General features: G+C 62.7%; 56 protein-coding genes and 7 pseudogenes (2 of these 63 cut by a window edge). 34 read left to right on the plus strand and 29 right to left on the minus strand.

The genetic code is table 11. The features are described 5' to 3' along the window. The 6 genes from ACNJYB_RS18880 to ACNJYB_RS18905 form a co-directional block, all read left to right on the plus strand. Window positions 1–284, plus strand: the final stretch of a protein-coding gene (locus ACNJYB_RS18880) for a tripartite tricarboxylate transporter permease (RefSeq protein ID WP_439375300.1). 1,255 nt of this gene lie to the left of the window's left edge; only the last 284 of its 1,539 coding nucleotides appear in the window; the start codon falls outside the window, past its left edge; the stop codon is at window positions 282–284. Next, window positions 281–1,279, plus strand: a complete 999-nt coding sequence (locus ACNJYB_RS18885; protein ID WP_439375301.1) for a 4-hydroxythreonine-4-phosphate dehydrogenase PdxA — start codon at window positions 281–283, stop codon at window positions 1,277–1,279. Before ACNJYB_RS18880 ends, ACNJYB_RS18885 begins: the two co-directional genes overlap by 4 nt. Before the next feature lie 127 nt (window positions 1,280–1,406). After that, window positions 1,407–1,622, plus strand: a complete 216-nt coding sequence (locus ACNJYB_RS18890) for a hypothetical protein (RefSeq protein WP_439375302.1) — start codon at window positions 1,407–1,409, stop codon at window positions 1,620–1,622. Between the two features lie 131 nt (window positions 1,623–1,753). Further along, window positions 1,754–2,812, plus strand: a complete 1,059-nt coding sequence (locus ACNJYB_RS18895) for a glycosyltransferase family 4 protein (protein WP_439375303.1) — start codon at window positions 1,754–1,756, stop codon at window positions 2,810–2,812. Between the two features lie 12 nt (window positions 2,813–2,824). Further along, window positions 2,825–3,823: a L,D-transpeptidase family protein gene (locus tag ACNJYB_RS18900; protein ID WP_439375304.1), complete on the plus strand. Its 999-nt coding sequence runs from the start codon at window positions 2,825–2,827 to the stop codon at window positions 3,821–3,823. Window positions 3,824–4,058: 235 nt separating this feature from the next. Continuing rightward, complete coding sequence (locus ACNJYB_RS18905) at window positions 4,059–4,319, plus strand: hypothetical protein (protein ID WP_439375305.1); 261 nt, start codon at window positions 4,059–4,061, stop codon at window positions 4,317–4,319. A gap of 182 nt (window positions 4,320–4,501) precedes the next feature. On the opposite strand, the gene ACNJYB_RS18910 is transcribed toward ACNJYB_RS18905, so the two are convergent. Both ACNJYB_RS18910 and ACNJYB_RS18915 read right to left on the minus strand, forming a co-directional pair. Further along, entirely contained in the window at window positions 4,502–5,869 is a 1,368-nt protein-coding gene (locus tag ACNJYB_RS18910; protein WP_439375306.1) for a TAXI family TRAP transporter solute-binding subunit, read from the minus strand. Between the two features lie 219 nt (window positions 5,870–6,088). Further along, window positions 6,089–7,165: a methyl-accepting chemotaxis protein gene (locus ACNJYB_RS18915; RefSeq protein ID WP_439375307.1), complete on the minus strand. Its 1,077-nt coding sequence runs from the start codon at window positions 7,163–7,165 to the stop codon at window positions 6,089–6,091. A gap of 282 nt (window positions 7,166–7,447) precedes the next feature. On the opposite strand from ACNJYB_RS18915, the gene recJ reads away from it, so the two are divergent. The 3 genes and pseudogenes from recJ (at window position 7,448) to ACNJYB_RS18930 (ending at window position 11,079) form a co-directional block, all read left to right on the plus strand. Beyond that, complete coding sequence (recJ, locus tag ACNJYB_RS18920; RefSeq protein WP_439375308.1) at window positions 7,448–9,289, plus strand: single-stranded-DNA-specific exonuclease RecJ; 1,842 nt, start codon at window positions 7,448–7,450, stop codon at window positions 9,287–9,289. 90 nt (window positions 9,290–9,379) lie between these two features. Further along, window positions 9,380–10,188 (plus strand): annotated as a pseudogene (locus ACNJYB_RS18925) (SDR family NAD(P)-dependent oxidoreductase). 93 nt (window positions 10,189–10,281) lie between these two features. After that, a complete protein-coding gene (locus ACNJYB_RS18930; RefSeq protein ID WP_439375309.1) occupies window positions 10,282–11,079 on the plus strand; it encodes an aldolase in 798 nt (265 codons plus the stop codon). 4 nt (window positions 11,080–11,083) lie between these two features. Here the strand turns inward: ACNJYB_RS18930 and ACNJYB_RS18935 are convergent, their stop codons facing one another. Beyond that, a complete protein-coding gene (locus ACNJYB_RS18935) occupies window positions 11,084–12,313 on the minus strand; it encodes a lytic murein transglycosylase (protein ID WP_439375310.1) in 1,230 nt (409 codons plus the stop codon). 154 nt (window positions 12,314–12,467) lie between these two features. Here ACNJYB_RS18935 and ACNJYB_RS18940 point away from each other — a divergent pair, with 154 nt between their 5' ends. After that, the gene (locus ACNJYB_RS18940; protein WP_439375311.1) at window positions 12,468–12,719 is read left to right on the plus strand and encodes a hypothetical protein; all 252 of its coding nucleotides are present in this window, start codon (window positions 12,468–12,470) and stop codon (window positions 12,717–12,719) included. 78 nt (window positions 12,720–12,797) lie between these two features. Then, complete coding sequence (locus ACNJYB_RS18945; protein WP_439375312.1) at window positions 12,798–12,968, plus strand: hypothetical protein; 171 nt, start codon at window positions 12,798–12,800, stop codon at window positions 12,966–12,968. 6 nt (window positions 12,969–12,974) lie between these two features. On the opposite strand, the gene ACNJYB_RS18950 is transcribed toward ACNJYB_RS18945, so the two are convergent. Next, window positions 12,975–13,505 (minus strand): MarR family winged helix-turn-helix transcriptional regulator, encoded by a 531-nt coding sequence (locus ACNJYB_RS18950; RefSeq protein ID WP_439375313.1) that lies wholly within the window; start codon window positions 13,503–13,505, stop codon window positions 12,975–12,977. A 53-nt stretch (window positions 13,506–13,558) separates the two neighbouring features. Here ACNJYB_RS18950 and ACNJYB_RS18955 point away from each other — a divergent pair, with 53 nt between their 5' ends. Then, the gene (locus ACNJYB_RS18955) at window positions 13,559–14,038 is read left to right on the plus strand and encodes a carboxymuconolactone decarboxylase family protein (protein WP_439375314.1); all 480 of its coding nucleotides are present in this window, start codon (window positions 13,559–13,561) and stop codon (window positions 14,036–14,038) included. Between the two features lie 19 nt (window positions 14,039–14,057). Next, window positions 14,058–14,561, plus strand: coding sequence for a cupin domain-containing protein (locus ACNJYB_RS18960; protein WP_439375315.1), 504 nt, complete (start codon window positions 14,058–14,060; stop codon window positions 14,559–14,561). 170 nt (window positions 14,562–14,731) lie between these two features. On the opposite strand, the gene ACNJYB_RS18965 is transcribed toward ACNJYB_RS18960, so the two are convergent. Together ACNJYB_RS18965 and efp are read right to left on the minus strand one after the other, a co-directional pair. Further along, a complete protein-coding gene (locus ACNJYB_RS18965; RefSeq protein WP_439375316.1) occupies window positions 14,732–16,354 on the minus strand; it encodes a M23 family peptidase in 1,623 nt (540 codons plus the stop codon). A gap of 25 nt (window positions 16,355–16,379) precedes the next feature. Beyond that, the gene (gene efp / locus ACNJYB_RS18970) at window positions 16,380–16,946 is read right to left on the minus strand and encodes an elongation factor P (RefSeq protein WP_027572324.1); all 567 of its coding nucleotides are present in this window, start codon (window positions 16,944–16,946) and stop codon (window positions 16,380–16,382) included. A 162-nt stretch (window positions 16,947–17,108) separates the two neighbouring features. Between efp and epmA the strand changes: the two genes are divergently transcribed. The 3 genes from epmA to ACNJYB_RS18985 are packed head-to-tail and all read left to right on the plus strand — an operon-like array spanning window position 17,109 to window position 19,562. Next, complete coding sequence (gene epmA / locus ACNJYB_RS18975; protein ID WP_439375317.1) at window positions 17,109–18,173, plus strand: EF-P lysine aminoacylase EpmA; 1,065 nt, start codon at window positions 17,109–17,111, stop codon at window positions 18,171–18,173. After that, complete coding sequence (locus ACNJYB_RS18980) at window positions 18,170–19,264, plus strand: lysine-2,3-aminomutase-like protein (RefSeq protein ID WP_439375318.1); 1,095 nt, start codon at window positions 18,170–18,172, stop codon at window positions 19,262–19,264. Before epmA ends, ACNJYB_RS18980 begins: the two co-directional genes overlap by 4 nt. A gap of 43 nt (window positions 19,265–19,307) precedes the next feature. Beyond that, window positions 19,308–19,562, plus strand: a complete 255-nt coding sequence (locus ACNJYB_RS18985) for a hypothetical protein (RefSeq protein WP_439375319.1) — start codon at window positions 19,308–19,310, stop codon at window positions 19,560–19,562. Between the two features lie 55 nt (window positions 19,563–19,617). Here the strand turns inward: ACNJYB_RS18985 and ACNJYB_RS18990 are convergent, their stop codons facing one another. The 5 genes from ACNJYB_RS18990 to ACNJYB_RS19010 form a co-directional block, all read right to left on the minus strand. Continuing rightward, complete coding sequence (locus ACNJYB_RS18990) at window positions 19,618–20,703, minus strand: 3-deoxy-7-phosphoheptulonate synthase (protein ID WP_439375320.1); 1,086 nt, start codon at window positions 20,701–20,703, stop codon at window positions 19,618–19,620. Window positions 20,704–20,936: 233 nt separating this feature from the next. After that, window positions 20,937–21,515, minus strand: coding sequence for an HdeD family acid-resistance protein (locus tag ACNJYB_RS18995; protein WP_439375321.1), 579 nt, complete (start codon window positions 21,513–21,515; stop codon window positions 20,937–20,939). Between the two features lie 69 nt (window positions 21,516–21,584). After that, window positions 21,585–22,625, minus strand: coding sequence for a PrsW family glutamic-type intramembrane protease (locus ACNJYB_RS19000; RefSeq protein WP_439375322.1), 1,041 nt, complete (start codon window positions 22,623–22,625; stop codon window positions 21,585–21,587). A gap of 548 nt (window positions 22,626–23,173) precedes the next feature. Continuing rightward, complete coding sequence (locus ACNJYB_RS19005; protein ID WP_439375323.1) at window positions 23,174–23,416, minus strand: hypothetical protein; 243 nt, start codon at window positions 23,414–23,416, stop codon at window positions 23,174–23,176. 135 nt (window positions 23,417–23,551) lie between these two features. Next, window positions 23,552–24,550, minus strand: coding sequence for an acyl-CoA desaturase (locus ACNJYB_RS19010; protein WP_439375324.1), 999 nt, complete (start codon window positions 24,548–24,550; stop codon window positions 23,552–23,554). 547 nt (window positions 24,551–25,097) lie between these two features. Between ACNJYB_RS19010 and ACNJYB_RS19015 the strand changes: the two genes are divergently transcribed. Then, a complete protein-coding gene (locus ACNJYB_RS19015; RefSeq protein ID WP_439375325.1) occupies window positions 25,098–26,366 on the plus strand; it encodes a tyrosine-type recombinase/integrase in 1,269 nt (422 codons plus the stop codon). 222 nt (window positions 26,367–26,588) lie between these two features. Here the strand turns inward: ACNJYB_RS19015 and ACNJYB_RS19020 are convergent, their stop codons facing one another. Next, a complete protein-coding gene (locus ACNJYB_RS19020) occupies window positions 26,589–26,870 on the minus strand; it encodes a hypothetical protein (protein ID WP_439375326.1) in 282 nt (93 codons plus the stop codon). Between the two features lie 109 nt (window positions 26,871–26,979). Then, window positions 26,980–27,150, minus strand: a complete 171-nt coding sequence (locus ACNJYB_RS19025) for a hypothetical protein (protein ID WP_439375327.1) — start codon at window positions 27,148–27,150, stop codon at window positions 26,980–26,982. Between the two features lie 208 nt (window positions 27,151–27,358). On the opposite strand from ACNJYB_RS19025, the gene ACNJYB_RS19030 reads away from it, so the two are divergent. From ACNJYB_RS19030 to ACNJYB_RS19055, 6 genes are all read left to right on the plus strand, one after another. Further along, a complete protein-coding gene (locus ACNJYB_RS19030; RefSeq protein ID WP_439375328.1) occupies window positions 27,359–27,553 on the plus strand; it encodes a hypothetical protein in 195 nt (64 codons plus the stop codon). 696 nt (window positions 27,554–28,249) lie between these two features. After that, a complete protein-coding gene (locus tag ACNJYB_RS19035; protein WP_439375329.1) occupies window positions 28,250–29,614 on the plus strand; it encodes a phage/plasmid primase, P4 family in 1,365 nt (454 codons plus the stop codon). Window positions 29,615–29,978: 364 nt separating this feature from the next. Next, window positions 29,979–30,320 (plus strand): hypothetical protein, encoded by a 342-nt coding sequence (locus ACNJYB_RS19040; RefSeq protein ID WP_439375331.1) that lies wholly within the window; start codon window positions 29,979–29,981, stop codon window positions 30,318–30,320. Next, window positions 30,317–31,783 (plus strand): hypothetical protein, encoded by a 1,467-nt coding sequence (locus ACNJYB_RS19045; RefSeq protein ID WP_439375332.1) that lies wholly within the window; start codon window positions 30,317–30,319, stop codon window positions 31,781–31,783. The genes ACNJYB_RS19040 and ACNJYB_RS19045 overlap by 4 nt, the downstream gene beginning before the upstream one ends. A gap of 143 nt (window positions 31,784–31,926) precedes the next feature. Further along, window positions 31,927–32,271, plus strand: coding sequence for a hypothetical protein (locus ACNJYB_RS19050; protein WP_439375333.1), 345 nt, complete (start codon window positions 31,927–31,929; stop codon window positions 32,269–32,271). A gap of 410 nt (window positions 32,272–32,681) precedes the next feature. Then, the gene (locus ACNJYB_RS19055) at window positions 32,682–32,891 is read left to right on the plus strand and encodes a cold-shock protein (protein ID WP_439375334.1); all 210 of its coding nucleotides are present in this window, start codon (window positions 32,682–32,684) and stop codon (window positions 32,889–32,891) included. Between the two features lie 723 nt (window positions 32,892–33,614). On the opposite strand, the gene ACNJYB_RS19060 is transcribed toward ACNJYB_RS19055, so the two are convergent. Continuing rightward, a complete protein-coding gene (locus ACNJYB_RS19060) occupies window positions 33,615–33,887 on the minus strand; it encodes a hypothetical protein (RefSeq protein WP_439375335.1) in 273 nt (90 codons plus the stop codon). 96 nt (window positions 33,888–33,983) lie between these two features. After that, window positions 33,984–34,622, minus strand: a complete 639-nt coding sequence (locus ACNJYB_RS19065) for a hypothetical protein (RefSeq protein WP_439375336.1) — start codon at window positions 34,620–34,622, stop codon at window positions 33,984–33,986. Between the two features lie 454 nt (window positions 34,623–35,076). On the opposite strand from ACNJYB_RS19065, the gene ACNJYB_RS19070 reads away from it, so the two are divergent. Beyond that, the gene (locus tag ACNJYB_RS19070) at window positions 35,077–35,454 is read left to right on the plus strand and encodes an NUDIX hydrolase (protein ID WP_439375337.1); all 378 of its coding nucleotides are present in this window, start codon (window positions 35,077–35,079) and stop codon (window positions 35,452–35,454) included. 66 nt (window positions 35,455–35,520) lie between these two features. On the opposite strand, the gene ACNJYB_RS19075 is transcribed toward ACNJYB_RS19070, so the two are convergent. The 3 genes from ACNJYB_RS19075 to ACNJYB_RS19085 form a co-directional block, all read right to left on the minus strand. Then, window positions 35,521–36,795: an IS256 family transposase gene (locus ACNJYB_RS19075; protein WP_439375338.1), complete on the minus strand. Its 1,275-nt coding sequence runs from the start codon at window positions 36,793–36,795 to the stop codon at window positions 35,521–35,523. A 325-nt stretch (window positions 36,796–37,120) separates the two neighbouring features. After that, window positions 37,121–37,813 carry an MgtC/SapB family protein gene (locus tag ACNJYB_RS19080; RefSeq protein WP_439375339.1) on the minus strand — a complete coding sequence of 231 codons (693 nt, stop codon included), beginning with the start codon at window positions 37,811–37,813 and terminating at the stop codon, window positions 37,121–37,123. 38 nt (window positions 37,814–37,851) lie between these two features. Continuing rightward, on the minus strand, window positions 37,852–38,496 hold the full coding sequence (locus ACNJYB_RS19085) for a hypothetical protein (RefSeq protein WP_439375340.1): 645 nt from the start codon (window positions 38,494–38,496) through the stop codon (window positions 37,852–37,854). A gap of 154 nt (window positions 38,497–38,650) precedes the next feature. Here ACNJYB_RS19085 and ACNJYB_RS19090 point away from each other — a divergent pair, with 154 nt between their 5' ends. Beyond that, window positions 38,651–39,250, plus strand: coding sequence for an ATP-dependent DNA ligase (locus ACNJYB_RS19090; protein WP_439375341.1), 600 nt, complete (start codon window positions 38,651–38,653; stop codon window positions 39,248–39,250). Between the two features lie 65 nt (window positions 39,251–39,315). Here ACNJYB_RS19090 and ACNJYB_RS19095 read toward each other — a convergent pair whose 3' ends face one another. Beyond that, window positions 39,316–39,645, minus strand: a complete 330-nt coding sequence (locus tag ACNJYB_RS19095) for a hypothetical protein (RefSeq protein WP_439375342.1) — start codon at window positions 39,643–39,645, stop codon at window positions 39,316–39,318. Between the two features lie 77 nt (window positions 39,646–39,722). Between ACNJYB_RS19095 and ACNJYB_RS19100 the strand changes: the two are divergent. After that, window positions 39,723–40,483, plus strand: a pseudogene (locus ACNJYB_RS19100) (IS5 family transposase). Window positions 40,484–40,554: 71 nt separating this feature from the next. Continuing rightward, on the plus strand, window positions 40,555–41,004 hold the full coding sequence (locus tag ACNJYB_RS19105) for a hypothetical protein (protein WP_439375343.1): 450 nt from the start codon (window positions 40,555–40,557) through the stop codon (window positions 41,002–41,004). A gap of 195 nt (window positions 41,005–41,199) precedes the next feature. Here ACNJYB_RS19105 and ACNJYB_RS19110 read toward each other — a convergent pair whose 3' ends face one another. From ACNJYB_RS19110 to ACNJYB_RS19140, 7 genes and pseudogenes are all read right to left on the minus strand, one after another. Beyond that, window positions 41,200–41,523 (minus strand): hypothetical protein, encoded by a 324-nt coding sequence (locus ACNJYB_RS19110; RefSeq protein ID WP_439375344.1) that lies wholly within the window; start codon window positions 41,521–41,523, stop codon window positions 41,200–41,202. 214 nt (window positions 41,524–41,737) lie between these two features. Then, entirely contained in the window at window positions 41,738–41,890 is a 153-nt protein-coding gene (locus ACNJYB_RS19115) for a hypothetical protein (RefSeq protein ID WP_439375345.1), read from the minus strand. Window positions 41,891–41,935: 45 nt separating this feature from the next. Then, a complete protein-coding gene (locus ACNJYB_RS19120) occupies window positions 41,936–42,493 on the minus strand; it encodes a tyrosine-type recombinase/integrase (RefSeq protein WP_439375346.1) in 558 nt (185 codons plus the stop codon). A gap of 96 nt (window positions 42,494–42,589) precedes the next feature. After that, window positions 42,590–43,159, minus strand: coding sequence for a hypothetical protein (locus ACNJYB_RS19125; protein WP_439375347.1), 570 nt, complete (start codon window positions 43,157–43,159; stop codon window positions 42,590–42,592). 454 nt (window positions 43,160–43,613) lie between these two features. After that, window positions 43,614–44,798 carry a cytochrome P450 gene (locus ACNJYB_RS19130; RefSeq protein WP_439375594.1) on the minus strand — a complete coding sequence of 395 codons (1,185 nt, stop codon included), beginning with the start codon at window positions 44,796–44,798 and terminating at the stop codon, window positions 43,614–43,616. Between the two features lie 602 nt (window positions 44,799–45,400). Beyond that, window positions 45,401–45,778: pseudogene (locus tag ACNJYB_RS19135) on the minus strand (transposase); the annotation flags it as partial. Then, window positions 45,745–45,940 (minus strand): annotated as a pseudogene (locus ACNJYB_RS19140) (hypothetical protein). The pseudogenes ACNJYB_RS19140 and ACNJYB_RS19135, both read right to left, overlap by 34 nt. A 118-nt stretch (window positions 45,941–46,058) precedes the next feature. Between ACNJYB_RS19140 and ACNJYB_RS19145 the strand changes: the two are divergent. Further along, window positions 46,059–46,244 (plus strand): hypothetical protein, encoded by a 186-nt coding sequence (locus ACNJYB_RS19145; protein WP_439375348.1) that lies wholly within the window; start codon window positions 46,059–46,061, stop codon window positions 46,242–46,244. Window positions 46,245–46,516: 272 nt separating this feature from the next. Here the strand turns inward: ACNJYB_RS19145 and ACNJYB_RS19150 are convergent. Next, window positions 46,517–46,763, minus strand: a pseudogene (locus ACNJYB_RS19150) (hypothetical protein). A gap of 5 nt (window positions 46,764–46,768) precedes the next feature. After that, window positions 46,769–46,987, minus strand: a complete 219-nt coding sequence (locus tag ACNJYB_RS19155; protein ID WP_439375349.1) for a hypothetical protein — start codon at window positions 46,985–46,987, stop codon at window positions 46,769–46,771. Window positions 46,988–47,154: 167 nt separating this feature from the next. On the opposite strand from ACNJYB_RS19155, the gene ACNJYB_RS19160 reads away from it, so the two are divergent. Both ACNJYB_RS19160 and ACNJYB_RS19165 read left to right on the plus strand, forming a co-directional pair. Further along, the gene (locus ACNJYB_RS19160) at window positions 47,155–48,081 is read left to right on the plus strand and encodes a Ku protein (protein WP_439375350.1); all 927 of its coding nucleotides are present in this window, start codon (window positions 47,155–47,157) and stop codon (window positions 48,079–48,081) included. Window positions 48,082–48,102: 21 nt separating this feature from the next. Then, window positions 48,103–48,360 carry a hypothetical protein gene (locus tag ACNJYB_RS19165; protein ID WP_439375351.1) on the plus strand — a complete coding sequence of 86 codons (258 nt, stop codon included), beginning with the start codon at window positions 48,103–48,105 and terminating at the stop codon, window positions 48,358–48,360. Between the two features lie 58 nt (window positions 48,361–48,418). Here the strand turns inward: ACNJYB_RS19165 and ACNJYB_RS19170 are convergent. After that, a pseudogene (locus ACNJYB_RS19170) lies at window positions 48,419–48,672 on the minus strand (hypothetical protein); the annotation flags it as partial. A gap of 182 nt (window positions 48,673–48,854) precedes the next feature. On the opposite strand from ACNJYB_RS19170, the gene ACNJYB_RS19175 reads away from it, so the two are divergent. The 4 genes and pseudogenes from ACNJYB_RS19175 to ACNJYB_RS19190 all read left to right on the plus strand — a co-directional run. Beyond that, window positions 48,855–49,094, plus strand: a complete 240-nt coding sequence (locus ACNJYB_RS19175) for a hypothetical protein (protein WP_439375352.1) — start codon at window positions 48,855–48,857, stop codon at window positions 49,092–49,094. Between the two features lie 1,052 nt (window positions 49,095–50,146). After that, window positions 50,147–50,583: pseudogene (locus ACNJYB_RS19180) on the plus strand (SOS response-associated peptidase family protein); the annotation flags it as partial. A gap of 404 nt (window positions 50,584–50,987) precedes the next feature. Then, window positions 50,988–52,430 carry an FAD-binding oxidoreductase gene (locus ACNJYB_RS19185; protein ID WP_439375353.1) on the plus strand — a complete coding sequence of 481 codons (1,443 nt, stop codon included), beginning with the start codon at window positions 50,988–50,990 and terminating at the stop codon, window positions 52,428–52,430. 44 nt (window positions 52,431–52,474) lie between these two features. Then, window positions 52,475–54,823, plus strand: the 5' portion of a protein-coding gene (locus tag ACNJYB_RS19190; RefSeq protein ID WP_439375354.1) for an AAA family ATPase. 978 nt of this gene lie beyond the right edge of the window; the window shows 2,349 of its 3,327 coding nt (coding positions 1–2,349); its start codon is at window positions 52,475–52,477; the stop codon falls past the right edge of the window.

Below are 54,823 nucleotides of genomic sequence, written 5' to 3' on the forward strand. Positions count from 1 at the left end.
GCTTCGGCATTGTCGGCTACCTCTTCAAGAAGCTGTTCTATCCGCTGGCGCCGCTCGTGCTCGCGATCGTGATCGGCGACAAGGCCGAGGATGCGTTCCGGCAGTCGATGCTGCTCTCGAAGGGATCCCTGGGCATCTTCTTCGCGAACAAGCTGGTGACGTGCCTGATCCTGGGCGGCATCGCGCTGCTCCTGCTGCCGCTCGCATTGCAGCTCGCGCGCCTGCTGCGCAAGCCCGCACCGTCCACTGCTGAGACGACAGTTCAGGAAAAGGTAATCATATGACCGCAAAACCGCTCATCGCGCTGGCAATGGGAGATCCCGCGGGTATCAGCCCGGAGCTGACGGCCAAGCTGGTGGCGCAGGATGACATCCGCTCCCGCTGCCGGCTGGTCGTGATCGGCGACCGCCGCATTTTCGACCAGGGCGCACGCGTTGCGGGCGTCGCGCCGGGCCTGACCATGGTGGAGCAGGGGGCCGACCTTCGCCCGACGCAAGGCGGTGCTTTGTTTGTCGATCTCCGTCATCTCGCTCCCCAGGAGGTCGAGCCGAGGACCGCGACCCTTGCCGGCGGCAGGTTCGCGCTGGCCAACTACCGCCACGCGCTCGAACTCGGCCGTGACGGGCGCGTCGACGCCGTCTGCTTCACCCCCTTCAACAAGCAGGCGATGCGGCTGGCCCGCGCCGAATATGACGACGAGATCGCGTTTTCCGCGGAGGTGGTCGGCCTCAAGACCCCGGCGAGCGAATTCAACGTGCTCGACCGGCTCTGGAACGCGCGGGTCACTTCCCACATTCCGCTGAGGGACGTGGCTGCGAACCTGTCCAGCGAGCGTATCCACCGTGCGCTCACGCTGACCGATGCCTGCATGCGCAACGCCGGCTTCGCCCGGCCGCGCATTGCGGTCGCCGGTCTCAATCCGCATGCCGGAGACGGCGGGAATTTCGGCCGCGAGGAGATCGACGTGATCGCCCCCGTGGTCGCGGCCGGGCAGCGCGAGGGCATTGCCGTGGAGGGGCCGTTTCCCGCCGATACCGTGTTCCTGCGGGCCAAGGCCGGCGCCTTCGATGCCGTGCTGACGATGTATCACGACCAGGGCCAGATCGCGATGAAGCTGATGGGGTTCGACCGCGGCGTGACCTTGCTCGGGGGCTTTCCCTTCCCGATCTGCACGCCCGCTCATGGCACCGCTTACGACATCGCTGGACAAGGCGTCGCATCGATCGGCGCTGGCCGCGCCGCGGTGCTGCTCGCGGCGGAGATGGCTGCGCCCCGCTGATTTGCGCACACCAGGGGAGCGCGTGCTGGCTGCATTGGGCAGGATTGGACTTTACGGGAAAAACCGGAAACTTCCGCCGTCGCCACGAGTTGCCGTCCATGAACATCTCCACGCCGGAGCTGGGAACATGGTCGACGACAGCCCGCTACGAACAGCGGTCGATACCGCGTGGTGCGTGTACCGCGCCCGGCATCGCGATGTCGATGCAGCGGATGGCCGTCGCTGTCTCCTCGAGCGTCATCTGCAAGGGAGGCGGGAAGCGCGCGAGAGTAACGGTGATGCCCAGGACCTTACGGCGTTCGGGCTGGCCTATCTCGAGCGGCTTTCCGGTGACGAATGTTAGCGATCATTGAGAGCCTTGCGCGCCGCCTGGCGAGCGGAAGCGCAAGGCCGGATTGGACATTGCTTGCGATTTCGAACCTTCTGTCCGCAGCCATCGTGCTGATCCTCCGTTCAGCGGTGTAGCAGGCTCTCATGCGCATCGCCCAACTCGCTCCCCTCGCCGAAAGCGTCCCCCCGAAGCTCTACGGCGGCACCGAGCGGGTGGTGGCGTGGCTGGTGGATGAGCTTGTCAGGCGCGGCCACGACGTCACCCTGTTTGCGAGCGGCGACTCCCGTACGACCGGCAAGCTTCACGCGGTCTGGCCCCGTGCGCTGCGTCTTGGCCGGAAGGGCGCTGATCCCAGTGCTGCCTGCGCGATGCTGATGGAAGCGATTGCGAAGCGAGCCAGGGAGTTCGACGTGATCCACGCCCATATCGACTGGCTGCACCTGCCGTTGCTCAGTCGCCTCGGGGTGCCGTTCCTGACGACCCTGCACGGCCGCCTCGACTTGCCTGGACTGCCTGACCTCGTTCGCCAGTTCCCGGATGCAAGCTTCGTGTCGATTTCCGATCACCAGCGTCTGCCGCTTCCGGATGCGAAATGGAGCGGGACGATCCAGCATGGATTGCCGTCGGAGCTGTTGCGTCCCTTTCATGAGGAGGGATCCTATCTGGCGTTTCTTGGCCGCCTCACGGCAGACAAGGGGCCGGAGGACGCCATCCGCATTGCGCGCGCGGCCCGAATGCCTCTCCGCATCGCCGCGAAGCTTCCACGCGCCGAGACCGCCTACTTCAAGAAGCACCTCGAGCCCCAGATCGACGGCGAGACGATCCAGCTTGTCGGCGAAGTGGACGACGCGAAGAAGCAGCCGTTCCTCGCCGGAGCCGCCGCGCTGTTGTTTCCGATCGATTGGCCGGAGCCTTTCGGCCTGGTCATGATCGAGGCGATGGCTTGCGGAACTCCGGTGATCGCCTATCGCTCCGGATCGGTGCCGGAGGTCATCGACCACGGCCTGACCGGTTTCATCGTCGAGAACGAGGAGCAGGCCGTCACGGCGGTTGGTGAATTGCGCAAGCTGGATCGAAGGAGGGTACGCGCCCGCTTCGAGGAGCGCTTCACCGCACGCCGGATGGCGCGACAGTACGAAGACCGGTACCGCGAGCTGGTTGCTGCAGCCGGAGAATTCGACACGCAACGGTTGGAAATTTGAAAGGAGGCGGCGATGTCGCTGACGAAAGCGGGGCAGATTTTCATCTTTCTTGTCTTCGCCCTGGCGACGTTGCCGGCGTTCGCCGCCGAGATGACCGCGGACGCCATCAATTCCGCCGAGCCCTCGAAGAAGACGCTCTCGAACGACAAGCCGACGCCGGCGGGCGTGCGGCTGCAGGTGCTGCTGGACAGGGCGCATTTCTCGCCCGGCGAGATCGACGGCAAGTTCGGCGAGAACGCCAAGAAGGCGCTGCGGGCCTATGCGGAAGCCCGGCAATTGCCGGGCTCGGATGCTCCGACCGAGGAGGTCTGGAAGGCGCTGCGGGCGGACGACCGGCCGGTGACGCTGACCTATGCCATCACCGAACAGGACGTGGCGGGTCCTTTCCTGAGCAAGCTGCCCTCGAAGATGGAGGACATGAAAGACATCCCGAAGCTCGGCTACACCAGTCCACGTGAGGCTCTCGCCGAGAAATTCCACATGAGCGAGCAGCTCCTGGCGGCCCTCAATCCCGGGCGCCGTTTCGATCGGGCCGGCGACACCATCGTCGTCGTGGATACCGCGAGCGCAGGCGAAGGGGCGCCCGCCAAGGCCGACCGGGTCGAGATCGACAAGGTCAGGCAGACCGTCAAGCTTTTCGACAAGTCCAATGCACTGCTCGGATTCTATCCGGCGACCGTGGGAAGCGAGGAAAAGCCGTCGCCCTCCGGCACGCTCAAGGTCACCGAGATCAGCAAGAATCCGCTCTATCGCTATAATCCCGCTTATCACTTCAAGGGCGTCCAGTCGCGCAAGCCCTTCACCATCAAGCCCGGTCCGAACAATCCGGTCGGCACGGTGTGGATCAATCTGTCCGCCGAAGGCTACGGCATTCACGGCACGCCTTCGCCGGACAAGATCTCCAAGGCGGAATCCCACGGCTGCGTGCGCCTCACCAATTGGGACGCAGAACGCGTCGCGGCGAGGGTCGCCAAGGGCACGCCGGTCGTCTTCGTCGAGGGTGCTAGTTGAGCGCCTTACGCGAGAATGCGGGCGTCTACCGCTCCTGAGTTTCCGACCGCTTCTGACGAACGTCCAGGATGATGTTGCCTCCAGAGAGCAAGATGGGCAAAGCCGCCGCACCGTCTCGCTGGCCGGGCCCGGAGGATGGCGCCCAGGCGGCCGGGCAGGCGGCGCCCGAAAAATGATGCGGCGGCCCGAATATTCCGCAACTTGGTCGCAACAGATGTCGTGGAACGGAGCGGTAATGGCGACGTTCTCTGCTCCGGAAGGTTGGGTGGCGACATCAATGGATGATTATCGTGATCTCGTGACGGTCGGCCTTGCGCTGTTGTGGGCCGGCATCATGTTGGTGGCGGGCCAGCTCTATCTCGAGCACCGGTCGACGAACTCAGAGCGAGAGATCGAAACCCCGGCGCGGCCGGAGCCGCCGCCGATGGTCTTGCACGCTCCGCGCCAGAAAGTCCGTCGGGCCTCGCAAGATCTCGCCAGCGAGCGGCCGAGCTGATGATGCTGGCCGGCGAGGGCGAATGCGTCACTTCGTCCCTTCGCGATCACAGGTGCGCAGTGCTTTCCCCGCCGCTTGCGTGCGCCTCACCAATTGGGACGCCGAACGCGTCGCCGGCGGCGTCGCGAGAGGCACGCCGGTCGTGTTCGTTGGAGCTGTGACCGTCATCGGAGGCCTCACGCCTAGACTTGCGATTGGCTCTGGGCGGGGGGCGTTGATTGCGAATGGCCGGCGTTCAGCGCGGCCTTGCGGTCATGAATGAGATTTTCGAGGCGGTGGGCCGCCACGTTCAACGTGGCTGCATCCAGCGTGCTTTCATCCCCATCGGACTTCGCGCGCTGTGCACGGAGCACGTTGTCGATCTGGTTTTCGATCTCTGAAAGTTCCGCCTCGTTTTGCGAGCGTCGTATCTTGCTGCCGAGCGCATAGAGCGCGTCGAGTGCCGGCTGACGCGGCCCGGCTTCGCCGGCCCTGAGAAAGTGCCAGAGCGCAGCCCCGACCGACGCCAGTGCGCCCAGGGCCATCGGTGCCAGGAAAATCGCGTTGCTCCACTTGTCGAGGAACGATTGCTGGTTGCCGTTGTAGAACTCGGCGGCGCCGGCATGAACCGGGAGATAGGCGCCCGCATCGGTATCGGGCGCCTTGAATTGTGCGAGAATCGGCCAGTCCGGCAAAATGTCCCTTCGCGCAGCCGTGAGAGCCTGCGTGAGGCCGGCGATGGTGTCGTTATCGAGATCTTTCTTGCCGACCGCGTAGTAGGACACACGCAAGGTGGTCACGTCATCGCTGGGGATTGGAGGCGATCCGCGCAATGTTCCCTTGGGAATGTCGAAACTCTCATAGGCGCGCTCTTTCTCCGCGATCGCTCCGGCGTTCTCGATCGGGATCAACACCGGCGCGGTCTTGGCGTTCTGCGGGAACAGCCCCCGCACCAGTGACAGATATTTCTCGCTCAGCGGCATGACGAAAAGCACCGCACGCACCTCCTTGCTGTCGAAGGCGCGGCGGACCTCGTCCAGTGCAAGGTTTTTGAACACGACGTTGGCGCGGTCAAGATCATAGGATTTGGTGAGGACATGGACGATCCTCTGATTGGTGTCGGCGGCGACAACGCCCACGGTCGTGCGCTTCAGACCGGCGACATCCGCGATGGTCGACCCGGGGGGCGCAACGAGCATGGCCACGGCCTCGGCGAGAACGACAATGGCTTGCGCCTGCGACAGGTCGCCGACGTCGCCGCGCACCACGGCGAGATCAGTCTTGCCGGATGAGAACGCGGTCGCCGATTCGAACGGGCCGCTGGTCTCGACCACCTTGAGGCGCACCGGCGCCTTGTTCGCGACAAGCCGGCTGGCAAGCGCAGACACGATCTTGGGAGCGTCGCCATCCAGCGAGCCCACCGCAATCGACAGCGTGACCGGATGGGCGTACCAGCGATACGCCAGCAGGCCCGCTCCGGTGCTGAGCACGACCAGCGCAGCGACCGCGACGATGCGAAGCCAGATCGGCAGCCTTCCGGCATCAATGCCAAGTTTCGACAGTTCATCCATGGCGCGCTCGTCCGGCAATATTGCCCGCTTCAACGAGCATCATTTGCCGGACGGCAGTCCCGTGTTGATTTGCATCAAGACGCCGGTCGACCGGGGGCGCGAAGGGCGGCCTCGTCAAAGCTGCTGCGACGAGCGAAAAACACGAACAAAAACAACCCTCGGCCTACTGTGCATGGGGTTGTTTTCGTCGTCCTGTCGAGGGGCGGCGCGGCTCGCGCCTCACGCGCCGCAGACGATCACGCCGTACCAGCCGAGGCCGCGATAGGTCTCGTAGCCGGGCGTCGCATGGAAGGCGACCATCGCGCCCGAGCGGTCGTGATAGAAGCCGGAGCGCTGGCCGTTCAGCGACAGCGAGATGCGCTCGCTGAGGATGCCCTGTCCGTCGGAAGCGGCGATGACGCGGAGGTTCGAATCCACCAGCAGCACGCGGGCCTTGTCGATGTCGCCGACGCGGACGCCCTGCACGATGGCGCGGGCCTGCGGCTCCCAGTCGAAATGGATGGCGAGAACGCCGATCGGCGCGCCGTTGGCCTGGCCGCCGGCGCGGACGCTGGCGCAATAGGTCGCGACCTGCGCGTTGCCGAGCAGGGGCTGGTTCTCGACGTCGCCCGCGACATAGTCGTCGCCGGAACGCAAGGTCCGCGCCTCGCGAAACCATTTGGTGTGGGCGACGTTCTGGCCGACGACGCGGAAGCGGTCGGTACGGCCATTGGCGACGACGTTGCCGTCGAGGTCGCAGAGCCAGAGGTCCAGATAGACGGTGTAGGCGCCGAGGATCACGCCGAGGCGCCGCGAGGCATAGCTGACCGCGGCCGGCGCGGGCGAGGCCGCGCAATCGACCACGGCGGAATCGGTCGCCCACCAGCGCACGTCGCAGGTGCGCTCGTAGAGATTGCGGTCGATCAGTTCGACCGCATTGAGGGACAGATCGACCATGCGCTCGCCGCGCGAGCGCTGGCTCATGCGGTCGATCGAGGCGACGAGGTCGCCGGTGCGTTTGGTCAGCTGGGTCTCGAGCTCGCGCGCGATGGTCTCGACCTGCTGGCCGACACCGCGCACCTCCTGCGCCACCACCGCAAAGCCCGCGCCCTGCGCACCGGCGCGCGAGCTTTCGATCAGCGCGTTCAGCGCCAGCATCTTCATCTGGTTGGTGATCTGCTGGATCGCCTTGGTCTTGTCGACCGCGATCTGGTTGACCTCCGCGGTCAGGCGATTGATCAGCGCGGAGATGTCGGAAGCATCGTCAGCGGGTTCGGAGGCGATCGGCTTGGCTTTCAGACCCAGCGCAGCAGACATCGGGGACTTCCTTGGCAATGAGCCCAGATCTGCAATGAACCCGGAACAAAATCACGTCAGATCGAATACGATTCTTTTTCGAGGATTCCGCCTAACGCCAGCTTAATTTGCTGTTCGGCGGAATGCCTAAATGATAGTCACTCCGGCTTGCCGGCCATCCACTGCTTTGTGCGTTCGGACCGTTGCAAATCGCGGGGGTTTCCCGGCCAATCCCCCTAAAGCCAGTCCCGGTACCGCCCGCGTGATCGCCCGGATCCGAGTTCCCCAACCGATCGCCTCGTCATGACGCCGCCTGTCACAGCCTTGCCCGTCGAAGTGCCCCAGGCGTTCCTGGGCGTCGCGCGCTCGTTCACCGACAAGCTCTGGCGCGACCGGCTGGACGCTCGCGGGGCGGCTCAGGCGCTGGCCATCGTGCAGCGGCACCACCTGCCCGAACTGCTGGCGCGGGTGCTGGCGGGCCGCGGGGTCGATATCGACGCGGTCGCCGACTTCCTCGATCCGACCATCCGAAAGCTGCTGCCGGACCCGTTCACGGTGACTGAAATGGAGGCCGCCGCCAGGCGCATCGCGGATGCGGCCGCGCGGGGCGAGAAGGTCGCGATCTTTGGTGATTACGACGTCGATGGCGCGACCTCGGCGGCGCTGCTGGCCTGGCACCTGCGCCATTGCGGGCTCGATCCTCTGATCCACATTCCCGACCGGATCTTTGAGGGCTACGGCCCGAACGTCGAAGCGGTTCGCGGCCTGGCGGCCAAAGGCGCGACGCTGCTCGTCACGGTCGATTGCGGCACCACCAGCATCGAGCCGCTCGCCGAGGCCAAACGGCTCGGCATGTCCGTCGTCGTGATCGACCACCACCAGGCCGGCACGGAGCTGCCGGAGGTCGATGCGCTGGTCAATCCGAACCGGCTCGATGATCTCTCCGGCCTCGGTCATCTCGCCGCCGTCGGCCTCGTGCTGGTGACACTGGTCGCGGTCAACCGCGAATTGCGCCAGCGCGGCTTCTGGACGAGCGAAATGCCCGAGCCGGATCTGCTCGGCACGCTGCATCATGTCGCGCTGGGCACAGTTGCCGACGTCGCACCGCTGATCGGTCTCAACCGCGCCTTCGTCGCGAAAGGGCTGATCGCGATGCGGCGGCGCGACCATGTCGGCCATACCGCGCTGATGGACGTGGCACGGCTCAACGGGCCGCCGGAGGCCTGGCATCTCGGCTTCATGCTGGGGCCGCGCGTCAATGCCGGCGGTCGCATTGGCCGTGCCGATCTCGGCGTGCGGTTGCTGCTCGAAAGCGACAGCGTCGAGGCGGCGCGGATCGCGGCCGAGCTCGACCGCCTCAACAGCGAGCGCCGTGTCATCGAGCAGGCGGCTGAAGCGCAGGCCGAAGCCGAGGCGCTGGCTTCGATCGGTCTGGAGGACAAGGTCGGTGTCATCGTCACGGCGTCCGAGGGCTGGCATCCGGGCGTGGTCGGTCTCGTTGCATCGCGCCTGAAGGAGAAGTTCTCGCGGCCGGCCTTCGCCATTGCGCTCGAACCCGGCGGCATCGGCACCGGCTCGGGCCGCTCGATCGCCGGCGTCGATCTCGGCAAGGCGGTGCGGCAGGCGGTCTCCGACGGCATTCTGCTCAAGGGCGGCGGCCACGCGATGGCCGCGGGCGTCACGCTGCGGAAAGAGAAGCTCGCCGGATTCCGCGCCTATCTGGAAAATGCGCTGGCGCAGGACGTTGCCGAGGCGCGGCACGTCAACGAGCTCTATATCGACGGTGCGGTCTCCGCGCGCGCGGTGACGCCGGAGCTTGCGACCACGCTCAATCGCGCAGGTCCCTTCGGCAGCGGCAATCCGGAGCCCGTGCTGGCGCTGCCGGCGCATCAGCTCGTGTTTGCCGACGAGGTCGGCCAGGCGCATCTGCGCCTTCGGTTCAAGTCCGGCGACGGCGCAATCGTCAACGGCATCGCGTTCCGCTCGGTCGGCCAGAAGCTCGGCAATGCGCTCCTTCACAATCGCGGCCAGCAGATGCATGTCGCAGGATCATTGTCGGTCGACCGCTACCAGGGCGCCGAGCGCGTGCAATTCCGCGTCGTCGACGTCGCGCTACCGGACCAGGGGCCATCCGTGATTAGATGACGCATGATCCCTCGCGACAAACGTGGAACGCGTCTGCGCGGAGATCATGCGCAAGGATACCTTGCTCAAACAACAAAAAGGGGAGTGAACATGGCAGGGCAGGTTGAGGGCAAGGTCGCGCTGGTGACAGGCGGCGCCTCGGGCATCGGTGAAGCCGTCGTCGAGCTGTTCGCGCGCGAGGGCGCGACTGTCATTGCGACCGACATCGATGAGCTGCGCGGCCCCGAACTCGCGCGGCGCATTACGAGGGCCGGTGGCAAGGCAATCTTCCTGGAGCAGGACGTCACCAGCGAGGAGCGCTGGATCGAGGTCGTCGCGGAGATCGCAAAGCGCTACGGCAGGCTCGATGTTCTTGTCTCCAACGCCGGCATCGGCATTTCCGTGCCTCGATCGTCGACATGACGCTCGCTGACTGGCGCAGGCAGAACGCGATCAATCTCGACGGCGTGTTTCTGTCGGTCAAGCATTGTCTGCCCCTGATGCGCAAGCACGGCGGCGGTTCGATCGTCATGATGTCCTCGCTCGCCGGCCTGCGCGGCTCGCCGGGCCTGTCGGCCTATTCGCTGACCAAGGGCGGCGTGCGGCTGTTCGCCAAGTCGATCGCGATGGAGTGCGCGGCCGCCGGCGACGGCATCCGCGTCAACTCGGTCCACCCCGGCATCATCGACACCCCGATCTGGGGCAAGATCCCGACCGGGGCGACCGGCGCCGGCCAGAACGCACCGATCGATCCGGAGGAACGCGCGCGGGTGGTCACGCCATTGGGCCGCGCCGGTCAGGCTGCGGAGATTGCCTCCGGCGTGCTGTATCTGGCGTCAGACGCCTCGCGCTACGTCACCGGCAGCGAGCTCGTCATCGACGGCGGCATGAACGCTGGCGGCGTGCCGCGGCGAAGCTGAGCCGCGCAGGGCAGGGTGGCGCCCACAGGGGCTGACGCGCAGGCGCAGCCCCTGTACAACGCGAAGAGCTTCCGAGCGACAAAGGTGTCCTTCATGGCGCACAGTCTGCATTCGTCTTCTTCCTTGCCAGCGCCGTTCCGCTCGAACCGGCCGGACCTCGCCACTGATGCGATTCGTACCGCGCGCGAGGATCTCGCCGCCTGCTTCCGCATGGCCGCGCGCAACGGTTTTGAAGAAGGCATCTGCAACCATTTCTCCGCCGTTGTGCCCGGACATGACGATCTCTTCCTGGTCAATCCCTACGGCTACGCCTTCCGTGAGCTGACCGCGTCAAAGCTCCTGATCTGCGATTTCCACGGCAATGTGCTCGACGGCGAGGGCGTGCCCGAGGCGACCGCGTTCTACATCCACGCCGAGATGCACAGGCTGCTGCCGCGAGCCAAGGTCGCCTTCCACACCCACATGCCCTATGCGACGGCGTTGTCGATGACCGAGGGCGATCCGCTGATCTGGGCCGGCCAGACCGCGCTGAAATTCTATGGCCGCACGGCGGTGGACCGCGATTACAACGGCCTCGCGCTCGACAACCGCGAAGGCGCGCGCATCGCCTCCGCCGTCGGCGATGCCGATATCGTCTTCATGAAGCATCACGGCGTGATGGTGCTGGCCCCGACCATCGCAGAGGCCTGGGACGATCTCTACTACCTCGAACGCGCGGCGGAAGTGCAGGTGCTTGCGATGTCGACGGGCCGCAAGGTGCTGCCGGTCGATCCCGCCATTGCGGCGGAAACCTACAGGCAGATGCGCGAGGGCGATTCCGAATCCGCGCGGCTGCATCTCGCCGCGATCCGGCGCCAGCTCGACGCTGAAGAGCCGCAATACAGGCACTGAAACCCTACGACCCTTGCCGCAGCTTGGCCAGCACCTTCAGCCCGCCATAGCCGTCGGCCGGCGTGATGCCGGCGCGCTGCTGGAAATCCTTGACCGCCTTCATGGTGTCGTTGCCGACGCGGCCATCGGTGCCGCCGGTGTCGAAACCGGCCTTGGTCAGGCGTGTCTGCATCTCCTGCACCTCCGCCAGCGTCAGCGCGCGCTCGGAGCCGGGGAAGGGCTGAATGAAGGGCGGCGCGCCGAGACAGCGGTCGCCGAGATGGCAGATCGCGAGCGCATAGTTCATCGAGGGATTGTAGCTCTTTACCGAGTAGAAGTTCGGCCCCAGCAGGAATGTCGGTCCGCCCGCAACCGGCGTCCACATCTGCGCCGATGCATTGGGCTGCGGAAACGGCTGGCCGTCGGCGCGGGTGACGCCGGCGGCTTGCCAGGCCGCATAGGTCCGGCTGCCGCTCATGTCGCCGGAAGCGCGGACCTCGTAGCCCCAATGCTCGCCGCGATGCCACTTGCCGCGGTTGACGAGGTATTTTGCGGTCGAGCCCAGCGCATCGTCGGGCTTGCCGAACGGCGAGACTTTGCCGTCTCCGTCATAGTCAATGCCGACATTGAGCCAGACCTCCGGCATCCATTGCGAGTGCCCCATCGCGCCGGCCCAGGATCCCTTCATCTCCTCCGGCGTGCTCCAGCCCTTGTCGACGATGCGCAGCGCGTTGATCAGCTCGGTTTCCCAATAGGCCTTGCGGCGCGGCTCGTTCCAGGCGAGTGCCGCGAGGGAAGGAAACACCGGCGTCATGTGGTTCTGCTGCACCAGGGGATCGCCATAGGCGGACTCGACGCCCCACAGCGCCAGCAACGTGCCGCGCTCGACGCCGAAATCGCGCTCGATCCTCGCGAGCAGCGCCTCGTTGTTCTTCAGCGCGATCTTGCCGTTGATAATGCGCCAGTCGGAGACGCGGCGGTTGATGTATTGCCAGAGCTGCTCGTGGAATTCGGGCTGGTTGCGCATCTGCTTGAACACGCTCATGTCGGGCTCGACCCGCGCCATCGCGCGCTGCCACGTCGCAGCCGAAATGCCCTTCGCCATCGCGCGTGCGCGGAACGACTCGCGCCATTCGTCGAAGCCGGCTGGCGCGGCGAGGACGCGTGTCGGAAGCGCCAGCAAGCCGGCAGCGCCAAGCGTCGACTGGAGCAGGGCACGGCGGCTGTGACGGGGTGAGGAATCAGCGTGTTTCATGGGCCCATTCTAGCGGGAAACGGGTGCCTGTGGGACGGTTCCTGGGAACACGAAGACGAAGGCGCCCGGCCGGGGCGGGCGTTCACCGGAACAAACTGTCGCACTGCCGCATTCTCTCCGAACAGGGTCTGTTCATCGAAGTATTAGAGGTGGGATGAAGATACGCGCGCATGCGGAAAGCCACGTCGTCGAACTCGACGACGGATCGCAATGGCAGATCTTCCCCGGCGACCTCGCGACGACGCTGAGCTGGAAGCCCGAGACCGATCTGCACCTGCAGCCGAGCGGCGACCGGGTGAGTTCGCATGTGCTGGTGAATGGCACGGACCAAACCCGCGTGCGGGTGATCGCTGCCGGCGAGAGCTGGCCCGATGGCGAGGTCAAGAAAGTATTGAAGGGCGAATAGAGGCACCCGTTCGCCGGCCCCCCAATTTTCCGATGGCCGTTTTACGCTTGGTTCGCTCTTGTCCAGCAAGATGCGCGCATGAGCGAGTTGTTCGACATCATCCGTGCCAATCCATGGCCCTTCGGCGCCGGCCTGTTCGTCGTGATCCTGATGATCGTCGCCGAGAACTTTGGCCGCGGCATTCAGGGCGATGGCGCTGCCGGCGACCTCCCGGATTTCGATGGCGGCGAGGGAGGCGGCGGCGACTAGGCCCGCCTAGTCTTCCTGCAAATCGGCCGCGATGCCGGCAAGCCAGCGCCGGACCGTAGTTTCCGCCTTGGCATCCAGAGTCCGGGCGAGACGCTTCTCCAGCGCGATGACCCGTTCCCTGCAGGCCTTCAGCAGCGTCGCCCCCCGCGGCGTCAGCGTCCATTGCTGGATGCGGCCATGGACCGGATGCGGCGTCATCACGATCGCGCCGTCACGCTCGAGATTGCGGACGATGACGCCGACGGTCTGCGGCGTCAGGAAGGTGAGGCGGGCGACATCGGCCCCGGATAGTCCGGGATAGGCATTCAGCATCGTCAGCACCGCGAATTGCGGCGACGTCACGCCGAGATCGGCGAGCGTGCGTTCCATCCTCAGGCGAACCGCGGCATGGGCCTGACGCAAGAGATAGCCGAGATAACCTTCTTCCCCGCGCTTGCCTTCTCCGGGAGCGGGCACGCGCGCCACGCCGTCATCGGCGGGTGCCGGCGTCTTCCGCGAGGCTTTCGATCTTGCGATGCCGGACGTCTTGCGTAACATATAAGAGCTCTTATACACTATCAGTGCTCTTACATAACACGAGGTGCACGGCAATGTCACACGCGCGTAGCGAATATGAGGATTTCAAGCGGATCGCGCCGGACGCATATGACCTGGTGCTGGCGCTCGGCCAGGTGGCGGCGAAGGCGGGCCTCGACAAGCAGCTGCTCGAGCTGGTCAAGCTGCGCGCCTCGCAGATCAATGGCTGCGCCTTCTGCGTTCAGCATCACGTTCTGTTGTCGGAGCGCATCGGGGTGCCCGTCGACAAGCTCCATCTGGTCGCGGTCTGGCGGGAAGCGCCGATATTTTCCGCACGCGAGCGGGCGGCCCTGGCCTGGACCGAAGCGCTGACCTGCCTGCCCGATGGCGTCAGCGAGGAGGTCTATGCGGAAGCGTCTCGCGAATTCTCCGAGACGGAGCTGACGTATCTGACCTCGGCGGTAGCATCGATCAATGTCTGGAACCGTTTTGGCGCGGCGTTCCGCTGGACCCCGGCGAAGCGGCCGGCCGCAGCGGCCGTCGCTGCATCCTGATGGACAAGGGGAGACCACGATGACAGCCCTGAGCTTTTCTGCCGTGCAACGTCCGACGCCGTCTGGTTCGGCGGTGCTCGCCGCCGTCGCAGGGCTCGCCTGCGCGTCTGCGATCGGCAAGGCGCTGCCGGTGACGATGGATACCGTCTCCGGCGTGCTGGCGCCACCCTGTGCCACAGCGGCCGAGAGTTCGCCGCTCGACAAGGTCGAGCCGATCGGCTCCTACGCACTGCCGAACGTGCCCGGCAAGCGCGTCACCATCGTGCGGGTCTTCTATGGTCCGGGCGGGTCCTCGCGGCCGCATCGCCACGCCGGCTCGGTGACCGCGTACATCACCAAGGGCGAGATCCGCTCTCAGCTCGGCGGCGGCCCGGTCGAGACGTTCGGCGTCGGGCAATCCTTCTTCGAGCCGCCGGGATCGACGCATCTCGTATCGGCCAACACGAGCGCGACGGAGCCGGCGGAATTGATCGCGGTCTTCGTCGCGGACGAGGGCGCGCAGCTGACGACCTATCTGGAGTGACCGTAGCCCGGGGTGAGCCAAGCGACATCCGGGCGGTCGTCATGAAGGTCCCGGATCTCGCCTCGCCCATCCAGGCACGTCAAGCGCGCGATGCTTCGGGGGCCTGACGTCAATCCGGCTAGTCTGCGCTCGCACGAGGCGGAGAGCTGCGCAATGAGGCGCGAACTGCCTCAATTCTCCTCGCTGCTCGATCCCTCGCGCAGGTCCGGCTTGATGACGTCCTCGGGCAGCGCATGGGCAACCGGCTGGGCCGTGACGGCGATCTCCGGGCCGACCTCTCGGCCGCGGGCGCGGATCAGGCGCTCATAGGCGGATACCAGCGTGATGTAAGGGTTGACCCAAATCCAGCCGTCGCGGGTGAACACCTGGACGTCGAAATGCAGATGCATCGACGTGCCGGCGGGATGGTCGAGATAGTTCGAGACCACGCCGATCTTCTCGCCCTCGGCGACGATGCGGCCGTTGAGCATGCCATCGGCGTTCATCGCCTGCGGATTCATGTGCATGTAGCGGAAGCGGATGTGCTCGGTCCGGCTGTTCACCTGAAGCGTCGCAGCCTGGTCCTTGGAGGAACGGATGACGACGGCGTCGCGCACTGCGACGACGGCGCGCTGCTTGCGATCGCAGGGTTCGCGGCCTTCGCCGGGCGGTGGGCACTCGGCGGCACGGATGTCCTCGCCCTGATGGCCGTAACCGCCGGCGCATTGCCAGACTTCGAAGCTGCGGGACTCGCAGAAATTGTCGCGCCAGGGATAGGCGGTCAGACCGTCGTTCCTGTCGCGCTTGGCGTAGGACTGCGAGCGCACGAAAGCGGGCGCCTTCTCCAGCGGAAAGCGGATCTGCGCATAGGCCATCGCATCAGGATGACCGCTCTTGTTGCGATAGCCGGTGTTGGGAATGATGTCGCCGCTCGGACGATAGCTGAAATCAGGTGAGCGCGTCGCGGGACGATCGAGCCCGTTGGAGGCAATGTCGGTCAGCGGCCGCATGCGCTGGCCGCCGGCGATGCGCAGCGCTTTGAGGAAGCGCTCGGCAACCGGATAAGCCTCCTTGCAGGCCAGCCGGCGCGGTTTTGCGACGCTGTCGAGACACTGGATCGAGACCACATAGGCGGCGCCGAAGCGCGTGAAGGCGTAGCGGACATAACCTTCGCGGATGAGCCGGCGCAGGTCCGGATACGTCGCTGCGAGCGGCTTGACCGGCTCGCCCTTGCCGCCGGAGGGATCGGCGATGTCATAGAGCAGCGCCGAACCGGTGATCTGCACCTCGACCGGTCTTGCGAACACACGCGAGGGCATGCCGTCGCCGGCGCCGGGCTCGAGTGTAAAGGTCGCGCTGTAACCGGCGGGGCCGGCATCGAACATGTCGACGGGATTGAAGTCGGCCTGGTAACGCGACGGCGACAGGGTTGACGGCGCGCCACTGCGCCGGGCCTCGAGATAGGCGCCAGCGTCGAACGGCAGCAGCACGGGCACGGCACTGCGGGCAATGCCGGTGAAGAATTGCGAGGAGACACCGTTGAGCTGCACCAGGGCCGGCGTTGCGCGCGGATCGTAGCGCGGCACCGAGCGGCGGGGTACGAAGATGAAGTCGCCGGCGATCTGGGGATGGCTGTTGATCTCGGCGCGAAGCTGGTCGAGCGCTGCGCGCCAATCGACGCGCAGGGCCGTGAGTGAGGGGCTGCGGAACTCGTCCGCGGCCAGCGGAGCGGCAACGAGGAGCACCAGCGCCGCCAGGAGTAGCGAGACGAAGCGGAAACCTTTCCCAACCACTGTCTCGCCCCCCGGCGGCACCCGTTCCCGATTCCCGGTCCTTCGCTTAGTCCTTCGCGCGCTCGGCGTAGGAGCCGTCTTCGGTCATCACCACCACGCGGGTGCCGACCGTGATGTGCGGCGGCACGGTGGTGCGCACGCCGTTGGATAGCACCGCGGGCTTGTAGGACGAGGAGGCGGTCTGGCCCTTGGTCACGGGCTCGGTCTCCACCACTTCCAGCGTGACGCGCTGCGGCAGGGCGATCGACACGGGATTGGTGTCGTGCATGGACAGCTTGACGGTCATGCTCTCCTGAAGATAGGCGGCTGCGTCGCCGACGACGTCCTTGGACACCTGGACCTGGTCGTAGGTCTCCGGGTTCATGAAGTGGTAGCCGTCGCCATCTTCGTAGAGGTAGGTGTAGTTGCGCTCTTCGATCGTGGCCTTTTCGACTTGGTCGGTGGTCTTGTAGCGCTCGGAGATCTTTACCCCGTCCGAGATTCGGCGCATTTCGATTTGGCTGACCGGGGTGCCCTTGCCGGGATGGATGTTCTCGGCGCTCACGACGACATAAAGCTTGCCGTCTTGCTCGATCACGTTGCCCTTGCGAATAGAACTGGCGATGACTCTCAAAGCTGTATTTCCTGCTTGCTTGGCCCGGCTGCGGCCAGGACGTGGTCAAATTGATGGGGGACTTGGGGCCTCAAATCGGACCTCGGCGCCCGTTTCGGGCCGCAACATACTGGTTTTGCCGCTGGATGCCAGCTTTTTGCTGCCCTGCGGAGCGGTCGGTTAATGGCTGGGGACAAGCCGATCTCGCCTTTCTGGTCGCCCTCGCGGCATCTCGACCGGCGGCCGTTCCTCCAGGCCAGGGGCCTCGTAACCCGGGCACTACGGGGCTTTTTCGCCGAACAGGGGTTTATCGAGGTCGAAACCTCGGTCCTGCAGGTCTCTCCGGGCAATGAGACCCATCTGCACGCCCCCCGGACCGAGATCATGCGGCCCGACGGCAGCCGGGCCAGCCGATACTTGCGGACCTCGCCCGAATTCGCCTGCAAGAAGCTCCTCGCGGCCGGGGAGCCCCGAATCTTCGAGTTCGCCCGGGTGTTTCGCGACCGCGAGCGCGGCGACCTGCATCTGCCCGAATTCACCATGCTGGAATGGTACCGGGCCGGTCAACCCTATGACACCATCATGGACGATACCGTCGCCGTCATCGCCCGGGCGGCGCAGGCGACCGGCATCGGGACGTTCTCATTCCGCGGCCGGACCGCCGATCCCTTCGCCGAGCCGGAGCTTTTGACGGTCGCCGGCGCCTTCGAGCGGTTCGCCGGGATCGATCTGCTGTCGACAATCTCGGGCGGCGAGGGTAACCGTGCCGCGCTCGCCCAAATGGCCGCTGGCAAGGTCCGCGTCGCCGGGGACGACACCTGGTCGGACATCTTCAGCAAGGTCCTGGTCGAGCATGTCGAGCCGAATCTCGGGCAGGGGCGTTTGACCGTCCTGTTCGAATACCCATCTCCAGAGGCGGCGCTGGCGCGGGTGAAGGCGGACGATCCCAGGGTCGCCGAGCGGTTCGAGGTCTATGCCTGCGGCGTCGAACTCGCCAACGGTTTTGGTGAACTGACCGACGCCGAGGAGCAGCGCCGCCGCTTCACGGACTCGATGAACGAGAAGCAGCGCCGCTACGGCGAGGCCTATCCCCTGGACGAGGATTTTCTCGCCGCGGTCGCCGCAATGCCGGAAGCGAGCGGCGTCGCACTCGGCTTCGACCGGCTGGTAATGCTGGCGAGCGGCGCAACACGGATTGATCAGGTGGTGTGGACTCCGCCTGCAGAAGAAACGTTAAGCGAAACATGACGAAGACCAATCTTGCACGCACCTTGCGCGAGCCGGCCGAACTCGTGGCCGAGGGCCTCGCGCCCGCCGCGGCGCTGCCCGCGCTCGAGCGCGTCGCCGCGCGCTATGCGGTTGCGATCACGCCGGCGCTGGTCGATCTGATCGACACCTCCGCTCCCGATGATCCCATCGCGCGGCAATTCGTTCCGACCGCCGCGGAGCTGGAGATGCAGCCGGGCGAGAACGCCGATCCGATCGGCGACCATCCGCACTCGCCGGTTCCTGGAATCGTGCATCGCTATCCCGATCGCGTGCTGTTCAAGCTGGTGCACGTCTGTGCGGTCTATTGCCGCTTCTGTTTCCGCCGCGAGATGGTCGGGCCCGGCAAGGAGAATGCGCTGTCGGACGGCGCCTATCGCGCCGCGATCGACTACATCCGTTCGCATGGGGAAATCTGGGAGGTGATCCTGACCGGCGGCGATCCCTTGATGCTGTCGCCGCGTCGCATGAGCGAGATCATGGCCGATCTCGCGGCAATCGATCACGTCAAGATCATCCGCCTTCACACCCGCGTGCCGGTCGCCGATCCCGCGCGCGTCAGCGACGAGATGGTCGCCGCGCTGAAGGTTTCGGGTGCGGCCACCTGGGTTGCGCTGCATGCCAATCATGCGCGCGAGCTGACGGAAGGCGCCCGTGCCGCTTGCGCGCGGCTCGTCGATGCCGGCATTGCCATGGTCAGCCAGTCCGTGCTTTTGCGCGGCGTCAACGACAATGTGGCTGCTTTGTCGAATTTGATGCGCGCTTTCGTCGAATGCCGGATCAAGCCCTACTACCTGCATCACGGCGATCTGGCGCCGGGCACAGCGCATCTGCGAACGACGCTGGCCGAGGGGCAGGAATTGATGCGGCAACTACGCGGGCGGGTGTCAGGACTGTGTCAGCCTGACTATGTCATCGATATTCCCGGCGGCGCCGGCAAGTCGCCGGTCGGGCCGAATTATGTGTTGGCGGCACAAAATACCGCACCCGATGCACGTGATGCGGACGCCGAAACACGCTATCGTATCGTGGATTATTGCGGCGAGGTTCATCTCTATCCGCCCGAGACCTGAGCGGTGATGGTGGGAGCGCCCGTTGAGAACGGAGGATAACGACATGAAGAAGATCATCGTGGCAGCATCGCTCGTGGTCTTGCTCGGCGGCACGGCGGTTGCACAAACCGGCGGCTCCAAGGGATCGACACCAAGCGGCGCATCCTCCGGATCGGTGTTGCCGGCGCCCGTCGGTCATCGCCAGCCGCGCGCCAGCGATGTGCCGAACGAGAAGAACCTGAGCGATCCGAACAATCCCGTGAACAAGGAAGACGCCCTGCTCGACAAGAAGATCAAGAGCATCTGCCGCGGCTGCTGATCACGACAGGGGGCAGGGGCGCGAACAGCATCGCCCCGCCCGCATTGCCTTCGCCTCAGGCCGACCGCTCGTGCAACCCTGCGCGCTGGGTATTGCGGCGGATTTCGACCGCGTCGGCGAGCTGCTCGAGCACGGTTGCCGTGGTCGCCCAATCGATACAGCCATCCGTGATGCTCTGGCCGTAGGTGAGCGGCTTGCCCAGCACCACGTCCTGGCGGCCGGCCACGAGATTGCTCTCGATCATCACGCCCATGAGGCGGTTCTCGCCGCCCGAGATCTGGGCGGCGATGTCCGCCGTCACCAGCGGCTGGTTCTCCGGCTTCTTGTTCGAATTGGCATGGCTCGCATCCACCATGACGAGCGGCGCGACGCCGGATTTCGCCAGCTCGTTGCAGGCCGCCGCGACGCTTGCCGCGTCAAAGTTCGGCTTGCTGCCGCCGCGCAGGATGATGTGGCAGTCCTCGTTGCCGGCGGTCGAGGCGATCGCCGAGCGGCCGAGCTTGGTCACCGCCATGAAATGGTGCGGATGCGCGGCCGACTTCACGGCGTCTGCCGCGATCCGCACGTTGCCGTCGGTGCCGTTCTTGAAGCCGACCGGGCAGGACAGGCCGGAGGCCAGCTCGCGGTGGATCTGGCTCTCGGTCGTGCGCGCGCCGATGGCGGCCCAGGACACGAGGTCGGCGATGTATTGCGGCGTTGTCATGTCCAGGAATTCGGTGCCGGCCGGCAGGCCGAGATTGTTCACGGCCGCCAGCACGTTGCGCGCCAGCCGCAGGCCCTTGTTGATGTCGAAGCTGCCGTCGAGATCGGGATCGTTGATCAGGCCTTTCCAGCCGACGGTGGTGCGCGGCTTCTCGAAATAGACCCGCATCACGATCTCGAGCTGGTCGGCGAGGTCCTCGCGCAGCTTTGCAAGGCGCTCGGCGTAGTCGAGCGCGGCCCTGGGATCGTGCACCGAGCAGGGGCCGACCACGACCAGCAGGCGGTCGTCCTGGCCGGTGAGGATGGCATGGATGGCGTTGCGCGCCGCCATGACCACACGGGTCGCCGTGAGCGTGCGCGGGACTTCCCGCATCACCTCATCGGGCGTGCTCAGCTCTTTCAGTTCGCGGATACGAAGATCGTCGGTCGTGCTCAGCACGGCGGGCTCCTGTCGGTTTAGAACCTGCCGGCCAATAAAAAAGCCGCCAGGTCTGGCGGCTGTTCGGACGTTTGCTTCAATATTCAGATTGAGCGCGATCCTCCTGCCGCCAGCAAGCTGTCGTAGCTAAAGTACCAAAAATAGCTGGTGGCGACGGTGATCATGGCAGGCGATATAGCGTGCCGTCGGCACCTTGTCACCCCCCAAAACGGCACCGGGCGCGACTGAGCGTCTCAGGTGTTGCTGTTGCGCGCCGCCAGCGACACGCCGATCAGGGTGGCGCCGCCGAACAGCAGGTTGATACCGACGAGGACGCCGATCGCCCATTCCGCCGAGCTCGGCAGACCCGTGATGACCATGAAGGCGATCGCGATGTCGACGAGCCCCGAGATCAGGAGCCACGACCAGCGGCCGCTGAGCTCGCGGCGGTGCTCGAGCGCGTACATGATGGTGGCGACGCCCTCGGCGAGGAAATAGGCGCCGAGCACGATGGTCAGCGTCAGCACGGCCTGCATCGGCCGGGCCAGCAGCAGCAGGCCGGCGAAGCAGGCGACTGCGGCCGAGATCAGCGACCACCAGAAACCCGGCGTGCTGCGCGCCCAATAAGTCACGATCAAGCCGCCGATGCCGCTGATCAAAAATACCCAGCCGAGGAAGATCGCGGTCGCAAGGCTGGCGAGCGGCGGCACGATCAGCGCGGCAATGCCGAGCACGGCGAGCAGGATGCCTTCGAACAGGAAAGCCCTCCAATGCGCTTTCACCGCCTGGCTCATCGCGGATTGCAGCCGTGAAAAATCCTCGGGCGATGTCATGGTGCTCCCCAAATTGGCCGCCGATGCGTCCAATCTACCCGGTGCGCAGCGCGCTCGCCAACCCGTGCGTCAGCCGCCCCCGTGCGCAGACGAAAAACCTTCACCACTGGTACGAACGCGGTTACGGCCGAGAATGTAGATCGCGATCGTGACGGTCAGAAGTGCGAGACCGAGCAGGATCGAGACGAAGCCGATCGGGATCAGCGCCAGCGTGAGATTACGCTCGGGGTTGATGAGCCAGTGATGGATCGAGGTCAGCACGAAAGCGAGGCCGAGAAAGCCGACGCCGCCACCGGCGAGCAACAGCGCCCACATCCGCCGCAATTGGCTGAGCCGCTCCCGCGCGACGTCGGTGCGGGGCGCGTGGTGGCGCGCGACGCGCCGGACCAGGCGGATGGCGAACGCGATCGAGCTGAAGCCGATCAGGAGGCTCGCGCCGCCCAGCCACATCCGGATCGTCGGATCGAGATCGGGCATGCGCTGAAGCGTCAGCAGCGGGAAGTCGAAGGCCGAATGCAGCGCAAGCGGGCCGGCGAAGATCAAGAGGCGGCTGGACAGGCGGGCCCAGTCGCGATGGTGGCGGTTCGCGCCGAGCGCCGTGCCGGCCCGCGCGATCGTCAGGTAAGCGCCGGCGATGATGCCGAGCGCGCCGTGGAACGGCACCGTCAGCACGCTGCGAAGTGCGGCCAGCGACCGCCACATCTCGGCATGCTGGACGAGATAAGCGAGGTTCTCGTAGGCGGCGAAGCCGAGGCCGACCGCGGCGCCGTAGACCACGGTGTCCATCGGATTGGCGAAGGTGCGCCGCTTGGTCGAGGAGACCAGCACGATGGCAATTACCTTCACGGCTTCTTCCGGCAGCGCGACCCCGAACACCGAATGCATGGCCAGCGCGGCCCAGGGGTTGTCGGGGGCCGCAACCATCTTGGCGAAGGGGGCTCGGGCAAGGCCCAGCAGCGAAATGCTGGCCGCACCTAACAGGAACGCGGTCCAGACCTGGGCCGGCGGCCCCGGACGTTCCTCGGCGGCAATGACGAGCCAGAGCATCAGCAGCGCCGGGGCGATGGCGGCAGTTCCGATGACGGTGGGTAACGCTTCAATCAGGTACATCGGCGCCGAAAATAGGTTCCCTTGGTCCGCTTAGCTACTTCTACCGATGCGACCATGTGTCATGTGCTGGCTGTCGCCTCGCTTAACGAGCGGGACAGCCAACCTTCATAAGGACCGCCATCTCCAGAATACGAGCGCAATCAATTGCATGACAAAGCCGCTTCGTCATCAATAGCATATAGCGGCGCCTTGCGGCCCGGTGCGAATTGGCAAGTCAGATCAAGGGAGTGCGCAGGTTTTTTCGATTCACGATGGATATTATTGTCCCAAGACCGATGGCCCGCCCGGCGAGCGCACGGCCCGCCTAGTCACGCTCCGTCTTGCTGCCGCGCGGCGGTGATGCGATCCGGCGGGCCCTTACCTGCTCCAGCTCCCAGAAGGCGCGCACGAGGCACGTGCCGAGGCAGAACACATGAGCAGCAGCAGGAAGGCCTGGTCGACGGCTGGGATGTGCATCATTGCCCAGATTAAGCAACGCGCATGCCAAGCGTTCCCGCGTGAGCTGCGCTGCGTGCAGGCGGCCTTTCGCTCAGCGCTGGTCCCTGCCTTCAGTGCGTGGTGAACGGCGGTGGCGCTTCGGGGGCGATGTCGAAGGCGCCGAGATGGAATTCCTCGCCGACAAACACGTCCCGCTCGGCAGGGTGCGCGAGCAGCGTGAAGGCGGCGTTGGGATATTGCTTCCAGATGTCGAGATCGTCGGCGGTGATGGTGAGCCAGCCGAACGTGTACATGTAGCGGCCGGGCTCGGTAACCCGGCCGACCCTGTCCCAAGTGATCTTGTTGACTGGCATCCGGTCCCCCGATCGCAAGTCCGCAAAAGACGTCCGGCATGCGGCGCGGACCGTCAAAAGCTGATCCCGCAATGGGGCCGCGATAGGGCGGCGATGCGGAGGCGAGACGGCCGCAACGCGGCCGCCGCCTGCCGGTCAGCGCGCCGTCGAGGCCGCCTGTGCTTCGGCCTGCTCCAGCTGCCGGTGCGAGGCGTGGAAGACGTCGTGGACGAGGCCGATCTTTTCCAGGCCCAGGATGATCAGGCCGTTGAGATCGATCTCCCACCAGGCGTGCGAGATGTAGGCGTCCCGCGGAAAGCGGTGATGGTTGTTGTGCAGACCCTCGCCGAAGGTGAGGATCGTGGTCACGAACTCGTTGGTCGAGGCGTCGTCGACCTCGAAGCGGCGATAGCCGTAGGCGTGGCAGACCGAGCCGGTGAGCTGGCTGGTGAGGATCAGCAGATAGGCGCGCAGCAGGCCGGAGAACAGCACGCAGCCGATCATGCTGTGCACGCCGCCGAAGGTGTAGCCGACAATGCCGGGGATGAAGACAGCCGACATCCCGTACCAGACCCAGCGGGTGCGCACGAAGAACATCGCGATGGGATCGGCGAGGATGTCCTTGGCGTAGTACTCGTTGTCGGTGGTTGCCTGGTCGAACACCCAGCTGCCCTGGGCATGCAGGAAGCCCTTCAGCGCGCTGGCATAGCGATTGCCGAAGCCGTCGAATTGCGAGCTGTGGGGATCGCCGACATCATCGGCATAGAGATGGTGACGGCGGTGGTTGGCGACCCATTTGGCAATCGAGCCCTGCACCGCCATCTGCGCAATCGCGCAGAAGAAGACGCGCATGATCGGGCCGGTGCGGAAGCTGCGGTGGACGAACAGGCGATGCATGCCGGCGCCGATGCCGAACGTCGTAAGCGCGAACATCCAGGCGAACGTAAACAGTTCCACCTTGCCGACGCCCTGCGTGACGGCCCAGATGATGCCCGCGACGGCGCCAACATAGAGGATGCCGAGCAGAAGATAGCTCTCGCGCAGCTTGGCCCGGACCAGCGGGCCTTCGATGACGACGCCGGGTGGAAGCTGTGGCTTGGCGGCAGTAACGGTGGATTTCGCGATTTCAGCCGGGGCGGACTCGGCGATGGACATTCCGGGCGTTCCAATACTTGAGGCCCGCACTGATTGCGGACGTACTGGGAAACACCCTAGCGCGCAGGGGGGGCCGCCTCCAGCATTTAGTTAAGAAAGAGTTAAGATCGACCCGGCCGGTGTCAGGCCGACTGCGCCAGGGACGAGCGAACGATCAGGCGGACGAGGTCGTCGCGCGACCAGTAAACGCGCGGGGCCGCAGAGATGTTCTCACAACCTCGTCATTACCAAGCGCAGTCGGAAGCAGCGGACGGCAACTATTCGACCAGCGCCACGCCAGGCCGAGCGCGATCAGGGGCGGGGAGGTTCATGGTGAGGGGCGGTAAATATCGCCGTCTCGCGCGTGGCGCTCCCTAGCGGAATCGAACCGCTCTCTCCACCGTGAAAGGGGCTAAACGGCGTCTTTAGGCGTCGACGGCCGGTTCTCGTCCTGTTGAAAACACAAGCGGATTGTATGCTCGGCGATACCACCGTCCATTGACGTCTATCCACATTTATTGGACATATGTTGGACATCGGCGGCTTCCCACCTTCCCAAGGTGACATCATGGCCCGCACAATTCGTGACACATCCCTCGAGAGCAGAACCGCCCGCAGCCGGCTTAAGCCACGTGGCAAGCCTTACTTCCGCGCGCTTGAGCCGGGACTGCATCTTGGCTACCGCAAGAGCATCAGCGGGGCCGGGAAGTGGGTTGCGCGCCACTATGTCGGGACCCAGCGGTATGAACTCGAGACGCTGGCCACAGCAGATGATTTTTCGGATGCCGATGGGGTCGCGGTGCTCAGCTTCGTCCAAGCTCAAACCTTGGCGCGATCCAGAATGGTCGCTCGAGCCCATGCTGCCGTTGGTAAGACGGCTCCGATTACCGTCGCTGATGCTGTGTCCGCATATCTCGAGTTCCTCGAAAACAACCGCAAGTCGGCCAGCTTTAGTCGCTATGCTGCCAACGCCTTCATCCTTCCCCAGCTCGGCGCCCTCGAGGTCCAAGCCCTTACTGCCGATCGGCTCCGACATTGGCATGTGGGACTCACCAGGGCCGCGGCGCGCGTAAGGACCAAAAAAGGTCAAGAGCAGAGGTTTAGACTCAGCGCCGACACCGAGGAACACAGGCGCCGACGCCGATCGACCGCGAATAGGATATTGACGGTCCTCAAGGCCGCACTCAATCGCGTTTGGCGCGAGGGTAGGGTGCCAGCTGACGCGGCGTGGCGCCGTGTCGAGCCATTCGAAGGCGTCGAAAGCGCCCGCGTCCGCTATCTCTCGTTAGCCGAAGCCCAGCGCCTCTTGAACGCCTGCGGCACGGCTTTCCGCCGGCTTGTCCGGGGCGCGCTTGAAACCGGTGCCCGCTATGGCGAGCTGAGTCGCCTCACTGTTGCTGATTTCAACCCGGATAGCGGCACGATTGCCATCCTGCAGTCGAAAGGCGGCAAGCCGCGGCATGTCGTACTGACTGCTGAAGGGGTCGAGTTCTTCAGATCGATCACGGCCGGCCGCGCGGGGACCGAGATCCTGTTTCACAAGGATAACGATACGGCCTGGGATCGATCACACCAGAAGGAGCCGATGAAGCTCGCAAATGAGCGCGCCAGGATTGAGCCGCCGATTACCTTCCACGGCCTTCGCCACAGTTGGGCATCGCACGCTATAATGAACGGTGTGCCGCTGATCGTTGTCGCCAAGAATCTTGGGCACAGCGACACCCGCATGGTAGAGCGACACTACGGCCACCTCGCGCCGTCCTACGTCGCGGACGCGATCCGAGCAGGCGCGCCGCGGTTCGGTGACGGAGAGAGCAACGTTAGGTCGCTGCGGTGAAAGCGCTCCCGAAGAGAAGAGACAAAGGAATGCTTTACGAATGCGCGCACTTCCGCATCAGACAGGATCACGTTTCGTTGCTCTTGTGCGTCTAGCAAACCGCAAGACCATGCGCTCATATGGCGTGCGGCCAGCTCCGACGCTCGCGCATAGACAACTTCAGAGGCGATTGATCGGGAAGATGCCATCTTGGCAAGCGGGCCATTGCGCCATTTCTGCAGCTCATTCGATGTGAGCAGGGCGACGGGCTTTGCAAGCAATATTGACGTGAGATGCAAGCGCGGCCATTGAGCCTTGTAGGGATTGGCGCTGCGTGACCTTCAGATCGGCTTCAGAGGCGGTGGTCGTCTGCACTGATGGGTCCATTGTCCAAATGATCGCCGCGCGCCAGCGGCGCGCCCGAAAAAACGTCAGAACCTCTTTACAGCTGGCTTTTGCGACATCTTCGGCATGCCCAATGCGCTTGGTCCAATAGGCCCCGGGACCATTGCTTTCCTTGACCACTCATGTGCCTTCGTGCGCTTACGTCGACAGGCAGGGAGAGCCCGCGCGCCAGGGCTGCACCCGGATAGGGCTTCCGACGAACTTGCAATTTCAACGAGCGCTTCGGCTTTCAAGAGCGCTCTGGCGGACTTTGCATGCCGTGAGTAGAGCCGAGCTGCGGCATCAGCGACTTCGCAAACGAGGCTTTGGCTGAGGCGTCTGCGGCCAACGCTTCAAGCAGAATGACTTCGAGTTCAAGGGATCCTTCGAGGGTCATCACGGCATCTGGCGTCAGGTTCATTGGGGGATGCCACAGGAGCCGGCGCACCTCGGTTCGCGCCTGAAGACATGGGGAATGTTGTGCCCATAACTCCAGGTACTTAACGCCTGTCTCTCACAATACACTTGAAGACATGAGCGCCCTCTGCTATGCTGGCGATATTCCTGGGGGCATCGCCCCGCCCGTGCGGAGAAGGGATGCGCACATTAAGAAAGGGCGGAGCGTTCGCATGTCCACTGATCCTCAAATGTTTAGCGTAGAGCAATTCTGCGAGAGCCATGGCATCTCGAGAGCATTCTACTACAAGCTTCGCAAGCAGAAGCGCGGGCCGGCCGAGATAAAACTCGGAAGCCGAACGATGATTTCGGCGGAAGCTGCTGCTGCTTGGCGCCGGCGAATGGAAACGGAATCCTCGGCGGCGTGAGTTGACGGTAACGCAAAACGGCCCGCTTAACGTGGGGCGGGCCGCTTCGGTAATTTCTGAGTTTGGCAACCTTGAAATTATCGAAGCTACGAACGTCAGTAAACCCCATCGGCACGAGGATGTGACGGCTTCTCGGCCGGGCGGTGTGGTGCGCCCGTTGCTGGACATTGTCAGAATGGAGCGCCGCTCCGCCAATGGCGTGGCACGGGGCGTCAGCGAACGGGTGGAGGTGCTGGCGATCGGCGCCGCCGTCCTCCTCAGACCGACCAAAAGCCCCTCACTACACCTTCAGCAGGTTGGTCGCTCGCCGAGTCCAGTGTCGGAAAACGATCAACCCAACATACCGGACCGCACCGGCAATGTGCTGCGGCATGGTCTGGCGGGGGAGCCGTGCTGGATAGCACCAAGAACAATCAGTCAGATCATCAGGTCCCGCGGCGCATCGCGCGCAGTGCCGTTACCACGCCTGTTCCTCACTGCAGCAATTCCAGCACGCCTCCGCCTTTTGCTGGCGGCATGTACACCTGGATCAAACTCATCGGTGAACTTGGGCTGTGCGAGCTGTTGCCCGCAGTACGTCGAGGTTTTTGCCAGGGCTGGCATCGCCGAACCTGCGCGGATGATCGTGTTGGTCCGCAATTTTAGACTGGGATGGGCTTGGTATACGGCTCGCGTGCTCGAGGAGAGGGGGCCTCAATGAGCGATATCGTGGTGCAGCCCGCCGATGTTGCCCGCACAGTCGCCGACGAAGCGAAGCGGAACGACAAGATCATTACCCAGGACGGAATCGCCGCGATCTTTGCGGCCCGATATGCCGATCGACTTCGATACTGCCACAGCTCCCGCGCCTGGTATCACTTCGACGGGGCGCGCTGGCGCCGCGACGAAACAAACAGGGCATTCGAGTTTGTGCGCCTGATTGCGCGGGAGCTAAGCGAGGGCAAGGAGCATCGAGAGCTTAAGGAGTTCAGGAAGACCGCCTTTGCATCCGGCGTAGAGAAATTCGCGCAGAACGATCCAATTTTAGCGGTCACCGCGGAGAATTGGGATCGCGATCCCTTTCTGCTCGGCACGCCGGCGGGCACCGTCGATCTCCGCACCGGCGTGTTGCGGACGGCGGATCCACGTGACGCCATCACAAAATCGACCGCTGTGAGCCCAAGCGAGCACATTGACTGCCCAATCTGGCTGGCGTTTCTCCGTCAGGCCACTGCTGACGATCCAGCCATGGTGCGCTTCCTGCAGCAGTGGGCCGGCTATTCTCTCACCGGCGACACTCGCGAGCATGCACTCTTGTTCCTTCATGGACCCGGCGGCAATGGAAAGTCCGTCTTTCTCAACACCATCAACGGGATCATGCGTGATTACGCGATCCCAGCGCCAACCGAAACGTTTACGGTTGCGATCGGTGACCGGCATCCGACAGAGGTCGCGGCGCTCTGCGGCGCGCGCCTGGTGGCTGCTTCCGAAACCGAGCACTCGCGCACCTGGGCGGAGACTAGGATTAAGCAGCTAACGGGCGGCGATGAAGTCTCAGCGCGCTTCATGCGCGGTGATTTCTTCCGCTTTCGACCGACTTTCAAGCTTATAGTTGTCGGAAACCACGCTCCGCGACTCGGAACGGTCGACGCGGCAATTCGGCGGCGCTTTAATGTTGTGCCGTTCACGCATCGACCCGAAAAGCCGGACCTTTCGCTCGAGGAGAAGCTGCGGGACGAGTGGCCGCAGATCCTGCGCTGGATGATCACCGGTTGCCTCGACTGGCTGCGCAACGGGCTGCAGCGGCCACAGCGCGTGCTTGCCGCCACCGAGGATTATTTCTCCGACCAAGACCTGTTAGGCCAATGGCTGGCCTCCTGCTGCGACCTGGACCCTCGAAATGATCGAATGCGGGAAACATCAGGTGATCTGTATGAGGCATGGAAGGTTTTCGCAATGCAAGCCGGCGAACGGCCGGAGAGCCAGAAGGCGTTTGTCACGAATCTTGAAAAGTCAGTTGAACGGTACCGGGACAAGCATGGCCGTGGATTCAAAGGGATCCGGCTGAAGCGCTCCACGTGACGGGTGACGCATGGTGACGCATTTCCTATTTTCCGCGTGTATGCGCGCGCTCACGAAAAAATCAGGAAAACGCGTCATCACACGTCACCCCGTCATCAGAAAGAGGGGCGCGCACTAAAGCGCGCCCCTCGAACACGCCTGCGGAGAGAAAAGAAACGAGTGAATCGTCTACTCTGAACGAGAGCGAGCTTGTGCTCGGTTCTGACCATTTTGCCGCTCTTAGCCAATGCAAGGTGGAGAGATAGACACCGTTGGACGCTTGTGGACGTTGAGTTGGAATGACTTATTTAACTTCGGCTGGCATCTTGTCCAATAGGTGTCCAATATCTGGCGTGGGCAAGCTCCGAGCAAGTGGGCGGAAAAGATGACAGAAGCAGCGCACATTCCAGCTTTCCGCAAGCCGAACGCGACACGTCAGGCGAGACGCCTGCGCTATATCGCCGAGGGCCTGCGCGCCGACCTCGGGCACATGCCAAACACCGGCGAAGCCGCGCTGATCGACCAGGTCGCGGCGCTGATCGTGCAGCGCGAGAGCCTGTCGGCCGCGCAGATGCGCGGCGAGTCGATCGATGCCGCACAAATCGTCAAAATCAGTGGCGTCGTGGCGCGGTGCCTGAGCGCGCTACGCGTGAAGGCCACCAACCGGCCGCAAGTGCCGCCGCTCTCTATGCGGGAGCGCATTCTCCGTGATCGGGCGGCTCCATGAGCGCTACGCCGACCTCGCTAGAGTTCTTCAGCCGGCTGAGCTGGCTCGACGGGCGGCCGTTGCTGACCACGTTGGAGTCGTATCGTCGCAAATTATTCGCCCGTGCACTCGACGAATACCGACCCGACGGCAGCCCGGCGATCAATCTCGTGTTGAGCGGTCGGGCCAAGAAGAACTTTAAATCCACCGATCTGGTCCTAGCCGCCCTGTATTGCTTGCTCAATCGCGAGAGTGTCCAGGGCAGTAACGGGTTCATTCTGGCAAACGACGAGGATCAGGCCGGCGACGATCTGTCGCTTGCCAAGAAGCTGGTGGCGGTTAATTTCGAACTGACCGAGCTGCTGGATATTCGACAGAAGGAAATCATCCGCCGTGACGGCCTGGGTTCCCTTCAGATCCTCCCTGCGCGCGATGCGGTCGGCGCACACGGCAAGACGGCTGCATTCGTCGGCTTCGACGAAATTCACGGCTACCGAACCTATGACTTACTTGAGGCGCTAGCGCCTGATCCCACACGCGACGCGCTGACATGGATTACGAGTTACGACACGATCTTCAACTCGCCGGGCGTGCCGTTGGTCGACTACAAGAGGCTTGGACAGAGCGGTTCGGATCCGCGGATGCTCTTCAGTTGGTACAGCGGCGGTCTGTGCACTGATCCTGAGTTCGCCGATCTGCCGCCCGAGCAGCGTGCCAATCCCAGCATCGCGTCATGGCCTGATGGTGTGGGGTACCTGGAACAGCAGCGCCGCCGTTTGCCGACTCACAAGTTTCGCCGCCTGCATCTCAACATGCCCGGCGCGCCCAACGGCGCCTTCCTTGATCAAGGGGCCGTCATGGCCGCCATCGTTGCGGGGCGGCACACGCTGTCACCGCAAGAAGGTTTGCTCTATTTCGGGTTCGTCGATATGTCCGGCGGTTCCGGTGACGATGCGGTGGTCGCGGTTGGTCACGAGGAGGACGGCATTGCCGTAATCGACATCGTCCAGAAGCAGGCGGGCGAGCCGCCATTCAATCCACGCCAGGCGGTCGAGCGCTTTGTCGCCACGCTGAAATCCTATCGAGTCTCAGCAGTTTGGGGCGACGACTACGCAGGCGAAACATTCAAACAGGATTTTGAGAAGCTCGGCATCAGCTTCCGGTCATATCGACGGACCAAGACAGAAATTTACGAGGCTTTCGAACCCGCACTCAACGCCGGAGAAGTTGAGTTACCTGATCTGCCGAAATTGCAGGAACAACTTTTAACTCTGGTCATGCGCGGAGCCCGTATTGACCACGAACCAAATGGGCATGATGACTTTGCGAACGCCGCGGCTGGCGTCGTCTGCGTGATTAGGGACGGCCGTTCGAAGATCGCGAATGATGATGTCGGCGGCATAAGCTTGGTTGACGCCGGCGAATACGCGAAAAAGTTTCACACTATCTGGATTGGCTGGGACCACCCGCGCGGAGGATGGTAACTGATCGAACCACGCGGCTGCGGAACGGGGCTCCTCCAAACCGATACGCAAGAGCTTTGTTTTCTGGTACTTTTCCGAGATATCGTTGCCAATTCGCATAATAGCTACGGTCGTTACCTACGCTTTCGACGGCAGTCATACGGATGGTGGCCCGATGGGTGATTTTGCCGGCGCAGACGCCATCGCAGCCGATGGTGTTCCAAAGAGAGAGTTATTCCGACAGACTTCGTCACACTGGCCTCACCCAGCGCCGATGTAGTCATTCGGACTGCTGGCTGCGCGTAGTCCGATTTTCCACCAACATCTATGAGGACGTTCTTCACCTCATCGGCCTGGGTGCCATCTTAGGTCGGATCGCGGATAGCTTCCCAGGCGAAGACGAAAATCGACTGTTCTATACGCTCGGGACGAAAATCGTTGAGCACGCCAAGGCCATCGAGGGTCGGCTGTCCACTGTCGAGAAATCTCAATCCGCGGCGGCCGCCTGATCTGCGGCGGCGCCGACAGCAAGAGCCCGCCGGTGCACGCTGGCGGGCTTTTTCCTATTGAGGGGCGGACAGGGTGCGCCGTCGCCTACGACGCCGGGTTCGCTCGCGAGCCTTCACCAACGCACGCACCGCGACTCGCAGTTTTGATCGGCCACTCGCCATTGGAGACCCCTCCATATCTCTTCCCCGGCCAGCGCCATCCTCTGTCCATAGGTTGATTCCGGCCAGTGCACGGCGGCCACATCGGCTGACTTTTTGTGCATGGTGCCGAATCGCGCAGCTGTACATGCGAGCTACGCGACCGGCGACAAGCGAGGCAAGGAGCGCGTTCCGGCCGGCGGGCTCTTCTTGATGACCTCGCCATAGGCTGGTTAACTGGGCTCGTTTCAAATCTTGTGGAGACTCTTAACGTGGCTATCGGAATTGTAAAATGGTTTAATGCAACCAAAGGCTATGGATTCATCCAACCGGAAGATGGCGGTAAGGACGTATTTGTTCATATTTCTGCAGTGGAGAAAGCTGGGTACACGGGCCTCGCCGAGGGCGCGAAGGTCAGCTTCGAGGTTGTGGCGGACCGCCGCAGCGGCAAGTCCTCTGCGGAGAACCTACGCATCGGGTAAGTCCGCACGATCAAAACAAAGAGCCCGCCCTAGTGGCGGGCTTTTCATTCAGACCCCGCAAAACACGGATCAGGCTTTCGTATCCCCATGAGTTCGTAAACCTCCCGAGCTCTGATCGTCCCCGGCCCTGACCCAAGGCGCCATTAATCCTAACCAGCAAGCTTAATCGGCGCGTTTTCTTGCGAGGTTCTGTGGCCGCGCGCTACCGTCGTCTTGTCGACGGGTGATCCATGAGCGATAGAACGAAAAAGACGAAGGCCGAGTTGCTCGAGATGCTGGCTGAGGCGGTCCGCAATACGCAGCCTCAGCCGTTGCCAATCGCCACACACCCCGATCCAATCCGCGAAGCGCAACCCAAACTGAAGCGCAAAACGAGATCCACGTCGAAGCGCACGACCAAGACTCAAAATGCTCGGGCATCTGCACGCAAGAAGCGGCGTCGATAGAATCCCGCGCCGCCGGGCTCTTTCAATCTTCCCCCGTCAATTCCTTCCATCGTCCGATATCGGCGGGGCCCTCATGTCGCAATCATGTCGCACGGAGTTACCGCGCATGTTCGTAACTTATTGAAACAATAGAGGAACGTTGCGACATACTGCGACATGAAATCGTGGCAGCAAAATCGCATTGATTTTATTGGCGATCCCGGCAGGACTCGAACCTGCAACCCGCGGAGTAGAAAGAGGTGAGTTCTGGCCTAAATTGCCAAGCCGCGCCAAGGCCTTAGGCGGCCTCGCCGCCGCGCTCAGGTGATTTGTCCGGTGAACGCGGCGCGGGCGGAAGCCCGTCGCCAGCGCGACCGAAGTCGCCCTTGCGATCCTCGGCGCGTCTCAGCGACGCCGGCGGCTCGTCCAAGGGATAGCGGCTCTCACATTCCCACGCCGTCGTCGGGCAGCCGTTGTGGCACTCCGGCCGGTCGCACCATTGCACGAGGCGCTCGCCGGTCCGCAGCGCGGCCTCGTGGTGCGCTCGATCGGCTTGCGGGCTGTCGGACATCGGCTGGCTCCTAGGAGGCGCGTCAGCGCGGCGGAGAGGTGGCTTCGGTAGTTCTTCGTTCGGTAAGGCGTCCGGGTCCGCGAGAGGGTCAAGTTGTCAATGGCCAACTTGATCGCAACCGATTTCCTTATACCCAAGTGCTGCTGCAACTTCGTTCCTCAGCGGCATCAATGCGCGGCAGATATCGTAGGCGCAGCCATCGAAGAATTTATAAATTGCTCCGACTCCTCCGATGGTGACCCATTTGTTCAGCGCGTATTCGATCCGCGATGCTCGATCCGCATCCAGGTGACTGCCACCCATTTTGTTCGCCAAAAATGTGATTACGGCCCGTGGTCTAAAGGAGATTTGGGCAAGGATCAGACGGTCATCCAGGTCTAAGTATTTTTGTAGCGTATAGGGCCGATATGCGATGCCCGGTGGGTGTGATTCCTCCGTGATAGAGGGGAAAAACCGCGCTACATCGAAGGGAATATTTTGCTCTGCTTCCTCGTCACCGTAAGCGTCAGCCACGAGAACGATGATCTGACTGCTGCGACGCTTCTGAACGTGGAAGGCCAACCTGTTGCCGGGGCCATCGAGGGTCAAAATGCGAAGCGTGTGAGCCATTCGCAAGCGAGTAAACGGATGTAGAGGTTGTCGATCACAGCAAGATAGTAGGTCATCGACATGCCAGACGAAGAGATGATCAAGGTAATCGTCGCCTTCCAAATCCAGTAAGTGTTGCGTTGTCATCTTTTCGCCCTCAGCCGAGCCGCTCGATTCGCTGCTCGGCAATCCCTTTTTGCCATGTCGCCGGACCCTTGCGCATCCGTGTGTTACCGGGTCCCCGTTCCCATTTTGCGCAATGCGGGCAGCCGCCCGGCGTGCGCGTTGCTTGCGCGCGCCGCTGTGCGCCGTCCGGCGCCATTCTGGCTCGGCGGTGAGCCGCGGGGGTCACTGGCGACCTCGGCCGCTTGGCCACAGGATGATGGCGCCGATGACGATCGGAGCCAGTCCAAAACCCAGTGCCACCCAGAACATGGGCTCTTGGAGGATGTAGAGGATTGCGAGCATGCGTAAGCATAGCGGCACCTAAACACGCCGTCAGTGTGGGTTTGCTCCGTGATAATACGGGCGGGGGGCGCCGATCATTACTGGTCGAACCAGACGGTCTAGACTGATGCCGATCTGACAAATCGATTCGAAAATGGCGAAGTCTTCAAAACTTGTCGTCGCAAAGAAGGGCCGCGTCCTCCTGGTCAGACGACGACGCGACAAGCTCTGGATGTTTCCGGGCGGCCGCAAGCGTGCAGGTGAGAGTGAAAGGAAGTGCCTCCGCCGAGAGATCAAGGAAGAACTGCCGAAGCTCAAGCTGGGCCCGGTGAAGCTCTGGAAGGAAGTGAAGGCAAAGAATCGGCGGTCCGGTCGCAAGATGAGTGACGCAATCTTCTTAGCTAAGGACGCGGCGGGTCCCCTGAAGATCGGCGACAAGAAGGAGATTGATAAGGCGGTCTGGTGCAAGCCACGAGGAATCAGGCTAACGCCGACCTCGCGATACATTCGAGACAAGTTGTTTCCGAAGTGAAGGCGTGCTGAGGGGATGTCCCGATCGCTGTTGAACTAGGTCGGGCCGACGTTGCCGGAATGAATGTTACGCGGCCCTCGTGCCGTGGGCAACGGGGTTGATCGTCATGCGATTGTGGCGAGCTTGAAGAGCCGCACGCAGAACCGACAATTGCTTATGCGCCTTCAATCGTCGGAAGCCCTTGTTGGCCTCGATCATGCCGGCCGCGACCCATCGCAAGGCCATACCGGCATCCCGCCAGCGTTTGACGTTGCGCGTGACACGGCGAATGGTGCCCATCATGTTCTCGGCGATGTTGGTACAGGCGAGCGATCGACGAAGCTCCTTCGGCAACTTCAACCGGACGACAGTCAGGATTTCATCGAGGCCTTCGAGGATGCTCGCCGCTACGCCGGGCCATTGCTGGTCGAGTCGACGCGCGAGATTGCGGATCAGTTTTTCAGCCTTGTCGGCGTCATCGAGCTCCCAGGCCTGGCGCAGCACCCGACGGGTGGCCGCATGATGCTCTTTCGGCAGGCGTTCCATGATGTTGCGCGCCTTGTGGATCTGGCAGCGCTGGATCGCAGCGGCCGAACCGAAGGTGCGGCGGATCGCCTTCGACAACGCCTTCGCGCCGTCGGCGATGAACAGTCTTGGCGCCGTCGGGTCGAGCCCGCGCGAGACCAGGTTGTCCAGCAGGGCCTGAACCGTTGCGGCATTCTCGGTCGCCCCTTCCACCAGCGCCAGCGGATGCTTGTTGCCTTCGCCGTCAACCCCGATCGCGGCGACCAGCACGAGATCCTCGCCGAGATGCAGTCCGTCGATTTGGACCACCAGAAGGTCGAGCGCGGACAGATCGGCAGCCATGAAGTCGGCCAGCCGCGCCGCCGACAGCGCTACGAACCTCCGCGAGGCCGCCGACTTCGAAACCCCCGATCCGGGCGGTGCCGGCACGTCTCCCTCGGGCAGCCGGACAGCGCGGCCGAACCGGCGCGTCGACACATTGATCAGCATCAGGTTCATCGCCCAGCGACCGAGCCAGTCCTCCTGCGCTGCTGTTTCCCAGCTCGGGATGGTGACCTCGCGGCCGTCCACGCCCCGGACCCGCGGGCGCTCGACCTCGATCTTGCCGCCGTGGAAGCCGATCCGTCCGCGCGTTCGGCCCCAACGGTGCGCCCGCCGCGCCGCATCGCGACCGTGGCGCGGCCCGCAGGCCGCCGTGACATCCGCCTCCATCATCGTGCCGAGCGCCTCGACCCCCGCCGCAAGGCAGAACCGATCAAAGCTCGCCCGCACTTCTGTAAACGCTTCGTCCACAGCCCCAGTCGCCGGCCAGCCAGCCGGTGTGATATCTCTCGTCATGGCGTTGCTCTCCTTTGTGGAATCAGCACCCCGAGCCTACCGGCTCAAGGTGGGCAACGCCGACCTCTTCAGAAATTCAACAGAACCCGGGACATCCCCCGTGCTGACCGCTACGCCACTTAATCGTCTCGGCGCGGCGGCTTTCGTGGCGTCCGATCTGCTCGCGGAAAAAACCCCGCCTCCAAGAAAAGGCGGGGTTTAAGTTAGAGGGAGGTACTCGCTGGCCAGCGCGTACCCCCACGCCAACGCTACCATAAGAAGGGGGCGCATCATAGGAAGTTTGACCGCGAAAACCTGTGGGCGCTTCCCGCTCGGGCCCGCGATCCTAATCGCCGGTGGGAGTAATGCGAAACTCAACAACCTCTGGCAAACCGCGCAAATGGCTGGCAAGTCGTTCGGCATTGAGCCTGTCGCGGCTCTTAATCGTCATCCGGTACTCGAATTGCTCGCCGCCTTCGCTTAGACGGGATGAAAGGTTCGCGATGGTAAACCCGTGATCGCCGATCAGCTTGTGGATCTCGCTTTCGCCCATAACTTTGTCGCGGGCGAAGCGCAGCATGTGATGGGCGTAGAACTCACTCGGCAGTCGAGCCTCGACGACTCTGAATAACGCGAGCACCATCAGGGTCGCAGCGGCACCAACGAACGCGGCAAACCAGAATCCAATGCCAACCAGAATGCCAATAGCTGCCGTGACCCAGATGGACGCGGCGGTCGTTAGGCCCCTGACGGTCAGCCCCTCCTTGAAGATGACGCCAGCCCCTAAAAAGCCGATGCCGGTCATAATTCCCTGCGCCATGCGGGTTGGGTCAGTCCGGATGGCGTCATGTTCAAGCAAGGTCATCCACTGGTGCTGATAAACCGTGACGATCATCAGGATCGCTGAGGCAATGCAGACGAGCGAATGAGTTCTAAAACCCGCCGGGCGTCCATGAAAGGTACGCTCAAACCCGATCATAGCGCCGATTGCGAGTGCACCCGCAACTCTAACAATAATCACCAATTCATCGTGGCCCATGGCTCACCAGCTCCGTGACGCGGTCCTCGCAAAGCGTTCTACCCGGCAGATTCCTCAGGAAATTTTGGAAGCGGCGGCAGAAATTGCCGATTCTTCCGATGTCGTTTGGCCCGAGCAAACAGGTCTAGAATCTCTCGTGCGAAAGGTTCTGTGTCTTGGATCGGCTCATTGTAGACCTCCCGTATCTTCATGAAGAGCAGGATAAAGCACGCCAGCTCTTGGCTCAGTGCGTCCAGGTGGTCTGCCAGGATATTAAGTGCCTCTGCCGTTAGGAGAACTTGGACGAGCCTCCCTCTGCTTTCTACGACTTCGCCATAACCAAGCGCCGGGTCTTGTATCCGTGCATGAATGATGGCGTCTCTGTACTTCTTAAATTGGCTGAAACCGGCTTCGCCGAGGCCCTCCGCGAGGAAGAGTCGCATGTCCTCGGGCATGCCCATTCCGGCCGCCGCAATCTTTACAATCTCGATCTTGCCATCCAATCCATTTATTCTGCTTGTAACGGCATGGTAGACGTCAACAGTGAGCCCGAGCGCGGGTGCCAGCATCCTGTTGATCGCTGATTCCGCGTAGTTGTAATTGAGTACTACAGATCCGATGGCCGCCAATTGCTCCGTAGAGACGTCTTGCTTGACGCTTCTAAATTCAGCGGTGGCGGGCTTCTGCGGATGCGGTCTTTTCATCGGGTTATCCAATGGCCAGAGGATGCATCGAGGCGCGCCTTATCGCGCGCAAGCGGATCGCGGTGGGGGCAAAGCGGGGTCCTGGCATCGGCTTGGTTTCTCCCGTCTCTCAAGCTGATTCGCAATTTTGCCAAATCTGCCTATCTGAAACCTCATGGCAAGAGCGTTCGAGTTTGCAATCCCGGTGCCCGCCAAGGCGGTTCCGGATGGCCCCGACTGGATTCACGAGATCAAGTTCGACGGGTTTCGGCTGCGCGTGGAGCGCGCCGGGGAGGCGGTGCGGCTGTTCTCCCGCAATGGCGCCGACTGGACCGGCCGCTATCCCCGGATCGTCGAGACCGCGCGCAAACTGAAGGCGAGCCAGTTCATTCTCGACGGCGAGGCGGTCGTGCTCGACCTGCGCGGCTATAGCGATTTCGATGCGCTCCTCTCGCGCCGCTATGATGCCGACGTCCAGCTCTACGCCTTCGATCTCCTGGCGCTCGGGGGCGACGACTTGTCCCGCCTGCCGCTGTCGATGCGCAAGACCAATCTGCAGCGCCTGGTCGGCCGGCGCCTCGAGGACATCCAGCTCGCACCGTTCGAGGTGGGCGAGATTGGGCCGGATCTGTACCGCCAGACCTGCAAGCATGGGCTGGAGGGCATCGTCTCCAAGCAGCTCGACCGGGCCTATAAAATGGGGCGCTGCGCGCATTGGCAGAAATCCAAAAATCCGAACCATCCGGCCTATCGCCGGGTCAGGGACCAGTTCTAGCCCGTCGTCGCGGATGTTCATCGTCTTGAAGGCTTTCGCCAGCGCCTCCGGGCTGGTGCGCGCCTTCAGCGCCAGCCAGGCCGACTTGAATCCTCCGTGAGATGCCAGAGCGCGATGTCCCTCTCCGACAGGCTGGCGTAGAAGCGCTCCCAAGCCTCCCGGAATGCGACCTTGGCGGCTTCCAGGCTCTCCGCGCCACCAGCGGACCAAGCTGGCGTTGGCAGTGGGACTGTAATCGTCCAGGCCCAGACCGTGCCTTTGACGATGTGGTCTTGGGTGAGCCTGATGCGGCCGATCGGCCGGCCCTCGCGCATCAGCGTGTAGTCGCCCTCGGCGGTATCGCCGCCGATGAGGGTGGGGCGGAGAGAGAGGGGGTGCGGTTCGCCTTCTGCCATGGCCTATCCTAGGGTCTGTACCTAATTAGCGAACTCTGATTCCCTCGCAGCGGGTTGATTCCACGCGGGGGACTTCGATGCGCAAAGGACTGTTCTGGCTCAACGACAAGCAATGGGCTCTGATAGAGCCGCATCTGCCAACGAACCAGACCGGACCGGTGCGCGATGACGATCGACGCGTCATCAGCGGTATCATTCACATGCTTCAGTGCGGCGCACGCTGGCGCGATTGCCCGCCCGACTATGGTCCGTACACGACGATCTACAATCGTTTCAATCGCTGGGCCAAGCGCGGACATTGGCGGGCGATCTTTGAAGCGCTCGCCCGCTGCGGCAAAGACGGCGTGACTTTGTCCATCGACTCCACCACGATCAAAGCGCATCGCTCGGCGAGCGGCGGAAAAGGGGGGAGCATGAACAAGCGATCGGCCGCTCGCGCGGCGGGCGGACCACGAAAATCCACGCGCTGAGCGACCCTGACTGCAGACCTTGCGCATTTCATCTCACTCCAGGCCAGGACGCTGATATTGCCGCAGCGCCAGCCCTTTTGGAACTCGCGCCACCCATGTCTGCCCTCATTGGCGACAAAGGGTACGACGGCGACGGCTTTCGAGCCGAAATCGTCGATCGTGGTGCCAAGCCCGTCATTCCAAACAAATCCAACAGGGTCACTCTCCACAGCTTCAGCAAACGCGCCTACAAGGGGCGCAACGTTATCGAGCGCTGTTTCTGCCGCCTCAAGGATTTCAGGCGTGTCGCAACTCGCTACGACAAACTAGCCAGGAACTTCTTGGCTGCCGTCCATCTCGCCGCCATCGTTGCCTATTGGATCAATTGAGTCCGAGCCCTACTAAGTTGACGACATGCAACTTTAGCGGCAGTCTGATCCCTTTGCTGGGAGCATCACCAATGAATTTGCTTGAGCAATTGGATGAGTGTTGGCGCGAAATCATCGACATCAGCGACCCAGAAATCAAGAAAAGGAAATTCGACGAGTTCGCGAACTGGATGGAAGCTCAGGTCGCGCGCCTACCTGAAGCGGAACAAGTAGCGGCACTTCAGCCGATCATGAAACAGATGGCAATATATGGTAGTTTGCAGCAGAACGACCCAGAAGAACTGAAGGTCAGATTAGGTTTGAGTGCCCCGTCTGCCTCTTCTACCGCCAATCGGCTAGGTGAAGCCGCCGCTGAAACCGTAGACCTTATGCCGCATGTGGACGAGTTCTGGCGCGAGATCTTCGGGCGCGACAAGAAGTTCATCGAGACGAAACACGGTCAGTTCGTTAAGAGGATGCAAGATCAGGTTCACATCTGCCAAAGGCGGAACAAGACGCGCTACTCTGGCAAGTCTATATGAAGAACGAAGAGTACGCCAAACTCGCGCAGCTAGACCGACCGGCGCTGAAGGCCAGATTGGGATTGCAAGCTTCATCAGCCCCCGCGCCAGTTTCAACCAATCAGCTAAATTCATCACCTTACACCGATCATCTAGTTCACGTCGCCGTTGACACGGCTGTCCGTGCGACTGTCTGGCAAGGCATCAAAGCGATCTTCAGAGCTTTCCGGTGACGCGCGCTGTCCAGCCACCGTGCTGGTCCAGAAACTCCAGAAGTGACGCCGGCAGTTGGCCCTCGTCAGCGCATCGCTGACGCAACTCCTCGGCGATATCGTCTGTGACGTCTCGCGACCAGCCTTCGACGGTATTGAAGGCAACGATCCTGACGGGATTGCTATACTGGCCTTCCATGAGGTGATCGAGCAGGGTCTGGCGGTCGGCATCCTCCTCGTCCGTCTCGCACCAGGAAACGCCAGAGCCATAGCGGTTGAGGACCAGATAAACGTCATGGTCAGGTACGATCGAGGGGGAGCGACGCATTACATTTGCTCCGGTGGACCGGATCAATGCGTCTAGAGTTCGAGGGTTCCTGTTAGCCGCGCCGGCTTGGTTTATCGGGTGGGTGATCGCCTGGATCTTTACCGGCGTCGCCTTGCAAACGAGAAGAAAATCGTGCAGCCACCGCCATTATCGCGGTAGTCAAGAAATCCCGACGGCTGGTCATTGCCCTAGCACCTCGCCTTTTGCGATCAGGTCATCGATCCAGGGGGATGATGACACTCATTGGCTTGTGTGACTGCTTCTCGATCCAGCCCGGCTCGAAATAGCAGAGCAAGAGGTTGATGGCGTAGTACGGGCAATCGAGCGCGTCACACCACGGAAGCGGGAAGTTTGCCGGCGCGGTCATGGCCACAGACCCTTCTTTTTCATTCGCTCTCGCCTTTCTTCTCGATCAGCTTGGGAGGATCGTGTGCGATCTCGCGCGGGCTGGTCGCCTCCATTGCCGCGCGCAGTCGTCGACGGTCGCGTCGGTGTAGAAGCGCGCGGTGATGGCGATGTCGGTATGGCCCAGAATCTTCTGCACCATCTTGAGATTGCCGGTCTTGCGCATCGTGCGCATGCCCGTGGTATGGCGCAGGTCGTGGATGCGCGCCTCGACGCCCGCCTTGCTCCAGTTGCGCTTGTTCGAGCCGTAGCCGGCATAGGTGATCGGGTAGCGCTGGCCCTTGACGCGGACCTGCTTGCCCTCCGCCCGACGACGAAGGGGGCGCGGGCTGTCCGACGGCAGCGACCGGGCTCGCGGACCAACGTCACGCGCAGGCCTTCGAGGCCCGCGCCGTGCTCGACCACACCCGGCGCGCGGTCGGGGCGGCTGAAGATGGCGCCTGCCGGCATCATCGGCCGGGCCAAGGCTGTCGGCGCGCGGGGCGATGCCAGCCCTGGCCGCCAGAGCCTTCAGCTCCGGCGTGATGCCGCCCCGGCGGCGACCGCGACCGCGCCGCCGCGTCATGCGGCGCGGCGAGGCGTTTCAAGGATGAACCGCGCTGGTTGGTCTGGCTCCCGCTCCACCGCTTATTGCCCCAGCCCCAGCGGTGGAGCGGGATTGTTAGGCGATAAGCCATGGATCGGGGGGCAGTGTCACGACATGCCCGTTGAGTAGAGTGATAGTGTAGTCGTGCGATAGCGCGACCGGCAAGGAATAGTCAGAGTTCATGAGCGTCCCCGTTTTGTCCGGGGTGGCGACGGTGTAGAAGAATTGCGACCGACCAGATGCTGGAGCCTCAGCAGTGACATATCCATCTGGCAAGGTTGGATCACCCGCGCCACTAACAAAAGCATTCCCACCGCTTACGGTAAGAAAGTCGCTGGGAGGAATGTTGACGAAAGCGATCTGATCGACGCCAAGTTGGAAGTTGTCGATCGCATCCATGAAAAAAGGATAACCAGAACCGCTGTCGACGCCGCTGTGAGCAGCGATAGCAGCGCCGACATCGAACACAAACACATCAGCGCCAGATGTGCCGTGCAAAGTCTGGTGGTCGTTCCACGCATTGGAAACGAGCGGATTGTCCCAAATAACGTTTGGGCCAGGTGGTGGAATATGGCCTTTGTCAATTTGATTCTGGAGAACCTGTTGCGGCATATGATTAGTCGCCGGCGTTGGTACATTTGCCATTTGTAACCTCCCGGTCACAGGTGCGCTCATGACAGATGAGCGCCATGCAATTGGAGGCTAGTCCCAGTCGGCGATATCGCTGTGTTCACTTTTGATCGGGAACAGTATTTGTAATGTTCCGTATTGGAACATCGAGCCGCAGACTAAATGTTGAGTGCGTGCGTCACCATCAGCAACCCGCGGAGTAGAAATCCGCTGCTCGGCGGATCACCGCTCCTCCAATCTAAGTTCATTATCGATCTGATCTTAAAGCTTAATTCTCCAGGCGCAGCCTGATCACGATGTCTAATCTACGGTGGTGAGCTACGGTTTGTGGTCGAGGCATTTCGGAACTATCGACTCTCGCCCGGCGGAGCTTCGGCCGATTCAAGGAGCCCACCCGCTATGCCCGAAGCGATCTACGGCTGTGATAGTCGCTCCAAGGCACGTTCCTCGGCTGCAAGCGGCTTAGGGGCTACTGCAGCAGAACCGGCATATTCAGCGGTCCGCGGAAACCAAATCCATGCCAGCGAACGCTTATTGGATCGAGCAAGGTCATGTTTGGAAAGCGCTCGAACAGCAGCGGTAGGAGGATGTCGCCAATCGTTCGTCGCGAAAGGTGCGCGCCCGCGCAATGATGCGGGCCATTGCCAAAGGCCTGGTGAGGATTGGGCTCGCGAAGGGCATTATAGTTCTCGCCGTCTGGGACGATGTCTTCATCCCGGTTGGCAGAAGCCTGGATTGTCATAACGGTGTCGCCCTTCGGAATGAAGTAGTCCCGAATCTCCGTGTCCTCCGTTACGAGCCGTGAACTAGCCTGGATCGGCGCCACCCATCGGATTCCTTCCTCGAAGGCGGCCCGCCACTTGCCCTCCGCGCGCACGGCCTCGAGCTGATCGCGGTTGGTCAGCAGGCCATATAGCACAGTTAGGAGGGCGTCACGCGGCTCGTTGATGCCGCCGCCGATGGCGATTTTCACATTGGCGATAATTTGGCTTTCCGGAATAGGGTTCTTGGCATTCACCATGAAGGAGAGGGCGGAGGAGTCTGGCTCGCCCCGCACCCGTTCAGCATTCGCCCTGATACATCTATCCATCTCCGCGTTTGCAATGTCGGTTGCCTGGAAAGGTCCGGGAGTCCAGCCGAAATTGCCGGCGCCATCGATCAGCATCTGCGACCATCGCTGCATGTCCTCATCGCTCGCATCCGGAACGCCCATTGCATGCGCCAACATCCGCGCAGCGAGAGGCCCCGCCAGCGCGGGAAACAGGTCAACGACCTCGCCGCGCGGCAACCGGTCGAGATACGCCTCCGCTAGGTCCTCATAAAGCGCGGCCCAGACGGATTCGATCGTCTTCGGCATTAGCGCCGGCATCATGGCCATGCGTTCGGTCCGGTGTTCGTCGTGGTCCTTCCGCATCAGCGTATGCGCCAGAAAGGCCCGCTTCATGGGCGTGTTAGGATCATCGGAGCTGAATATAACTGGATTATCTTTGACCCACTTTGTGTCGGCGGCCTTGGTAAGAAACGTCCGGCCCACTGACTTTACCCGCAACACGGGAGCTTCGCGCCTCAGGCGCTTGTAGATCGGATAGGGATCACGAACGAGCTCCGAGATGCTGATCGTCTCATCCAAGGGGCTCAATCGGGCAGTCGACATGACGGTCATCCGTTGCTCCAAGCGCTGGCAAGCCGAGGCAGCATGAGCGCCATGGGCTAAACTTTCTTCAGCGATAGTCGTTCACGCGCAAATGGCAAATGATGGAGCGGTTCCTTGAGGAAAGGCGAAACGGTTGCCGCAGCGCAATCGCCAGTACCACGGCGGCGTTCGGAACGCTTTGCGATCCGGCCGGTTGGCGCGAGATCTCAAAGGAGTAACCATGCGCGCGCTATGCTGGCACATGGGTTTGACATTTGGGATGATCCGCGACCTACAGCCGCCGATCGCTGCGCATCGCACGGCCGCGGATATGTCGGCTTCTCTAATCGGCCGTTTGAGGTCAAGCACTTTCAGACTATCCGCCACTGCAGTGTTGATGTCGCTCACGGGCTCGCGCTTCTCTTCGGAATCGGCACCTGGGCCGTTCCATCATGGGATTCGAGGACGAGGTAGAACAATCTGTCAGGCGGCCTTTCGTCAGTTTGAACGACAGGTTCAAGCCGACATGCGAACTCACCTCATCCATCGTCCCGCGAGGGACATCTTTCCACTGCTGAGTGGATCTCGAGTTTTCTCCTATCGGGTTTGATCTTGAACGGTTTTCATGCTGCTGCCGGGGTTGGCTGCCGAGTCCACCGGAACTCGGTGCCATCAATCCAAATGCGGTGCATGATGACGGCCAGCCGGCGAGCCAGCGCCACGATCGCCCTCTTCATTCCGCGGCGCCTGGCGATCTGCAGGGCCCAGGCTTTAAGCCAGGACCACTTCTTCGAACGCAACATCGCTTCGTAGAGCATCACCCGCATCATCTCATCGCTGCAGCGTGATATCCTGCCGTTCCGGTCGATCTCGCCTGATTGATATTTGGAGCAGGTCAGCCCAAACGCCGCCCCAACCGACTTGGACTTTCCGAATCGAGCTGGCACATCGACGGTGGCGCGATAGGTCAGCGCCACCACCGGGCCGACACCGGGAGTCGTCTGCGGCGCGGCGGCGGTGATGGCCGCCCGTAGCTCGAGCCCGGTTTACTCTTGAGTTCGTACCTCTGGGCCAAATCGAGAAGGCGCCGCCGAGTGAACGGGTCGGCCTTCTCCGCCAGAATCGCGCGCCCGTTGCGCGAAGCCACCGTAGAACTCTTCCATGACGCACCCCGCAACATCACCGAAGCCCGATCTTTGATGGTGGTCGAGGCTCACGTCAAGAGATCGCTTGTGCCCGCCTGGCAAACGGCACTACGCTGACCGATGCGGGGGAAGCCAAATGTCGCTGCGGCAGCATCCAATACGAAAACCGTGCCCGCATTGTGGGCGGCCGATGAAGCTCGTGCGCGACGAGGTCGCCAGAGGCGGTGAGAGCTACGTCTGCCCCGATTGCGACGACGATCCGCTGCACTATCCCGCCGCACGGAAGTGGGTGGACGGCCCACTGCGGCCGGCGGCGAAATAGTGGTACCGAAGGACGCCCGGGCTGGTCAATCGGGACTGGCAAGTTCGTCATGGCCGCACCAGCTCCTTTGTAGTTGCCAAACATGGGAGGTCTGATGTGTCGGCTGTCGCAAATCTGCTTGCGCGAAAGCAGTCGCTCATGGAGCGACTGCAGAGCGGACCGAACGAACGCGAGGAAATCGAGCGCCTGCTCGCGCAGATCGAGACCGCGCTAAACCTGCTCGAGTCGGGCGATGCCGCCGCCCCGGGCGAGGAATGATCGGTTCGTGCCGGTCAGAGCGCGCTGAGATCCTCCCGCACCTCGCCGAACTTCCGGATCAGCTTGGCGTCACCGAAGTCGCCGCTGGACGGGTCTCCGGTCCGCGAAAAAGGCGACCGCGCCCGTGCAGCCTGGTTTCCGCGAGAGCGCTTCGGCGCGCATGACGGCGGCGTTGGCGCTCAGGCACTCGACTGCCTCGCCGGGCGTGATGCCGTCGTCGGCCATGACGAACGGCAATGCCACGTAGCAGGTGACGTCCATCGCAGTCACTCCTTGCGTTCGCGGTTCGGGCCATGCCGCCCCCGTGAATATCCTTTCGAGACCGCCGCGCGCAGCTCGTTGGCCTCGGCCTCGAGAAAGTCGATGGCGATCAACAATGCCTTGACCGCCTCGCGGGGGTCTCCGCCGCAGGCGTCGATAGCCTGGTCGGCGGCGCGTTCAAGATCGCCCTCGGCGGGCGCAGCAGGTTCGGAAGCGGCGGACATGCTTCGATGTTCTTTATTTGTTCTATATAAGTCAATGGGCCATTCGCCGGATTCCGCAGGCGGCGAGGACCGTACGGATGAATCTTCGCCCGGAGAGGCCGGCCTGTCGGAACTGCCATCTGCCGTTCGTCTTGAATCCAGGCCACCCCAATGGAGTTCTGCGTAACATGGCCCCGCGCGCCAATTGGAAAGGCTTCCTGCGTCTGTCCCTCGTCACCTGTCCGGTGGCGCTCTACCCGGCGACCTCGGAGAGCGAGAAGATCTCGTTCAATCAGCTCAATCGCGAGACCGGCCACCACATCAAATACCTGAAGGTAGATGCGGACACAGGCGACGAGGTCCAAAACGAGGATATCGTCAAGGGCTACGAGTTTGAGAAGGGCCAGTATGTCGAGGTGTCGAAGGAAGAGCTTGAGGAGATCGCGTTGGAGTCCACGCGCACCATCGAGATCGACGAGTTCGTCGACAAGTCCGATATCGATCCTCGCTACCTGATCCGGCCCTATTACATCCGGCCGGACGGCAAGGTCGGGCACGACGCGTTCGCGGTGATCCGGGAGACCATCCGCGAAATGGACAAGGTCGCGATCGGACGGGTCGTGCTGACCAACCGCGAGCACATCATCGCGCTGGAGCCGATGGACAAGGGCCTGGTCGGCACGCTGCTGCGCTATCCGTATGAGGTGCGCAGCGAGCAGGAGTATTTCGACGAGATCCAGGACGTGAAGGTCACCAAGGACATGCTCGACCTCGCAAAGCACATCGTGAACCAGAAGGCGGGGCGGTTCGATCCCGAGAAGTTCGAAGACCATTACGAGAGCGCGCTGATCGATCTCATCAACCAAAAGCGCGCCGGCAAGCCGATCACGCCAAAGTCCAAGCCGGCGGCGGGCAACGTCGTCGATCTGATGGAGGCGCTGCGCCGGTCAGTCGGCAAGGAGGCCGCGCCTGCGAACGCGGCCAAGCCCGCCAAAAAGCCGAAGAAGGCGTCCGCGGGCCAGAAGGAGATGCTGATGCCCATCGCCGGCAAGAAGCCTGCGAAGGAGGCGGCCGCGAAGAAACCCACCGCCAGGCCGCAGCGGAAGTCGGCCTGACGCTAGTGGTAGGAGGTTCGCATGGACATGAAGGAAGCCTCAGCGATGACGGAAGCCTCCGGCCTGGTGAGCGACCCGGAAGGCGCGGAGTTGGCTGTTGCGGCTAGGCTGAATGCCGAAGCGAAAACAGCCGCCGACTTGCGACGACCGCGCCCATCTCAAGACGTCGCCCTGCGCTTGGCCGATCGCTTACGCGAGGCAGCGATGAATGCCCCGCTGCGGTCGCTCTTGGCCGCCTTTTTGGTTGGAGTCTGGGTCGCGCGCCGGCCTTTAAGGTGAAGTCGTTCCGAGTTGTCGGAGCCGCTTCGCTCAGTCGGTCGGGAGCCCTTTCGCTCGCGGGGCACTCCGGGCACGTGTCTCCGATGAAATCGAGCACTTCGAGGATCGCCGCGACGGCATGATCGGTCGAGATGCCTACCGGCGGATATTTGCAGGCGAGGTCGACTGCTCTCTGGCGGGCATAGGGGTCGGCCCGGCCCGCATCCAGCCGTGCTCCTCGCATTCGTGGATCGGTCCGGTCTCCTGCAGCACATAGATCGCCCAGCCGCGCAGCGTGCGGATCGCCCGTGGTCTTTCCTTCGTTATCAGCATCGAGAACGCTCCTGCCAAGACGAATCCTTCGGACCGCCGGCTCGTTCCTGGCGATTAGCACGGACCAGGGATTCGGAATCGGCAAGGCTGGGCTTGTCCACTTCCTTCCGGCAACGTGGATTGAAGAAACCGCCTCCGGGTCGATTGATGCTGCTCCTCGCAACTTTCGAATCGACTTCTCAGTGAAGAAGAAGCCTGACCACACGGCCGAAGCCGAGTTCTTCCGCAACGAGTGCACGAAGTTCCGAGGCATCGTCCAGCATGCGACGACCTTGGGCAATGCTATAGGCGTTCGGGATGTGAGCGAAATCCGCGGCTACGCGTCGTGGCTGTTCGTCCGGGCCTGCGTGATGTCGGACCACATCCGCTTCCAACCGGATTCGGCAACGCGCAGTGGCTCGACGTGGGGAATGCAGACTTAAAGCGAAAGTGAGCCGCCGGCTCTTCCAGCCAGTAACGCCGGCGGCCCGTTGCTGGCCTTGCAATTCTGGCGACAAGCGTCAGAAGGCAAGCATCAAGGTGGTGCAAAATCAGACGCGAAGATGCAATCACGCGATGAAGTTAACGTAACCGCTAAAGGTACCCAGCTTAGATTTTCCCTACGTAGGGAATAGCGGACGGCATGCAAACCAGAGAGAACAGCCACAACGCTGAACCGCGGAGTGTCAGCGCTGGGGCCTGTCCTCCCGACTCCCTCTTCTCTGGAGGGAAGCCACCGAATTAACTCCCCAGCCGGAGCCCCGTTCCGGAACCATCATAGGAAACAAATGACGGACAGGAAGACACTGAATGCCGGGGGCTGGTCCGCATTGTGACATCTGTGATTCTGAGCACACTCAAGCATCGGAGATCCCGTGAGCGCCGTCACGGAAGGTTCGTCTTGATTGCGTCATCTTTCGGTTCATGGGCTCCATGATGCAGGCCTAGAACCTAAGTCGGTGAGAGACGAAATATGGACCACGTTTTAAGTATCATCACCTTCGCGGCCGCAACGCTGTTCTACGTCACGTTCACAACCAACCTACCGCGCAGACTGAGGCGAGTGAATGCGACGAGACTGCGAATTGCCCGGTAACCCGCGGGTTTCAACAACTCTCTCGAAAATTATTTTGAGCTCTGATTAACGCTCGCCAACGCTGCTCATCGCTCGTCAGCGAATGGCACCTCTCTTGTTCGGTTCGGTAAGATTGCGGTTTTTCACATTCAGCGCATCTTGTGCGACATGCAACATGCTCGCAACGAACTCGCAATGCCGCCGCCAAGCGGAAGCAGCCGCCCCCAAGCTTGCGTGATCGCCTCCAGCAGCGTGCCGCGGAGCGTGCTGAAGGCTAAATGGTCGTCCGTGAAGAGTGGCTAAGCGATTGAGCTAGAATCGCATTTGTCGTTGTGGACTGTTTTGCGTTTGCAGGGGTTTGATGCTTCGGGCGTCGGAACCTTACAATTTCATTTTCAATGCAAACCAAGGTAAAGAAGTGATTTCGATGAATTGCTCCGGAGGAGCCCGATTCTGGAACCACCAATATCCGGAACGTGAAATCGAAGCATTGGACCTGCTGGCTGGTCTCGAGAATCGCTGCGTGGTCCGTTCAACTCGTTCAGCGAGTTCAACAAGGTCGAGGCGGCGACATCTGGTTCGCGCTGGAGGAAAGCCGACCGCTCGCGTGCTTCGCCGGCATCTGGTCCAACTGGACGTCGGTTAGGAACGTCAGGGAAGGCGAGACTACCAACGATCTCTGACGACTGAGCCGAATGCCGAAGTCGGCGCCATCCATCCGAAAGGTGATGCCCTTGATCCTGACTACTGCCGACGAGGTCGAAAACTGGATGCCCGCGCTCTCCGCGGGAGCCCTGAAGCTGCGGCGTCCCATCCCGGACGAGGCGCTGCGGATCGTCGGCCGCGGCATGAGGAAGATCCCGCGCCGGCGCCCTCTGAAGCCCGCGCGCCACGGAGAAGTTCACCAACCAGGAGTTCCGATCATGCGAATTTCTACCTGCTCCGTTGGCTTGTTGTGCCTTCGAAGTTCCGTCGCGGACTATATTCTTGGTTCCGCCTGCAGGTGACGGAAAGGACCGGCGCCGGTTTGTAGGCATTCCTCATCCGCGAGACATTCTGTCGCAGAACCATTCGGTTGGCCAAAGGACTAACTTCCAGGCGGAAATGTGCCGTTCGGAATGTCGAACGGCATGCAACAGGGCGATCCTGCGCCGTCATGATTGCAAAGAGCTGTCGGCAGTGGGTTGCCCATTTGCTGATCTGCCCCAGAGCATGAAAGCGGACTACCGCAATACTAACCGCTAGTCTCGGAGGAGATGCCATGACGGAGATCCGGATGGCCTCGCTGCATGGCGGGGCGATTACGCTTGAGAGCGATGCAATTGCTGCCTTTCGTCAAACTTTGCGGGGTCATGTTTGTCTGGCCGAGGAGCCGGGCTACGATGAAGCACGGACGATCTGGAACGCGATGGTCGATCGCTACCCAGGCGCGGTCGTGCGCTGCCGAGGGGCCGCAGACATCATCCGTGCCGTGCGGTTTGCGCGTGAGCACGGCCTCCTGATCGCCGTGCGTGGCGGCGGCCACAATATCGCGGGCAATGCTGTTTGTGACGGCGGGCTCTTGATCGATCTTTCACTTATGCGGTCCGTCCGGGTTGATCCATTTCACCGCACCGCGCAAGTAGAGCCGGGTGCGACGCTTGGCGACTTTGACAAGGAGGCGCAGGCTTTTGGCCTTGCGACGCCGCTCGGGATCAACTCCACAACCGGTGTTGCCGGATTGACATTGGGCGGCGGCTTCGGGTGGCTCAGCCGCAAGTTTGGGCTTGCCGCCGACAATCTGATCTCGGCCGACGTGGTAACGGCAGATGGCAAGCTTGTCCGGGCCAGCATTGCCGAGAATACCGACCTGTTCTGGGCGCTACGCGGAGGCGGAGCCAATTTCGGGGTTGTGAGTTCGTTCGAGTTTCGCATGCATCCTGTCGGTCCGATGGTTCTGGCCGGGCTCATCGTCCATCCCTTTGCGCGGGCGAAGGAACTGCTCGCGGGCTATCGCGACGTCGCCGCCAAGGCGCCCGATGAACTGACGGTGTGGGTGGTGCTCAGGCAGGCGCCGCCGCTGCCGTTCCTGCCTGCCGAAGTTCGCGGCAAGGAGATCGTCGCGTTCGCCGTCTGCTACGCGGGAGAGGAGAGCGAGGGCCAGCGCGCACTGGAGCCATTGCGCGGGCTCGGACAGCCGATCGCCGACGTGATCGGCATGCAGCCCTTCGCGGCCTGGCAGACCGCGTTTGACCCACTGCTCACGCCCGGTGCGTATAATTACTGGAAGTCGCACAATTTCGTCGAGCTGAACGACGGCCTTCTGGACACGCTGGTCAGCCAAACGATCAGCCTACCAACCGGGGAGTGTGAGATTTTCATTGGTCAGCTCGGCGGCGCCACCAGCCGCGTGGCGGTCGACGCCACGGTGTTCCCTCACCGCGATGCAAAGTTTGTCATGAATGTTCACACGCGATGGCGCGACCGCGCGGATGAGCAACGTTCGATCGACTGGACGCGCAAGCTCTTTACGGAGACCGCGCCCCACGCAACCGGCGGCGTCTACGTCAACTTCATGCCCGGAGACGAGACCGATCGCGTGGCTGGCGCCTACGGCCCGAACTACGCGCGTCTTGCGGTGCTGAAGGCCAAGTACGACCCGGACAACTTCTTCCGGGTGAACCAGAATGTCAGGCCGTCTGCCGCACAGCGACCGGCCGCCTGACGAGAGACAGAGAGGAACCGTCTTGAGGGGCTACGGAGACGAAGTTGAACATCGGAGAATGGCTGCACAGCCTCGGCTTGCAGTCTTATGAGCAGACGTTCCGCGACAACGGAATTGACCTTGAGATCCTGCCTCACCTGACGGTTGAAGATCTCAAGGAGATCGGAGTCCACGCCGTTGGCCACCGGCGCAAGCTTCTCGATGCAATCGGCCTGCTGCCGGCGGAGGCGGCGGCTCGCCTCCCAGCGTCGGTTGAGCGCCGTCAGCTCACGCTCATGTTCGTCGACCTCGTCGGCTCGACCGACCTCAGCCGCCGTCTCGATCCCGAGGAGCTGCGTGAGGTCATGCGGGCATACTCGAACACGGTGGCGGGAGAGATTGCGCGACTGGGGGGCCACGTTGCGAAATTCTTGGGAGACGGGGTGCAGGCCTATTTCGGCTGGCCGCGCGCAAGCGAAGATGCGGCAGAGCAGGCCGTCCGGGCGGGACTTGCCGTCGCACGAGCGGTCAGCGGGATGCCGTCAGGTGCGGGAGGTCTGCTGGCCGCTCGCATCGGCATCGCCACCGGTCTTGTTGTAGTGGGTGATCTGCTTGGTGAAGGCGCTGCCAAGGAGGAGACGGTAACAGGGGAGACACCCAACCTCGCAGCCCGTCTGCAACAGACTGCAGAGCCCGGTGCGGTCGTTATCGCCGAGAGCACGCGCCGGCTGGTCGGCGATCTCTTCGAACTTGTCGAGCTCGGTTCCCTTGAGCTCAAGGGCTTTGCCGACCCCGTGCGAGCTTGGCGGGTCATCGGTGAAGGCAGGGCAGAAAGCAGGTTCGAAGCTCTGCACGGAGCTCACGTCACGCCGCTCGTGGGGCGCGGTGAGGAGCTCGATTTGATGTTGTCGCGTTGGCGGCTTGCCAAAGAAGGGATTGGACAGGTCGTCCTGATTTTTGGAGAGCCAGGTATCGGAAAATCACGATTAGTGCTCGCGCTGCGCGAACGGCTGCACGCCCAGCAATGCACACCCGTCAGCTACGCCTGTTCGCCGCACCACCTCAACAGTCCGCTCTTTCCCTTCATCTCGCAACTCGAGCGCGAGGCGCGGTTCGCACCGGAAGATGGCCCGGAAAAGCGGCTCAAGAGTCTCGAATTGCTTCTCGGCGAAAGCGGCGAGGGCCTGTCCGGCGATGCAATCCGGCTTTTTGCCGATCTGCTTGGCATTCCAACCGACAGGCCGAGCAGCCAGCCGGAGATGTCGCCGCAGCAAAGGAAGGCGCTGCTGTTTCGCACGTTCCTGGACCGACTCGATCGACTTGCCACTCGTCGCCCCGTGATGATGGTGCTTGAAGACGCGCATTGGATCGATCCGACCTCGCGCGAGCTGTTCGACCAGATCGTGGATCGCCTTCAGAACCTGCCAGTGCTGTTTGTCGCTACATTCCGTCCGGAACTCCAACCGCCATGGACCGGCTTTCCGCATGTCACATTGCTCATGCTGAACCGCCTGCCGCAGGCAGCGGTGATTGCACTCGTAGACCGGATCACCGAAAGCAAAGCGCTTCCCGCCGAGGTGCTCGAACAGATACTGGCGCGGACTGAGGGTGTGCCGCTCTTCACCGAGGAGCTCACGAAGGCCGTTCTTGAGGCTGGGATGCTTCGCTACAGCGGGGATCGGTACGTGCTCGCCGGAGCATTTCCGTCCTTGGCGATCCCGGCCACGCTGCACGATTCCTTGATGGCGCGGCTCGACCGCCTTGCTCCAGTCAAGGAAGTCGCCCAGATCGGAGCTTGTATCGGCCGCGAATTCGATCATAAGTTGCTCGCTGCGGTCGTGTCGATGCAAGAGGTGGAGCTCGCCGCGGCGCTCGATCGCTTGGTCGCGGCAGAGCTCCTTTTCCGGCGGGGCCTCGCCCCTGCCGCTACCTATGTTTTCAAGCACGCCCTGGTGCGCGACGCCGCCTACGAAAGCCTGCTCAAGCGGCGGCGCCAGGAGCTACACGCGCGGATTGCCACCGCGATCGAAACGCGGTTTCCGCAGCTCGGCGAAGCACAACCGGAACTCGTCGCCCGTCATTTCGGCGAGGCAGGATTAGCGGAGAAGGCCATTCCATACTGGCTGCGGGCAGGTCGGCTCGCGGCCGCCCGGTCGGCGAATATGGAGGCAATTGCCCATTTGCGATCGGGACTCGAGTGCGTCCAAGCGCTTCCTCAGGGAGCATCACGATGGCGTTTGGAGCTTGCCCTGCAGCTTGGGCTTGGCGGGCCGCTGATTGCAACCAAAGGCTTTGCTTCACGCGAGGCAGAAGCGGCGTTCCAGCGCGCCCAGGAGCTCAGTCGCGAGTTGCAGAGCGAGAATGATCTCTCCGCAGCATTGAAGGGACTCGGCCACGTCTATCACGTGCGCGGC

It is taken from the genome of Bradyrhizobium sp. SMVTL-02, assembly GCF_051853005.1.
Classification (GTDB): Bacteria; Pseudomonadota; Alphaproteobacteria; order Rhizobiales; family Xanthobacteraceae; genus Bradyrhizobium.

Bases quoted from the DNA above. Each gene is read 5' to 3' on its own strand.
- ACNJYB_RS19050 (WP_439375333.1), top strand. From the start codon at position 31,927: ATGGTGGCCCGATGGGTGATTTTGCCGGCGCAGACGCCATCGCAGCCG.
- ACNJYB_RS19030 (WP_439375328.1), top strand. From the start codon at position 27,359: ATGTCCACTGATCCTCAAATGTTTAGCGTAGAGCAATTCTGCGAGAGC.
- ACNJYB_RS19130 (WP_439375594.1), bottom strand. From the start codon at position 44,798: ATGTCGACTGCCCGATTGAGCCCCTTGGATGAGACGATCAGCATCTCG.
- ACNJYB_RS18905 (WP_439375305.1), top strand. From the start codon at position 4,059: ATGGCGACGTTCTCTGCTCCGGAAGGTTGGGTGGCGACATCAATGGAT.
- ACNJYB_RS19085 (WP_439375340.1), bottom strand. From the start codon at position 38,496: ATGAAAAGACCGCATCCGCAGAAGCCCGCCACCGCTGAATTTAGAAGC.
- ACNJYB_RS18950 (WP_439375313.1), bottom strand. From the start codon at position 13,505: ATGTTACGCAAGACGTCCGGCATCGCAAGATCGAAAGCCTCGCGGAAG.
- ACNJYB_RS19090 (WP_439375341.1), top strand. From the start codon at position 38,651: ATGGCAAGAGCGTTCGAGTTTGCAATCCCGGTGCCCGCCAAGGCGGTT.
- ACNJYB_RS18890 (WP_439375302.1), top strand. From the start codon at position 1,407: ATGGTCGACGACAGCCCGCTACGAACAGCGGTCGATACCGCGTGGTGC.
- ACNJYB_RS19015 (WP_439375325.1), top strand. From the start codon at position 25,098: ATGGCCCGCACAATTCGTGACACATCCCTCGAGAGCAGAACCGCCCGC.
- ACNJYB_RS19185 (WP_439375353.1), top strand. From the start codon at position 50,988: ATGACGGAGATCCGGATGGCCTCGCTGCATGGCGGGGCGATTACGCTT.
- ACNJYB_RS18930 (WP_439375309.1), top strand. From the start codon at position 10,282: ATGGCGCACAGTCTGCATTCGTCTTCTTCCTTGCCAGCGCCGTTCCGC.
- ACNJYB_RS19005 (WP_439375323.1), bottom strand. From the start codon at position 23,416: ATGCCAGTCAACAAGATCACTTGGGACAGGGTCGGCCGGGTTACCGAG.
- ACNJYB_RS19095 (WP_439375342.1), bottom strand. From the start codon at position 39,645: ATGGCAGAAGGCGAACCGCACCCCCTCTCTCTCCGCCCCACCCTCATC.
- ACNJYB_RS19165 (WP_439375351.1), top strand. From the start codon at position 48,103: ATGGACATGAAGGAAGCCTCAGCGATGACGGAAGCCTCCGGCCTGGTG.
- ACNJYB_RS19045 (WP_439375332.1), top strand. From the start codon at position 30,317: ATGAGCGCTACGCCGACCTCGCTAGAGTTCTTCAGCCGGCTGAGCTGG.
- ACNJYB_RS19065 (WP_439375336.1), bottom strand. From the start codon at position 34,622: ATGACAACGCAACACTTACTGGATTTGGAAGGCGACGATTACCTTGAT.
- ACNJYB_RS19000 (WP_439375322.1), bottom strand. From the start codon at position 22,625: ATGTACCTGATTGAAGCGTTACCCACCGTCATCGGAACTGCCGCCATC.
- epmA (WP_439375317.1), top strand. From the start codon at position 17,109: ATGGCTGGGGACAAGCCGATCTCGCCTTTCTGGTCGCCCTCGCGGCAT.
- ACNJYB_RS19145 (WP_439375348.1), top strand. From the start codon at position 46,059: ATGTCGCTGCGGCAGCATCCAATACGAAAACCGTGCCCGCATTGTGGG.
- ACNJYB_RS18935 (WP_439375310.1), bottom strand. From the start codon at position 12,313: ATGAAACACGCTGATTCCTCACCCCGTCACAGCCGCCGTGCCCTGCTC.
- ACNJYB_RS18955 (WP_439375314.1), top strand. From the start codon at position 13,559: ATGTCACACGCGCGTAGCGAATATGAGGATTTCAAGCGGATCGCGCCG.
- ACNJYB_RS19080 (WP_439375339.1), bottom strand. From the start codon at position 37,813: ATGGGCCACGATGAATTGGTGATTATTGTTAGAGTTGCGGGTGCACTC.
- ACNJYB_RS19155 (WP_439375349.1), bottom strand. From the start codon at position 46,987: ATGTCCGCCGCTTCCGAACCTGCTGCGCCCGCCGAGGGCGATCTTGAA.
- ACNJYB_RS19120 (WP_439375346.1), bottom strand. From the start codon at position 42,493: ATGACGCGGCGGCGCGGTCGCGGTCGCCGCCGGGGCGGCATCACGCCG.
- ACNJYB_RS19125 (WP_439375347.1), bottom strand. From the start codon at position 43,159: ATGGCAAATGTACCAACGCCGGCGACTAATCATATGCCGCAACAGGTT.
- ACNJYB_RS19035 (WP_439375329.1), top strand. From the start codon at position 28,250: ATGAGCGATATCGTGGTGCAGCCCGCCGATGTTGCCCGCACAGTCGCC.
- ACNJYB_RS18960 (WP_439375315.1), top strand. From the start codon at position 14,058: ATGACAGCCCTGAGCTTTTCTGCCGTGCAACGTCCGACGCCGTCTGGT.
- ACNJYB_RS18980 (WP_439375318.1), top strand. From the start codon at position 18,170: ATGACGAAGACCAATCTTGCACGCACCTTGCGCGAGCCGGCCGAACTC.
- ACNJYB_RS18985 (WP_439375319.1), top strand. From the start codon at position 19,308: ATGAAGAAGATCATCGTGGCAGCATCGCTCGTGGTCTTGCTCGGCGGC.
- ACNJYB_RS19075 (WP_439375338.1), bottom strand. From the start codon at position 36,795: ATGACGAGAGATATCACACCGGCTGGCTGGCCGGCGACTGGGGCTGTG.
- ACNJYB_RS18945 (WP_439375312.1), top strand. From the start codon at position 12,798: ATGAGCGAGTTGTTCGACATCATCCGTGCCAATCCATGGCCCTTCGGC.
- ACNJYB_RS19110 (WP_439375344.1), bottom strand. From the start codon at position 41,523: ATGCGTCGCTCCCCCTCGATCGTACCTGACCATGACGTTTATCTGGTC.
- ACNJYB_RS19060 (WP_439375335.1), bottom strand. From the start codon at position 33,887: ATGTCCGACAGCCCGCAAGCCGATCGAGCGCACCACGAGGCCGCGCTG.
- ACNJYB_RS18910 (WP_439375306.1), bottom strand. From the start codon at position 5,869: ATGGATGAACTGTCGAAACTTGGCATTGATGCCGGAAGGCTGCCGATC.
- ACNJYB_RS19070 (WP_439375337.1), top strand. From the start codon at position 35,077: ATGGCGAAGTCTTCAAAACTTGTCGTCGCAAAGAAGGGCCGCGTCCTC.
- ACNJYB_RS18900 (WP_439375304.1), top strand. From the start codon at position 2,825: ATGTCGCTGACGAAAGCGGGGCAGATTTTCATCTTTCTTGTCTTCGCC.
- ACNJYB_RS18895 (WP_439375303.1), top strand. From the start codon at position 1,754: ATGCGCATCGCCCAACTCGCTCCCCTCGCCGAAAGCGTCCCCCCGAAG.
- ACNJYB_RS19010 (WP_439375324.1), bottom strand. From the start codon at position 24,550: ATGTCCATCGCCGAGTCCGCCCCGGCTGAAATCGCGAAATCCACCGTT.
- recJ (WP_439375308.1), top strand. From the start codon at position 7,448: ATGACGCCGCCTGTCACAGCCTTGCCCGTCGAAGTGCCCCAGGCGTTC.
- ACNJYB_RS18915 (WP_439375307.1), bottom strand. From the start codon at position 7,165: ATGTCTGCTGCGCTGGGTCTGAAAGCCAAGCCGATCGCCTCCGAACCC.
- ACNJYB_RS18940 (WP_439375311.1), top strand. From the start codon at position 12,468: ATGAAGATACGCGCGCATGCGGAAAGCCACGTCGTCGAACTCGACGAC.
- ACNJYB_RS19160 (WP_439375350.1), top strand. From the start codon at position 47,155: ATGGCCCCGCGCGCCAATTGGAAAGGCTTCCTGCGTCTGTCCCTCGTC.
- ACNJYB_RS19040 (WP_439375331.1), top strand. From the start codon at position 29,979: ATGACAGAAGCAGCGCACATTCCAGCTTTCCGCAAGCCGAACGCGACA.
- ACNJYB_RS19105 (WP_439375343.1), top strand. From the start codon at position 40,555: ATGAATTTGCTTGAGCAATTGGATGAGTGTTGGCGCGAAATCATCGAC.
- ACNJYB_RS19025 (WP_439375327.1), bottom strand. From the start codon at position 27,150: ATGAACCTGACGCCAGATGCCGTGATGACCCTCGAAGGATCCCTTGAA.
- ACNJYB_RS19115 (WP_439375345.1), bottom strand. From the start codon at position 41,890: ATGACCGCGCCGGCAAACTTCCCGCTTCCGTGGTGTGACGCGCTCGAT.
- ACNJYB_RS18885 (WP_439375301.1), top strand. From the start codon at position 281: ATGACCGCAAAACCGCTCATCGCGCTGGCAATGGGAGATCCCGCGGGT.
- ACNJYB_RS18995 (WP_439375321.1), bottom strand. From the start codon at position 21,515: ATGACATCGCCCGAGGATTTTTCACGGCTGCAATCCGCGATGAGCCAG.